Origin of the sequence: Pseudomonas sp. 24 E 13, from assembly GCF_900004715.1 — a bacterium.
Lineage (GTDB): Bacteria > Pseudomonadota > Gammaproteobacteria > Pseudomonadales > Pseudomonadaceae > Aquipseudomonas > Aquipseudomonas orientalis_A.
Genome location: NZ_CVTO01000064.1, coordinates 1 through 56,219, shown reverse-complemented (window position 1 = coordinate 56,219; position 56,219 = coordinate 1). Strand labels below are relative to the sequence as shown.

At 59.7% G+C, this 56,219-nt stretch carries 55 protein-coding genes, 1 tRNA gene, 3 pseudogenes and 1 riboswitch (1 of these 60 running past the window's edge); of the genes and pseudogenes, 14 read left to right on the top strand and 45 right to left on the bottom strand.

What is annotated here, in order from left to right; all coding sequences use genetic code 11:
• The 3 genes from aqpZ to BFP90_RS03560 all read right to left on the bottom strand — a co-directional run.
• Positions 1-176, bottom strand: the start of a protein-coding gene (gene aqpZ / locus BFP90_RS03570) for an aquaporin Z (RefSeq protein ID WP_065895962.1). It extends 529 nt beyond the left edge of the window; the window shows 176 of its 705 coding nt (coding positions 1-176); the start codon lies at positions 174-176; the stop codon falls past the left edge of the window.
• A gap of 294 nt (positions 177-470) precedes the next feature.
• Complete coding sequence (locus BFP90_RS03565) at positions 471-1,655, bottom strand: sugar transporter (RefSeq protein WP_065892836.1); 1,185 nt, start codon at positions 1,653-1,655, stop codon at positions 471-473.
• Positions 1,656-1,827: 172 nt separating this feature from the next.
• Positions 1,828-2,826 (bottom strand): bile acid:sodium symporter family protein, encoded by a 999-nt coding sequence (locus BFP90_RS03560; RefSeq protein ID WP_065885021.1) that lies wholly within the window; start codon positions 2,824-2,826, stop codon positions 1,828-1,830.
• An 84-nt stretch (positions 2,827-2,910) separates the two neighbouring features.
• On the opposite strand from BFP90_RS03560, the gene BFP90_RS03555 reads away from it, so the two are divergent.
• Together BFP90_RS03555 and BFP90_RS03550 are read left to right on the top strand one after the other, a co-directional pair.
• Positions 2,911-3,699 (top strand): AraC family transcriptional regulator, encoded by a 789-nt coding sequence (locus BFP90_RS03555; RefSeq protein WP_065892835.1) that lies wholly within the window; start codon positions 2,911-2,913, stop codon positions 3,697-3,699.
• A 97-nt stretch (positions 3,700-3,796) separates the two neighbouring features.
• The gene (locus BFP90_RS03550) at positions 3,797-4,228 is read left to right on the top strand and encodes a hypothetical protein (RefSeq protein WP_065892834.1); all 432 of its coding nucleotides are present in this window, start codon (positions 3,797-3,799) and stop codon (positions 4,226-4,228) included.
• A gap of 120 nt (positions 4,229-4,348) precedes the next feature.
• Here the strand turns inward: BFP90_RS03550 and BFP90_RS03545 are convergent, their stop codons facing one another.
• The 11 genes from BFP90_RS03545 to BFP90_RS03495 form a co-directional block, all read right to left on the bottom strand.
• Positions 4,349-5,593, bottom strand: coding sequence for a zinc-dependent alcohol dehydrogenase (locus tag BFP90_RS03545; RefSeq protein WP_065895961.1), 1,245 nt, complete (start codon positions 5,591-5,593; stop codon positions 4,349-4,351).
• Positions 5,594-5,686: 93 nt separating this feature from the next.
• Positions 5,687-6,631, bottom strand: a complete 945-nt coding sequence (locus BFP90_RS03540) for a methyltransferase (RefSeq protein ID WP_065895960.1) — start codon at positions 6,629-6,631, stop codon at positions 5,687-5,689.
• 12 nt (positions 6,632-6,643) lie between these two features.
• On the bottom strand, positions 6,644-8,023 hold the full coding sequence (locus tag BFP90_RS03535; protein WP_065895959.1) for an iron-containing redox enzyme family protein: 1,380 nt from the start codon (positions 8,021-8,023) through the stop codon (positions 6,644-6,646).
• 198 nt (positions 8,024-8,221) lie between these two features.
• Entirely contained in the window at positions 8,222-8,497 is a 276-nt protein-coding gene (locus BFP90_RS03530; RefSeq protein ID WP_065892830.1) for a type II toxin-antitoxin system RelE/ParE family toxin, read from the bottom strand.
• Positions 8,497-8,691, bottom strand: a complete 195-nt coding sequence (locus tag BFP90_RS03525) for a type II toxin-antitoxin system RelB family antitoxin (RefSeq protein WP_065892829.1) — start codon at positions 8,689-8,691, stop codon at positions 8,497-8,499. Before BFP90_RS03525 ends, BFP90_RS03530 begins: the two co-directional genes overlap by 1 nt.
• Positions 8,692-8,848: 157 nt before the next feature.
• A complete protein-coding gene (locus BFP90_RS03520) occupies positions 8,849-10,591 on the bottom strand; it encodes an ABC transporter substrate-binding protein (RefSeq protein ID WP_065885013.1) in 1,743 nt (580 codons plus the stop codon).
• Positions 10,592-10,752: 161 nt separating this feature from the next.
• The gene (locus BFP90_RS03515; RefSeq protein WP_003232363.1) at positions 10,753-11,025 is read right to left on the bottom strand and encodes a DUF2160 domain-containing protein; all 273 of its coding nucleotides are present in this window, start codon (positions 11,023-11,025) and stop codon (positions 10,753-10,755) included.
• Between the two features lie 11 nt (positions 11,026-11,036).
• On the bottom strand, positions 11,037-11,837 hold the full coding sequence (locus tag BFP90_RS03510; RefSeq protein ID WP_003192012.1) for a carbohydrate ABC transporter permease: 801 nt from the start codon (positions 11,835-11,837) through the stop codon (positions 11,037-11,039).
• 10 nt (positions 11,838-11,847) lie between these two features.
• The gene (locus BFP90_RS03505) at positions 11,848-12,714 is read right to left on the bottom strand and encodes a carbohydrate ABC transporter permease (RefSeq protein WP_003174635.1); all 867 of its coding nucleotides are present in this window, start codon (positions 12,712-12,714) and stop codon (positions 11,848-11,850) included.
• Positions 12,711-13,808, bottom strand: a complete 1,098-nt coding sequence (locus BFP90_RS03500) for an ABC transporter ATP-binding protein (protein ID WP_065892828.1) — start codon at positions 13,806-13,808, stop codon at positions 12,711-12,713. Before BFP90_RS03500 ends, BFP90_RS03505 begins: the two co-directional genes overlap by 4 nt.
• Positions 13,808-14,902, bottom strand: coding sequence for an ABC transporter ATP-binding protein (locus BFP90_RS03495; RefSeq protein ID WP_065885009.1), 1,095 nt, complete (start codon positions 14,900-14,902; stop codon positions 13,808-13,810). Before BFP90_RS03495 ends, BFP90_RS03500 begins: the two co-directional genes overlap by 1 nt.
• Positions 14,903-15,260: 358 nt before the next feature.
• On the opposite strand from BFP90_RS03495, the gene BFP90_RS03490 reads away from it, so the two are divergent.
• A complete protein-coding gene (locus BFP90_RS03490; RefSeq protein ID WP_065895958.1) occupies positions 15,261-17,078 on the top strand; it encodes a sigma-54-dependent Fis family transcriptional regulator in 1,818 nt (605 codons plus the stop codon).
• Between the two features lies 1 nt (position 17,079).
• On the opposite strand, the gene BFP90_RS03485 is transcribed toward BFP90_RS03490, so the two are convergent.
• The 3 genes from BFP90_RS03485 to BFP90_RS03475 form a co-directional block, all read right to left on the bottom strand.
• Positions 17,080-19,191, bottom strand: a complete 2,112-nt coding sequence (locus tag BFP90_RS03485; RefSeq protein ID WP_065895957.1) for a TonB-dependent receptor family protein — start codon at positions 19,189-19,191, stop codon at positions 17,080-17,082.
• 155 nt (positions 19,192-19,346) lie between these two features.
• Positions 19,347-19,628 carry a hypothetical protein gene (locus BFP90_RS03480; protein ID WP_065892826.1) on the bottom strand — a complete coding sequence of 94 codons (282 nt, stop codon included), beginning with the start codon at positions 19,626-19,628 and terminating at the stop codon, positions 19,347-19,349.
• Positions 19,629-19,768: 140 nt separating this feature from the next.
• Positions 19,769-20,509: a hypothetical protein gene (locus BFP90_RS03475; protein WP_065895956.1), complete on the bottom strand. Its 741-nt coding sequence runs from the start codon at positions 20,507-20,509 to the stop codon at positions 19,769-19,771.
• 233 nt (positions 20,510-20,742) lie between these two features.
• Here BFP90_RS03475 and BFP90_RS29030 point away from each other — a divergent pair, with 233 nt between their 5' ends.
• Positions 20,743-20,877 (top strand): hypothetical protein, encoded by a 135-nt coding sequence (locus BFP90_RS29030; protein WP_256095189.1) that lies wholly within the window; start codon positions 20,743-20,745, stop codon positions 20,875-20,877.
• A 176-nt stretch (positions 20,878-21,053) separates the two neighbouring features.
• On the opposite strand, the gene BFP90_RS03465 is transcribed toward BFP90_RS29030, so the two are convergent.
• The 8 genes from BFP90_RS03465 to BFP90_RS03430 form a co-directional block, all read right to left on the bottom strand.
• Positions 21,054-21,344 (bottom strand): hypothetical protein, encoded by a 291-nt coding sequence (locus tag BFP90_RS03465; RefSeq protein ID WP_065892823.1) that lies wholly within the window; start codon positions 21,342-21,344, stop codon positions 21,054-21,056.
• A 14-nt stretch (positions 21,345-21,358) separates the two neighbouring features.
• Positions 21,359-22,603 carry a hypothetical protein gene (locus BFP90_RS03460; protein ID WP_205928399.1) on the bottom strand — a complete coding sequence of 415 codons (1,245 nt, stop codon included), beginning with the start codon at positions 22,601-22,603 and terminating at the stop codon, positions 21,359-21,361.
• Between the two features lie 205 nt (positions 22,604-22,808).
• Positions 22,809-24,038 carry a GTP-binding protein gene (locus tag BFP90_RS03455; RefSeq protein ID WP_065895955.1) on the bottom strand — a complete coding sequence of 410 codons (1,230 nt, stop codon included), beginning with the start codon at positions 24,036-24,038 and terminating at the stop codon, positions 22,809-22,811.
• Positions 24,035-24,691 (bottom strand): nitrile hydratase subunit beta, encoded by a 657-nt coding sequence (gene nthB / locus BFP90_RS03450; RefSeq protein WP_065895954.1) that lies wholly within the window; start codon positions 24,689-24,691, stop codon positions 24,035-24,037. The genes BFP90_RS03455 and nthB overlap by 4 nt, the downstream gene beginning before the upstream one ends.
• A gap of 38 nt (positions 24,692-24,729) precedes the next feature.
• A complete protein-coding gene (gene nthA / locus BFP90_RS03445; RefSeq protein ID WP_065895953.1) occupies positions 24,730-25,323 on the bottom strand; it encodes a nitrile hydratase subunit alpha in 594 nt (197 codons plus the stop codon).
• A gap of 70 nt (positions 25,324-25,393) precedes the next feature.
• Positions 25,394-26,908: an amidase gene (locus tag BFP90_RS03440; RefSeq protein ID WP_065895952.1), complete on the bottom strand. Its 1,515-nt coding sequence runs from the start codon at positions 26,906-26,908 to the stop codon at positions 25,394-25,396.
• 152 nt (positions 26,909-27,060) lie between these two features.
• Positions 27,061-27,927, bottom strand: coding sequence for a transporter (locus BFP90_RS03435; RefSeq protein WP_065892817.1), 867 nt, complete (start codon positions 27,925-27,927; stop codon positions 27,061-27,063).
• Positions 27,928-28,008: 81 nt separating this feature from the next.
• Complete coding sequence (locus BFP90_RS03430) at positions 28,009-29,067, bottom strand: aliphatic aldoxime dehydratase (RefSeq protein WP_065892816.1); 1,059 nt, start codon at positions 29,065-29,067, stop codon at positions 28,009-28,011.
• A gap of 333 nt (positions 29,068-29,400) precedes the next feature.
• Between BFP90_RS03430 and BFP90_RS03425 the strand changes: the two genes are divergently transcribed.
• The 3 genes and pseudogenes from BFP90_RS03425 to BFP90_RS29475 all read left to right on the top strand — a co-directional run bounded on the left by BFP90_RS03425 (position 29,401) and on the right by BFP90_RS29475 (position 32,234).
• A complete protein-coding gene (locus BFP90_RS03425; protein WP_065884997.1) occupies positions 29,401-30,336 on the top strand; it encodes an AraC-like ligand-binding domain-containing protein in 936 nt (311 codons plus the stop codon).
• 272 nt (positions 30,337-30,608) lie between these two features.
• A pseudogene (locus BFP90_RS29480) lies at positions 30,609-31,376 on the top strand (MCP four helix bundle domain-containing protein); the annotation flags it as partial.
• Complete coding sequence (locus BFP90_RS29475; RefSeq protein WP_370671682.1) at positions 31,353-32,234, top strand: methyl-accepting chemotaxis protein; 882 nt, start codon at positions 31,353-31,355, stop codon at positions 32,232-32,234. The pseudogene BFP90_RS29480 and the gene BFP90_RS29475, both read left to right, overlap by 24 nt.
• Before the next feature lie 93 nt (positions 32,235-32,327).
• Here BFP90_RS29475 and BFP90_RS29025 read toward each other — a convergent pair whose 3' ends face one another.
• The 5 genes from BFP90_RS29025 to BFP90_RS27025 form a co-directional block, all read right to left on the bottom strand.
• A complete protein-coding gene (locus tag BFP90_RS29025) occupies positions 32,328-32,903 on the bottom strand; it encodes a hypothetical protein (protein ID WP_237140360.1) in 576 nt (191 codons plus the stop codon).
• A gap of 764 nt (positions 32,904-33,667) precedes the next feature.
• Complete coding sequence (locus BFP90_RS03410) at positions 33,668-34,342, bottom strand: anti-sigma factor (protein ID WP_012724508.1); 675 nt, start codon at positions 34,340-34,342, stop codon at positions 33,668-33,670.
• Positions 34,339-34,974 carry a sigma-70 family RNA polymerase sigma factor gene (locus BFP90_RS03405; protein ID WP_043205415.1) on the bottom strand — a complete coding sequence of 212 codons (636 nt, stop codon included), beginning with the start codon at positions 34,972-34,974 and terminating at the stop codon, positions 34,339-34,341. Before BFP90_RS03405 ends, BFP90_RS03410 begins: the two co-directional genes overlap by 4 nt.
• A gap of 55 nt (positions 34,975-35,029) precedes the next feature.
• A complete protein-coding gene (locus BFP90_RS03400) occupies positions 35,030-35,623 on the bottom strand; it encodes a fasciclin domain-containing protein (protein ID WP_012724510.1) in 594 nt (197 codons plus the stop codon).
• A 505-nt stretch (positions 35,624-36,128) separates the two neighbouring features.
• Positions 36,129-36,734, bottom strand: coding sequence for an RNA polymerase sigma factor (locus tag BFP90_RS27025; protein WP_083203145.1), 606 nt, complete (start codon positions 36,732-36,734; stop codon positions 36,129-36,131).
• Positions 36,735-37,198: 464 nt separating this feature from the next.
• On the opposite strand from BFP90_RS27025, the gene BFP90_RS03395 reads away from it, so the two are divergent.
• Positions 37,199-38,818, top strand: a complete 1,620-nt coding sequence (locus BFP90_RS03395) for a methyl-accepting chemotaxis protein (protein WP_065892570.1) — start codon at positions 37,199-37,201, stop codon at positions 38,816-38,818.
• Between the two features lie 623 nt (positions 38,819-39,441).
• Here BFP90_RS03395 and BFP90_RS03390 read toward each other — a convergent pair.
• Positions 39,442-40,242 (bottom strand): GNAT family N-acetyltransferase, encoded by an 801-nt coding sequence (locus tag BFP90_RS03390; RefSeq protein ID WP_065892575.1) that lies wholly within the window; start codon positions 40,240-40,242, stop codon positions 39,442-39,444.
• Between the two features lie 219 nt (positions 40,243-40,461).
• On the opposite strand from BFP90_RS03390, the pseudogene BFP90_RS29020 reads away from it, so the two are divergent.
• Positions 40,462-40,578, top strand: a pseudogene (locus BFP90_RS29020) (hypothetical protein); the annotation flags it as partial.
• Positions 40,579-40,932: 354 nt separating this feature from the next.
• On the opposite strand, the gene BFP90_RS03385 reads toward BFP90_RS29020, so the two are convergent.
• The 5 genes from BFP90_RS03385 to BFP90_RS03365 are packed head-to-tail and all read right to left on the bottom strand — an operon-like array spanning position 40,933 to position 45,692.
• Entirely contained in the window at positions 40,933-42,960 is a 2,028-nt protein-coding gene (locus tag BFP90_RS03385; RefSeq protein ID WP_065894976.1) for an LTA synthase family protein, read from the bottom strand.
• Positions 42,960-43,544 carry a hypothetical protein gene (locus tag BFP90_RS03380; protein WP_065894975.1) on the bottom strand — a complete coding sequence of 195 codons (585 nt, stop codon included), beginning with the start codon at positions 43,542-43,544 and terminating at the stop codon, positions 42,960-42,962. Before BFP90_RS03380 ends, BFP90_RS03385 begins: the two co-directional genes overlap by 1 nt.
• Positions 43,544-44,830 (bottom strand): sialidase family protein, encoded by a 1,287-nt coding sequence (locus BFP90_RS03375; RefSeq protein WP_065894974.1) that lies wholly within the window; start codon positions 44,828-44,830, stop codon positions 43,544-43,546. Before BFP90_RS03375 ends, BFP90_RS03380 begins: the two co-directional genes overlap by 1 nt.
• Before the next feature lie 50 nt (positions 44,831-44,880).
• Complete coding sequence (locus BFP90_RS03370; protein ID WP_065894973.1) at positions 44,881-45,426, bottom strand: cytochrome b/b6 domain-containing protein; 546 nt, start codon at positions 45,424-45,426, stop codon at positions 44,881-44,883.
• Positions 45,426-45,692, bottom strand: coding sequence for a PepSY domain-containing protein (locus BFP90_RS03365; RefSeq protein WP_065894972.1), 267 nt, complete (start codon positions 45,690-45,692; stop codon positions 45,426-45,428). The genes BFP90_RS03370 and BFP90_RS03365 overlap by 1 nt, the downstream gene beginning before the upstream one ends.
• Before the next feature lie 158 nt (positions 45,693-45,850).
• On the opposite strand from BFP90_RS03365, the gene BFP90_RS03360 reads away from it, so the two are divergent.
• The 4 genes and pseudogenes from BFP90_RS03360 to BFP90_RS29010 all read left to right on the top strand — a co-directional run.
• Positions 45,851-46,513: a response regulator gene (locus BFP90_RS03360; protein ID WP_065894971.1), complete on the top strand. Its 663-nt coding sequence runs from the start codon at positions 45,851-45,853 to the stop codon at positions 46,511-46,513.
• Positions 46,510-47,895 (top strand): sensor histidine kinase, encoded by a 1,386-nt coding sequence (locus tag BFP90_RS03355; protein ID WP_065894970.1) that lies wholly within the window; start codon positions 46,510-46,512, stop codon positions 47,893-47,895. Before BFP90_RS03360 ends, BFP90_RS03355 begins: the two co-directional genes overlap by 4 nt.
• A 52-nt stretch (positions 47,896-47,947) precedes the next feature.
• Positions 47,948-48,119, top strand: a riboswitch (yybP-ykoY riboswitch).
• Positions 48,120-48,124: 5 nt separating this feature from the next.
• Positions 48,125-48,688, top strand: coding sequence for a manganese efflux pump MntP (gene mntP / locus BFP90_RS03350; protein ID WP_065894969.1), 564 nt, complete (start codon positions 48,125-48,127; stop codon positions 48,686-48,688).
• 28 nt (positions 48,689-48,716) lie between these two features.
• Positions 48,717-48,824 (top strand): annotated as a pseudogene (locus BFP90_RS29010) (glycoside hydrolase family 19 protein); the annotation flags it as partial.
• Positions 48,825-49,220: 396 nt separating this feature from the next.
• Here BFP90_RS29010 and BFP90_RS03345 read toward each other — a convergent pair.
• Positions 49,221-49,311, bottom strand: a tRNA-Ser gene (locus BFP90_RS03345).
• A gap of 152 nt (positions 49,312-49,463) precedes the next feature.
• On the opposite strand from BFP90_RS03345, the gene BFP90_RS03340 reads away from it, so the two are divergent.
• On the top strand, positions 49,464-50,135 hold the full coding sequence (locus tag BFP90_RS03340; protein ID WP_053256786.1) for a Bax inhibitor-1/YccA family protein: 672 nt from the start codon (positions 49,464-49,466) through the stop codon (positions 50,133-50,135).
• Between the two features lie 70 nt (positions 50,136-50,205).
• Here BFP90_RS03340 and murB read toward each other — a convergent pair whose 3' ends face one another.
• The 8 genes from murB to BFP90_RS03300 form a co-directional block, all read right to left on the bottom strand.
• Complete coding sequence (gene murB, locus BFP90_RS03335) at positions 50,206-51,225, bottom strand: UDP-N-acetylmuramate dehydrogenase (RefSeq protein ID WP_065895950.1); 1,020 nt, start codon at positions 51,223-51,225, stop codon at positions 50,206-50,208.
• Positions 51,222-51,686 (bottom strand): low molecular weight protein-tyrosine-phosphatase, encoded by a 465-nt coding sequence (locus BFP90_RS03330; RefSeq protein WP_065894967.1) that lies wholly within the window; start codon positions 51,684-51,686, stop codon positions 51,222-51,224. Before BFP90_RS03330 ends, murB begins: the two co-directional genes overlap by 4 nt.
• Positions 51,686-52,450, bottom strand: coding sequence for a 3-deoxy-manno-octulosonate cytidylyltransferase (gene kdsB / locus BFP90_RS03325; protein ID WP_065895949.1), 765 nt, complete (start codon positions 52,448-52,450; stop codon positions 51,686-51,688). Before kdsB ends, BFP90_RS03330 begins: the two co-directional genes overlap by 1 nt.
• Positions 52,447-52,632 (bottom strand): Trm112 family protein, encoded by a 186-nt coding sequence (locus tag BFP90_RS03320; RefSeq protein WP_003174668.1) that lies wholly within the window; start codon positions 52,630-52,632, stop codon positions 52,447-52,449. The genes kdsB and BFP90_RS03320 overlap by 4 nt, the downstream gene beginning before the upstream one ends.
• Positions 52,633-52,656: 24 nt before the next feature.
• Positions 52,657-53,667: a tetraacyldisaccharide 4'-kinase gene (gene lpxK, locus BFP90_RS03315; RefSeq protein ID WP_065895948.1), complete on the bottom strand. Its 1,011-nt coding sequence runs from the start codon at positions 53,665-53,667 to the stop codon at positions 52,657-52,659.
• Positions 53,667-54,095: an ExbD/TolR family protein gene (locus BFP90_RS03310; RefSeq protein WP_065884989.1), complete on the bottom strand. Its 429-nt coding sequence runs from the start codon at positions 54,093-54,095 to the stop codon at positions 53,667-53,669. Before BFP90_RS03310 ends, lpxK begins: the two co-directional genes overlap by 1 nt.
• Complete coding sequence (locus BFP90_RS03305) at positions 54,092-54,727, bottom strand: MotA/TolQ/ExbB proton channel family protein (RefSeq protein ID WP_065894991.1); 636 nt, start codon at positions 54,725-54,727, stop codon at positions 54,092-54,094. The genes BFP90_RS03310 and BFP90_RS03305 overlap by 4 nt, the downstream gene beginning before the upstream one ends.
• Before the next feature lie 109 nt (positions 54,728-54,836).
• Positions 54,837-56,219, bottom strand: a 1,383-nt coding sequence (locus BFP90_RS03300) for a DNA internalization-related competence protein ComEC/Rec2 (protein WP_065895947.1), incomplete at its 5' end; no start/stop codon positions are given.

The following is a 56,219-nucleotide window of genomic DNA, read 5'->3' as shown; positions in this document are numbered from 1 at the left end:
CCCACCGCATAGGCCATGGTCAATACCGTCAGACCAAATGCCAGCGACACCCCGGCAAAACCAATGCCCAACTGTGGAAACGCCGCCGCCAGAATGGCACTGCCACACCCGCAGAAAGTCAGCCAGAAGGTCCCCATAAGCTCTGCGATCAAACGCTTTTGCACAATCGACTCCATTGCTGTTCATGCCGTCACCACGGGAGGTGGGCGGTCCCGCGAGACGGTAGCAATGGGCATTGATGGCTCCTGTAGGAATTGTCCGGTTTTAGTCAGGCGCCGGATCAGCGATGTCCGGTGTCTGGGCAAACTATCCAAATCTGTAGCACCGGTGGATACGCTGTTGGTTTTGTGTGGGAGGGGCTTGCCCGACTAGGGAGAGTCAGCAAGTGCATCAGTGACTGACACACCGCCATCGGGGGCAAGCCCCCTCCCACATTTGGACCCAGGTGTATCAGATGGATAACCGTCGATTCAGCCCTGCACCACCCCCGTCCCAAACCGCCGAATCGCCAGGCAATACCCCACCAGCGCCAGCCCCGCCAGCAACCCGCCCGCCGCGCCGATCCAGGCGAAGCCGAAGTGGCTGCCGACCCAACTGCCCATCAACGCACCGCCGCCGATGCCGATGTTGTAGATGCCGGAAAACATCGCCATGGCCACGTCGGTGGCGTCGGGTGCCAGCACCAGCACTTTGGACTGCATCGCCAGGCCGAAGCCCATGATCGCCATGCCCCAGAACACACTCAGGCCCACCAGATAGGACTCGGCGCCGCTCAACGGCAACATCAGTGCCAGGCAGGCCGCAAGCAGGAACACGCTGCTGACCACGAAGACGTGCGGGTTGAAGCGATGCACCAGGCTGAACAGCAGCGAGCCGATGATGCCGGCGCCGCCGAACACCAGCAGGATCAGGGTGACCGCACTGCCACCCAGGCCGGCAACGCCTTCGACGAAGGGTTCGATGTAGCTGTAGGCGGTGAACTGGGCGGTGACGGTCATCGCAGTGAGCACGTAGAGCGCCACCAGTGCCGGGCGCTTGAACAGCAGCGGCAGGCTGCGCAGGGAGCCGGAGTTCTGGCTCGGCAACGGCGGCAAGGTGCGCCACAGCCAGAACACCAGCGCGGCGGCGAACGCGGCAATCACCAGGAAGGTGGTGCGCCAGCCCATGGCCTCGCCCAGCAGGCGGCCCAGGGGAATACCGAGCACCATCGCCAGGGACGTACCGGTGGCGAGCAGGCCCAGGGCCTGCACTTGCTTGCCCTGGGGTGCCAGGCGCACCGCCAGGGAGGCGGTGATCGACCAGAACAGCGCATGGGCCAGGGCGATGCCGATCCGGCTGACCATCAAGAGGCCGAAACTGGTGGCCACGCTGGACAGGATATGACTGACGATAAACAGGCCGAACAGCACGATAAGCAATTTGCGCCGTTCGACGTTACGCGTGAGCAGCATCACCGGCAGCGACGTCAGCGACACGATCCACGCATAGATAGTAAGCATCAGGCCGACGCTGGCCACGGGCATGTCAAAGCTGGCGCCGATGGCGCTGAGCAGGCCGACCGGCACGAATTCGGTGGTATTGAACACGAAGGCGGCCAACGCCAGGGCGATGACCGGTTGCCAATTGGCTTGGGGGGTTGCGGCTGAAAGGCTCATTGCGGGGCGAGGTACTCTGGCAGTGATCAAACGGCCGCGCAGGACACGCGGGGCCGTTGAGCATTCTATAGGTTTCTCGCGGCGCTGTTGGCCCTGATCCTGCCCGGTTATCGCATGACGGGTCAGCGCGGCTGCCTGAACGCCGGGTTGAATCGGCCTGATCAGCCCCGGCTCACGGATCCACCTGCGTCATCAACTCGGGAATGCTTTCCGGGCGCCTGGCATAGCGCTGGGCCAAGGCCGCGCACACCATCAACTGGATCTGATGAAACAGCATCAGCGGCAGGATCAGCACACCCATGCTCGCCCCGGCGAACAACACCTGGGCCATCGGCACGCCGGTGGCCAGGCTTTTCTTCGAGCCGCAGAACAGGATGGTGATGCGGTCTTCCTGGCTGAAGCCGAACGCCTTGCCCAGCAGCGCGGAGGCCACCAGCACCAGCGCCAGCAACACGCAGCACGCCAGCACCAGGCCGCCCAGCTCCCACAGCGGAATCTGGTGCCAGATGCCTTCGTTGACCGCCTCACTGAAAGCGCCGTAGACCACCAGCAGGATCGAGCCCTGGTCGACGAACTTGAGCCAGGACTTGTTGCGGCCAACCCAGTCACCGATCCAGCGCCGGGCGATCTGGCCGGCGACGAACGGCAGCAGTAACTGCACGCTGATCTTCAGGATCGCGTCGACGGTGGAGCCGCCATCACCGTGCACATTGAGCAGCAGGGTCACCAGCAAGGGCGTGAGAAAGATGCCGAACAGGCTCGAGGCCGCCGCGCTGCAGATGGCCGCCGGAATATTGCCGCGCGCCAGGGAGGTGAAGGCAATCGCCGATTGCACGGTGGCCGGCAGCGCGCAGAGGTAGAGCATGCCCATATACAGGTCGTTGCCGATCAGCGGCGACAGCAGCGGCTTGAGCGCCAGGCCCAGCAGCGGGAACAGCACGAAAGTCAGGCTGAACACCAGCAGATGCAAACGCCAGTGCCCCGCCCCGGCGACGATGGCCTGGCGCGACAGTTTGGCGCCGTGCAGGAAAAACAGCAGCGCGATAGCAAGGTTGGTGACCCAGCCGAAGGCCACGGCGGTCTGGCCGCTGGCCGGCAGCAGGGAGGCGAGGATCACCGTGGCGATCAGGGCCAGGGTGAAGTTATCGGGCAGGAAACGCGGACGGGTCATAATCAAATCTTCCAGGGGTTGCCAAGCGCATGGGGCGACTCTAACGTAACGTCCTATTACCGACTAACGCCAATGAGCCAGTAAATGCCGCCTAAAGGACAGCACAAAACCGTCCGACGCACGATTCCCGGGCTGTCCAGCCTGCCGCGAGCGGTGTATGGGCGCACCGAATCGTTGCCTGATCGTGCGCTGACGCGGCGGCACAGCCATCCGTGGGTGCAGTTGTCCTACGCCATTTCCGGGGTGCTGGAGATCCAGACCAGTGCCGGCCGCTTCGTCGCACCGCCCCAGCGTGCGGTGTGGATTCCGGCGGGCATGCCGCACCGCGTCTACAGCGCGCCCCACACCGAGATGCGCAGCCTGTACCTGGATTGCAGCGTCACGGCGTGGGCGGCCGGGCACTGTCACGTGCTGGAGGTGAGCAGCCTGTTGCGCGAGTTGATCCGCAGCTTCAGCGAACGGCCGGCGGACTATGCCGAAGATGGCCCCGATGGCCGCCTGGCCCAGGTGATACTCGACCAACTCGCCGCCGCGCCCCAGGTGGACTTGATGCTACCCCTGCCCCATGACGCCCGCTTGCGGCAGATCTACCGCAGCCTGCACCTGCATCCGGAGCAGCAGACCACCCTGGGGGATTGGAGCCGCAAGCTGGGGATCAGCGAAAAAACCCTCAGCCGCTTGTTTCTGAGTGACACCGGGCTGACCTTCCGCGCGTGGCGCCAGCGCCTGCGCCTGCTGAGCGCCCTGCCCGCCCTGGAGCAAGGCGAGCGGGTAACGGACGTGGCGCTGGGCTGTGGTTATGAATCGACGTCGGCGTTCATCAACGCGTTTCGCCAGCAATTCGACGCCACGCCGGGGGAGTTTTTCCGTTGAGGATTGGCCCGCCCACTGCAAAAAATCCCCAAACGCGCGCTCGGCTGGTATTGTGCCGCGCTTTGGAACACCGCTACCGACTTGCGAGGAATGGACGTTGAACACTGACGAAAAAATGACCGGGGACCTGTTCGAGGTCGATAAGCGCCTGTCACTCAAACCCGTGGTGGACTTCAACGCCTACCTGCGCGACGCGTTTGGCGACGGCCCCTGCACCTGCATACGCTGCACCGCCAGCGGTGGCGATGAAACCGGCTACGGCTTCCAGCACACGTTCAACTTCGACGGCAAGCCGATGCACCGTCGCTTTGCTTCGACAGCGGGCAGTGATGTGCTGATGGTGCTGAAAAAGGCCTGGTTGTCGTACACCAAGGCCGAGCTGCCGCTCAGTGGTGTGTTGGCGCTGGAGACGGTAAAGGAGTTTGTCGAGCCGCAGTTGCACAAGCGCGTGGCGCCACTGCTGTTGGCCAGTGGGTTGGTCAAGGATGTGGACGGCCAATTGCACATTCAGCCACAAGCATCGAATTGAACGCACTTCAAATGTGGGAGGGGGCTTGCCCCCGATGGCGGTGGGCCAGCTAAGCATTGCTTGCCTGACACACTGCTATCGGGGGCAAGCCCCCTCCCACATTGGTTTTGTATTCGCCGATTAAAAACCGGGGACGCCTTGCATGCGGAGCTCGGGAGACAGTTCTTCCAGCGGCTCGGTCAGCGGCCGTTCGCTCATCCCCGGCAGCAGAATAACCTTGCGGCATTCCTCCTCGGCTTTATCAAACAGTTCATAGCCCCGCGCGGCCTGTTCCAGAGACAGTCGATGGGTAACGATTGCCTCGGGATTCAAATGCCCGAGTTCAATGTGCTCAAGTAATTCCGGCAAGTAGCGCTGCACGTGGGTCTGGCCCATCTTGAAGGTCAGGCCCTTGTCGAACGCATCGCCAAACATGAAGCCATGGATAAAGCCGGCATACACCCCGGCCACGCTGACCACCCCGCCACGGCGCACGGCCGCGATGCACTGGCGCAGGGCCTTGCCGCTGCTGCCTTCGATCTTCAAGGTGGTGAGGATGGTTTCGGTGGTGCTGCCCTTGGCTTCAAAACCCACCGCATCCACCACGCCGTCGACGCCGCGCATGCCGGCGGTCTGGCGGATGATGGTGTCGGCCGGGTCGTCGTCCTCTTCAAAGTTGATCGGGATCACGCCATACATCTTTTGTGCGTAGGCCAGGCGATAGGGATGATCGTCGACCATGAAAATTTGCTCTGCACCGAGCATCTGCGCGCACGCCGCGCTGAGCAGACCCACGGGGCCGGCGCCATAGATCGCCACGCTTGCGCCTTTGCCGATACCGGCATTGGTCACCGCCTGCCAGGCCGTGGGCAGGATGTCGGAGAGAAACAACACCTTTTCATCCGCCAGCAACCCAGGCACCTTGAACGGCCCGGCATTGGCCTTGGGCACCCGCACCAGCTCCGCTTGGCCACCGGGGATGCCGCCGTACAGGCGGCTGTAGCCGAACAACGCGGCACCCGATGGGATCGCCTTTTTATTCAGGATTGCGCCACGCCCGTCGTTGGTGGTTTCGCAGGCGGCGTACTGCTGCAACTGACAGAAAAAACAGTCGCCACAGGCGATCACGAAGGGGATCACCACGCGGTCACCGCGCTGCACCGCCGTGACCGCCGGGCCGGTTTCTTCGACGATGCCCATGAACTCATGCCCGAAGATATCGCCGTGCTCCACCGTGGGGATCTTGCCCCGGTACAGGTGCAGGTCCGAGCCGCAGATCGCGGTGGCGGTGACGCGCAAGATGATGTCGTCGGGTTGCTCAATGATCGGGTCAGGGACGGTATCGACCTGGACTTTATGGGCGCCTTGGTAGGTCATCGCGCGCATGGGCTGCACTCCTGTGATAGGGACTTACTAGTTAAGGGCACGCCCCGCGCCGGGTGTTCCATCACCGTGTGGCGGTAAGCGATAAATGGTCGTTCAGCGCAGGCGCGTGACCGTGAGCGCCACCACGGCGATCCGCTCGACGCGCTCATACCCTGGCTTGTCGAGTTCTTCGCCGAAGACGTCCGGGTCCAGCTCACGGTAGGTCCAACCATAGGCATCGCTGGCCAGCAACGGCTTGACCGCGTCCAGGAACGGATCGCCGCCGGCCACCATCGCCACGCCGGTATACAGCAGCAGGCTACCGCCAACGGCCAGGCGCCCGAGGGATTCGCCGGCGATGCGCACCGACAACTGCTCGCCCAACGCACCACCGCCATGGCGATAGGCGCGCTGGCGGTCGTCATTCATGTACGGCGGGTTGGCGACGATCAGGTCGAATTCGCCTTCGACGCTGGTCAGCACGTCACTCTGGTAGACACTCACATTCGCGAGGCCCGCCAACTCGGCATTCACCGCAGTCAGGCGCAGGGCGCGCGGGTTGATGTCCACCGCGAGCACCTCGGCGTCATGCCGCGCATGGGCAACCACCAGCGCACCGACCCCCGCCCCGCAGCCAATGTCCACCGCACGCTTGAGCGGCTCGAAGCGCTGCTGCAAATGGGCTTCGATTACCTGGGCGAATCGATAGCTGTCAGGGCCGAAAAACACTGCGTCCGATTCCACGGTGGGATAAGGCGAATGGGCAAACAACAGGTCACCCAGGCTCGACCAGCGCACGCTGCTGCGCCACAGCGCGTCGTGTTTTTCAATCACTCCGGCCTGCTGCAGCTCTTCACGAAAGGCCTCGGGCAGCAGGTCGTTGTCGAACGGCATGGACCAGCCGAACACATCGCGCAGGTTCATCGCCAGCGGGGTCGACAAGCGCCGGAACACGCGCTCGTGGGTCAGTGGTGTCGGGGTGATAAAACGGTAACCGCTCTCCTTCAAGCCTCGGCCAAGGTTGAGCAGGGCACGATCAGCCAGTTGTTGTGCAGACATGGACAGATTTCCTTAGCGCAGACGCGCGCGCAGTTGGATAAAACGGCGGGTGGCATACAACCCGGCAGGGCTGCAGTGGCGCCGCGCCGACATCCACGGGATCAGCGCGCCCAGTTGCTGCTCATCGGGCAGGCTCCAGAGTGATTCGACGAGGGCCTGGGTATCCGGATCAGCCGGGCGGTGCTGTTCGCGGCTGAAACGGCTGCCGCGCCCCGGTCGTACCGGGGCCACACGCTGGGTGCCGATCCAGTCACCGGCGATCCAGTCATGCAGCATCTGTTTTTCATAGCCGCTGAACACCCCGAACATCGCCGCGCCCGCGCCTTCGATCAACTGCCAGAAGCGGCTCTCGGCGGGGTCCTGGTTGCGTTTGATCCAACCCTTTTCCTCCATCGCCCTGAGGAATTCCCCCATCTGCCCGGGCTTGGCCAGCCACTGATTGACTGTCTTGCCTTCGAAGCGGCAGTAGTCCGAATGCATATGCTGGCCAAAGCTGCGCTTGCGTTCGAGCATGGCCATCACTTCATCCTGCAGATCAAAGCCCTCGATGACCGCAGTGGTGCCTGGGCCAAGGTCATTGAGGCGATAGCCGGCGGCGACACGACGGTAGAAGTCTTCCCTGCCCTCCCCCAGCGGCAGCAGGTTGAGTACCGACTGCGCGGCTTTGCTGGCGTGGCCGCTGCTGGCGTTGTCGATGGTCACGTGAAGGGTGAAGTAATAGGGGTCGATGCCCAGCTCGCTCAGTTCGTAGGCAGTGATCAGCAGGTGCAGCGGCAACTGCTCATAGCCCAGGTTGTAGCCGATGATTTCCGGCAGGAACTCCTCGGCACACAGGCCCAGGGCCAGTTGCAATGCGCCTTGCAGATAGTGGCCGTCCTCGAGCCCCGCCTCGCTGTCGGCATCATGCTCGCTGAGCAGCTTGCGATAGATCACCACATGGTTCTGTGCGGCTTCGCCGTCGCCCAACTCTTCAAGGTAAGTGGTCAGCAGGCCGTCGAAGCGCTGATCCTGCCAATAGCGCAGCAGGCCGTAGAGCCACGCACCGTCGACCTGTTTGGTCGGGGCCACGCGTTGCAGCACATACAGCGCGTGCGCCTTGCTGTGGAAGTAGCGGCGCGGCCGGCCTTGCTGGCGTTGCTCCAGGTACTCGGCGTAGGCCTGGGCCACGGCGGCGCAGCGCTGTTCCACCCAGGCCGGCAACTGCTCGGGCACCTCCGGCAGGTCGCTGACGGTCGCTTCCACCTGCGCCAATTGATCCTGCAGGTAGTCACGCGCCACTTGCGTGGCATCCGCAGATTCACCATACAGCTGTTGGTAGACCCGTTGATGGCGGCCCTGGGCCGAGTCTGTGACAGAGGCCGGTTGGCCCGACAGCGCTGTGAGGAGTGTCATGGTGGCAGTTTCCGCAAAGTCCGTTACAACGGGCCAGCCTGCAAGGCGGCCCCGCAAAAGCGCTTGAACCACGCGCCTATAAAATGCAGAGCCTTGGGAGGTGCGGAAAATTCAAATGAGGTTGTTGAAGGGGGGATAAGCGGTCGTGATGCCTGGGTTAGTGGCTTTTCCTACCGATAAGATTTGAGGCGCAGAAAATCAGGGATACTCTTCCCGGGCGTGCAATACGCTGACGATCTCAATGCGCTCTGCGGTGACTCGGTAAACCAGCACGTAATTAGGGTGAACGACGATCTCGCGAGTCCCTGGAACTCGACCGTTCGGATACAAGTACGGATGTTCCGTCAGCGGTAACGGCGCACCTTCAAGGCGGGTTTTGAGGCGTCGGGCGGCGCCAGGGTTGTGGGCTGCGATAAAGGTCACGATATCAATCAGGTCGCTGATGGCTTCATCAAGCCAAACAACGGACAGCATCAGGCATTCGCCCTCTGTTTACGCTCCGCTTCCTGAATGATCGCTTCAACCCTCGCCATGACCTCATCATGCGCGACACCAGGGCCGGGACTGCTCAGGCTTTTTTCGACCTTTTTACGAAACCAGCGATCATGGCTACTCGCCTGTTCTTCGGTTTCAAACTCCGAAACAATTGGGGAAAGTGGAACACCCATCAGATGACCTCCTGTATGAATGCTCAGCAGTCTAGTCGCAACCCGGCATGCTGTCTCGGACCACCAGATGAAATGCAGGCCAGCTTATCCGAGCGGTGAAAATGTGGGAGGGGGCAAGCCCCCTCCCACATTTTTTACATCCTGGGTTGCTGCGTTGTTATTTACGCGCCGCCTCCCACTGTTTGAGCAGGTCGTTGTAGTTCACGGTCTCGCCTTTGGGCTTCTCGTTGGCCAGTTTCGGTTTTGGCGCGCCCGGCTGGTCGAACCAGTATTGCGCGTCACGCTCGGGGTTCATTTTCGGGCCGCACACCGGTTGCACCTTGGAGCGTTCCAGGCGCGTCATGATCGCGTCCTGCTCCTTGGCCAGGTTGTCCAGCGCCTGTTGCGGGGTTTTCTCGCCGCTGGCGGCGGCGGCGATGTTGCTCCACCACAGTTGCGCCAGACGTGGATAGTCCGGCACGTTGGTGCCGGTCGGCGACCACTCGGTGCGCGCCGGGCTGCGGTAGAACTCCACCAGACCGCCGAGTTTGGGGGCCATGTCGGTCATGGCCTGGGAGTTGATATCGGACTCACGAATCGGCGTGAGACCGACGATGGTTTTCTTCAAGGACACGGTTTTGGAGGTGACGAACTGCGCGTAGAGCCAGGCCGCGAGTTTCTGTTTCTCCGGCGTGGACTTGAGGAAGGTCCAGGAACCCACGTCCTGATAGCCCTTCTTCATGCCCTTCTCCCAGTACGGCCCGACCGGCGACGGCGCCATGCGCCATTTCGGCGTGCCGTCGGCGTTCACCACCGGCAGGCCCGGCTTGACCATGTCGGCAGTAAACGCGGTGTACCAGAAGATCTGCTGGGCGATGTTGCCCTGGGACGGCACCGGGCCGGATTCGGAGAAGGTCATGCCCGCCGCTTCCGGTGGCGCATAGGCCTTCATCCAGTCCACATATTTCTGCGTGGCGAACACCGCCGCCGGGCCGTTGGTGTCGCCGCCGCGGGTCACGCTGGAACCCACCGGGTGGCAGTCCTCCACGCGAATGCCCCACTCGTCCACCGGCAGGCCGTTGGGCAGTCCCTTGTCGCCGCCACCGGCCATGGAGAACCAGGCATCGGTGAAACGCCAGCCCAGGGACGGGTCTTTCTTGCCGTAGTCCATGTGCCCATAGACGCGCTTGCCGTCGATCTCCTTGACGTCTTCGCTGAAGAATTTGGCGATGTCTTCATAGGCGGACCAATTCACCGGCACGCCGAGCTCGTAGCCGTATTTTTCCTTGAACTTGGCTTTCAGCTCCGGGCGCTCGAACCAGTCGGCGCGAAACCAGTAAAGGTTGGCGAACTGCTGGTCGGGCAGCTGGTAAATCTTGCCGTCCGGCGCAGTGGTGAAAGACAGGCCAATGAAGTCCTTGAGGTCCAGGGTTGGCGAGGTAAAGTCCTTGCCTTCGTTGGCCATCAGGTCGGTGATGGATTCGGTCTTGCCGTAGCGAAAGTGCGTGCCGATCAGGTCCGAGTCGTTGACCCAGCCGTCATAGATATTCTTGTCCGATTGCATCTGGGTTTGCAGCTTCTCCACCACGTCGCCTTCCTGCAGCAGGTCGTGGGTCAGCTTGATCCCGGTGATTTCGCTGAAGGCCTTGGCCAGCACCTTGGATTCATATTCGTGGGTGGTGAGGGTTTCCGACACCACGTTGATCTTCATCCCACGGAAGGGTTCGGCGGCCTTGATAAACCACTTCAATTCCTCAAGCTGCTGGGCTTCGGTGAGCGTGGACGGTTTGAACTCGCTGCCGATCCATTTTTTCGCCGCATCTTCATACGCATCCGCCCAGGCCGAAGCGCTCAAACCACTGAGGGCCAGTACGGCGGCCAATGAAATGCTATGTCGCAGCTTATTGTTTTTATTCAACATAGAGACCTCCAGGTTAATTTCACACGGGACTCGCAGACACCCCTCTCTTGCAGGAGCGAGCTTGCTCGCGAAAAACTCACAAACACCGCGGGCTACCAGGAGCACTGCGTTATCGTTGACGATTTTCGCGAGCAAGCTCGCTCCTACAGGGTGGTGCCTACCTAGCCCCAACGCATCACACTCAACAGCCATACCAGGGAGAGCGCGGACGCCACCCAGATGCTCCAGTCGGTAACGCCGATGACCAGCAAATGCAGGTAGGCGCTGCCGAGAAGACCGATAAACAAGCGATCACCACGGGTGGTGCTGATCGGCAGAAAACCGCGCCGAGGGATACTCGGCGAGCGCAACTCCCAGGTGGTCATGCCTGCCAGAATCAGCGCGATGCCGCCAAAGAACAGCGCCGTGGGGGTGGTCCAGGCCATCCATTCCATCATTGATTCCTCTAGACCCGGCCCAGGGCGAAGCCCTTGGCCACGTGGTTACGAACAAACCAAATCACCAGCATGCCCGGCAGGATGGTCAACACCCCCGCCGCCGCCAGCACGCCCCAATCGATACCCGAGGCCGACACCGTGCGGGTCATCACCGCCGCGATGGGCTTGGCATTGACCGAGGTCAGCGTGCGCGCCAGCAACAGTTCGACCCAGGAAAACATGAAGCAGAAAAACGCCGTCACACCGATGCCGGAGCCGATCAGCGGGATGAAAATCTTCACGAAGAACTTGGGAAACGAGTAGCCATCGATGTAGGCGGTTTCGTCGATTTCCTTGGGCACGCCGGACATGAAACCCTCAAGAATCCACACCGCCAGCGGCACGTTGAACAAACAATGCGCCAGCGCCACTGCGATATGGGTATCGAACAGGCCGATGGACGAATACAGCTGGAAAAACGGCAGCAAAAATACCGCCGGCGGCGCCATGCGGTTGGTCAACAGCCAGAAGAACAGGTGCTTGTCGCCGAGGAAACGGTAGCGCGAAAACGCGTAGGCTGCCGGCAACGCCACGCTCAGGGAGATCACCGTGTTCAGGCTCACGTAGTACAGCGAGTTGAGGTAGCCGGTGTACCAGCTGGGGTCGGTGAAGATCACCTTGTAGTTGGCCAGGGTGAAATCCTGCGGAAACAGGGTCAGCCCGCCGAGGATTTCGGTGTTGCTCTTGAAGGACATGTTCAGCAGCCAGTAGATCGGCACCAGCAGGAACAGGATGTAAACCAGTAGCGGAATAAGTTTGCGCTTGCTCATGTTGGCGGCCTCAGCGGTTGGCGTCGGAGTGGGTCATGGCGGTGTAGAACAGCCAGGACACCAACAGGATGATCAGGAAGTACACCAGGGAAAACGCCGCCGCCGGGCCGAGATCGAATTGGCCCACGGCCATCTGGGTCAAGGTCTGACTCAGGAACGTGGTGGCATTACCCGGCCCGCCACCGGTGAGTACGAACGGCTCGGTGTAGATCATGAAGCTGTCCATGAAGCGCAGCATCACCGCAATCAACAGCACGCTTTTCATCTTCGGCAGCTGGATATGTCGGAACACCGCCCAGGCCGATGCGCGATCGATGCGCGCCGCCTGGTAGTACACGTCCGGAATTGCGCGCAGCCCCGAGTAGCACAGCAGCGCCACCAGGGATGTCCAGTGCCACACATCCATCACCAGCACGGTGACCCAGGCGTCCGCCGTGTTGGCCGCGTAGTTGTAGCTGATGCCCAGGGCATTGAGGCTGTAACCGAGCAGGCCGATATCGGCGCGCCCGAAGATCTGCCAGATGGTGCCGACCACGTTCCACGGGATCAGCAAGGGGATCGCCAGCACGATCAGCACCAGCGACGACCAGCGCCCCTTGGTCGGCATGGTCAGGGCGATGGCGATGCCCAGGGGGATTTCGATCAGCAGCACACAGGCCGAGTAGATGAACTGGCGCAGCAGCGAGTCATGCAGGCGTGGGTCGAGCAGCACTTGTTTGTACCAGTCGGCGCCGACGAAGTAGCGGCTGGACTGGTCAAAAATATCCTGCACCGAGTAGTTGACCACGGTCATCATCGGGATCACGGCACTGAACGCCACCAGCAGGAACACCGGCAGCACCAGCCACCAGGCCTTGTTGTTCTGCACCTTGTTCATGGCAGCACCTCCAGCAGGTAATCATCGGCGTAGAGCATCAGCCATTGCGCCGGGAAGCTGATGCAGGCGCGGCCTTCGGGCACTGGTTTGTCTTCGGCCAGGCGCACTTTGAGCGTGGCGCCGTCGAGGTTGAGGGTCATGATCTTGTAGGTGCCCAGGTCTTCCACGTGGGTGACGTCGGCCTGCAGCGCGTCAGGGTTGGGCTCGTCCCACACGTGGATGAACTCCGGACGAATACCCACCTGCAGTTTTTTGTAATCGGTGGCCTCGAGACGTCGCTGCAAGGCTTCGGACAGTGGCAGGTGGGTGCCGGCAAAGCGCACTCCGCCCGCCTCGGCCTGCACTTGAATCAGATTCATCCCGGGGCTGCCGATGAAATAGCCGACAAAGGTGTGACTGGGGCGCTCGAACAATTCGCGCGGCGTGCCGAACTGCACGATCTGCCCGCCGTACATCACCGCGATCTTGTCGGCGAAGGTAGAGGCTTCCAACTGGTCGTGGGTGACGTAGACCATGGTGATATTGAACTGCTCGTGGATCTGCTTGAGCTTGCGCCGCAGTTTCCACTTCAGGTGCGGGTCGATCACCGTCAGCGGCTCATCGAACAGGATCGCCGAGACGTCGTCGCGCACCAGGCCACGGCCCATGGAGACTTTCTGTTTTTCGTCAGCGGTCAGGTTGCGGGCTTTTTTGCTCAGCAGGTTCTGCAGGTCGAGGACCTCGGCGATTTCCTGCACCTTGCTGTGAATTTTCGCCTCGGCCATGCCTTGGTTGCGCAGCGGAAACGCCAGGTTGTCGAACACCGTCATGGTGTCGTACACCACCGGGAACTGGAACACCTGGGCGATGTTGCGCTTCTCCGGGGTGAGGTCGTTGACCACCTGGGTGTCGAACAACACCTGGCCCTCGGACGGGCTGAGCAGGCCGGAGATGATATTTAGCAGGGTCGACTTGCCGCAGCCCGACGGCCCGAGCAAGGCGTAGGCACCGCCCTGCTCCCACACGTGATTCATTTCCCGAATGGCGTAGTCTTCCGGCCCATTCGGCGTCGGACTGTAGCTGTGCGCCAGGTTGCGCAAATGGATCTCGGCCATCAGGCAACCCTCGCAATACGGCGCCCGGGGGCCTGGACCAAACGACCCTGACCATCGAACACAAACAGTTTATGGGTGGGGATATACACGCGGATCGGCGCGTCGACGTCGTACTCATGCACCCCAGGCAAGTGCAGCACCAGCAGGAAATGTTCGCTGCGCACGTGCAGGAAGGTTTCCGAACCGCTGATTTCGGCGACCTCCACGGTCACCGCCAGTTCCAGGTCATCGTCGTTGCTGGGTACCAGGCTGATATGGCTGGGACGCACGCCGAAACGGAACTCGCCTTCGCCGATGGGACGCAGGTCGACATTCAGCGGAAAGTGCACGAAGTTGGCGAAGCTCACTTCATTGCCACTGATGCGCCCCGGCATCAGGTTGATCGGCGGCTCGGAGAACAGCTCGGCCGCCAGCACGGTCTGCGGCTGGTGATAGACCTCGGCGGCCTTGCCGCTCTGGATCACCCGGCCCTCGTGAAGAATGGTGGTGGTACCGCCCAGCGCCAGGGCTTCGTTGGGTTCGGTGGTGGCGTAAATGGCGATGGTGTGGCGCGCCTTGAACAGCTCGCGCATTTCCTGGCGCAGTTCTTCGCGCAACTTGTAGTCCAGGTTGACCAGAGGCTCATCGAACAGGATCAACTCGGCGTCCTTGACCAGGGCCCGGGCCATGGCCGTACGCTGCTGCTGGCCGCCGGACAGTTCCAGCGGGTGGCGTTGCAGGAATTTCTCGATACGCAGCATCCGCGCCGTTTCCAGCACCTTGCTCTGGATCAGCTCATTGGACACACCAGCCTGGCGCAAGGGCGAGGCGATGTTTTCGAACACGGTCATGGTCGGGTAGTTGATGAACTGCTGATAGACCATTGACACGTTGCGTAGGCGTACCGGCTTTTGCGTGACATCCACACCGTTCATCAGGATGCGGCCGCTGTCGGGCTTGTCCAGCCCGGCCATCAGGCGCATCAGACTGGTCTTGCCGGACAGGGTGCGACCGAGCAATACGTTGAAGGAACCGGGCTCGAAACGCAGGGTGGCGTCGTCGATCCAGGTTTGACCTTCGACAACGCGGGAGACATGTTCCAGGGTCAATGACATGACACGACCTTTTTATTATTGGAATGAATCTGGCCAGTTGTCAGAGCGAGTTTCGTGCCAAGGATGGCAGGTGATTGATTCACAAGGGAATGGGCTCAGAGGCATGTTCAAGCGTGAATAAAATGAACAGTTCAGGCTGAACAATTGAACAGATTTGCAGTTGACAATGAACAGTTGTGAACAACACTTTATGGGCGATGAAGATTAAATGTGGGAGGGGGCTTGCCCCCGATGGCGGTACATCAGTAACGGAAGTGCTGACTGACACACCGCTATCGGGGGCAAGCCCCCTCCCACATGGGTCTGGTTACATCCGTTGGATTGTGTAAGCCCTATAACAATAAAAAGAAGGTCACCCATGGCCGAACCACTGGCTCACGACACCATCATCCAGGACTCCTGGCGCCGTTGCCGCGCGTTCGGACTGGATCACCAAAGCGTCCCCAGCTTCGATCAGTTGCCCGCCGAGGGCATTCGGCAGTTGCTGGAGAGCCAGCATTCACTGGTGCAGACCACCCACCAGGAGGTGCTGCCCTACTACGAAAACATCCTGAGCAATTCCAACTGCCTGATCATGCTCGCCGACAACCAGGGCCAGGTCCTGACGTCGTGGGGCACCCAGCGGTTTATCGAACCCGGGCTGGCCCGTGGTTTCAGCGCAGGCGCCAGCTGGATGGAGCGCGCCAGCGGCACCAATGCCATCGGCACCGCCCTGGCCTGCGCCCAGGCGGTGCATATCGAACACGACGAACACTTCCTCAAGGCCAATCGCTTCATGACCGGTTCGGCGGCGCCGATTTTCGACGCCCAACGCGAGATCATTGCGGTGCTGGATGTGTCCAGCGACAGCTACCTGCCGCCCTCCCACACCCTGGGCATGGTCAAGATGATGAGCCAGACCGTGGAGAACCGGCTGATCCTCAACCTGTTTCGCGGCGAGCATTTCCAGCTGACGTTCAACACCGGGCTGAGCAACCTCGACAGCCAGTGGGCGGGCCTGCTGATCTTCGATGAAAGCGGCCAGGTGCTGTCGGCCAACCGCCGCGCAGACAACCTGCTGGGCATCAGTTTGTCGCGGGTGATGATCGACAGCTTGTTCAAGGTATCGCTGCTGGAGTTGTTGAATCAGCCGCAGGGGCTGCCGTTTTCCCTGCAGGCGCCGGGACGCAATCGTTTCCAGTGCCTGCTCAAGCGGCCCAGGCAGACGCCGGTACAGGCGCGGCTGTTCAATCAGCCTGCGCCGTCGAAGCCGACCGCCGTCAGCCTCAACACCCTGCACTTTGGCGATGCGCGCGTGGAGAAAGCCGTGCGCCAGGCCGAGCGCCTGCTGGAAAAAGACATTCCGTTGTTGATCCACGGCGAAACCGGCGTGGGCAAAGAGGTGTTCGTCAAAGCCCTGCACCAGGCCAGCTCCCGCAGCCGCCAGGCATTGATCGCGGTGAACTGTGCGGCGATTCCGGCTGAGCTGGTGGAATCGGAACTGTTTGGCTATGAAAAAGGCGCGTTCACCGGCGCCAATCAAAAAGGCAGCATCGGCCTGATCCGCAAGGCCGACAAGGGCACCCTGTTTCTCGATGAAATCGGCGACATGCCGTTACCCACCCAGGCCCGCCTGCTGCGTGTGCTGCAGGAGCGGTGCGTGCAACCGGTGGGCAGCAGCGAGGTGTTCGCGGTGGACTTGCGCATCATCTCGGCGACCAACCGCGCGCTACGGGAGCTGGTACAAACCGGGCGCTTTCGTGAGGATTTGTACTACCGCATCGGCGGCCTGACCCTGGAGCTGCCGCCGTTGCGCGAGCGCAGCGACAAGCAGGCGCTGTTCCAGCAACTGTGGCAGCAACACCGCGAGCCCACCCAGTGGGCCGGGCTGAGTGCCGAGGTGCTCAAGCTGTTCGACCAGCACCCGTGGCCGGGCAATTTGCGGCAGGTGAGCAGTGTGTTGCAGGTGGCGTTGGCGATGGCCGAAGAACAGCCGATCCGCCCGGAACACCTGCCCGATGACTTTTTTACCGACTTGAAACAGGCGGCGCCGCTGTCCAGCCGCGAACGCCTGGATGACAACCTTGACCTCAACCAACGCCTGGCCGCCGCGGGCGGAAACATTTCCCACCTGGCACGGGAGCTGGGCGTGAGCCGAAATACCCTCTATAAGCGCCTGCGCCAGCACGAAGGTTGATTCAGCGCCAACGCCACGACACGCCGGTGTAAACACCACGCCCGTCGGCGGGTGTGGAACGGGCTACGTCCATGCCTTTGTCGTCGTAACCCGGCGTCACGGTGTTGGCATAACGCCGGTTGGTCAGGTTGCGCAGATCGACCCAGGCTTGCCAGTCCTGCCTGGGCGCGTCATAGCCGAACGTGGCGCCAAGGGTGGTGTAGGCTGCCGCGTAATAGGAGTTGGCGTAGTCCACCGCCACCCGCGAGGCATGCTCGGTGTTGAGGCTGGTGTAGAAACCGCTCGGGTGGCTGTAGCGCAGTTGCGCCTGGTAATAGTGCCTGGGGATGCCGGGCAAGGTGTTGTCGCCGAAACGATCATCATCGCGGTAGTGGAAGTCATTGAAGGTATAGGCCTGGCGCAGCGCAAGCTGGCCATTGCGGCCGCCGTCCCACAGCGGGCTGAGCAGGCTCAGTTCCACGCCTTGATGCACGGTGGGACTGGCATTGGCTTCGGCGACAATGGCACTGGCGGTCGAGGTCTGGGCCTGGGTTTCCACGGTCAACAGTTCGTGGCGCACTTCGGAGCGGTAGAGCGCCAGGTCCCATTGGCCAAGCCAGGCCTCGCCGCGCCCGCCAATTTCCAGGGTGGTGGCGGTCTGGTTCTTCAGGCTGACGCCTTCGCGTGCCAGCCCATTCGCAGGGCCAGCGTTGAAGTATTTATTGGAACCCCAGATCATCGACCAGGCGTGCGGCGGCTCGACCGAACGGCTCAGGTTGCCGTACACCTGCAATTGCGGGGTAAAGTCATAGCGCAGGCCGATGCGTGGCGCGTAGTCCCAATCGTGCTGACGCGTCGGTGCCTGGCCGTCCGGATAGGTGACCTGGGTTTCGCGGCGGGTATAAATCGCGGCCACGCCAGTGGTCAGCCACAGGTCGGGGACCAGCTCCAGCTCGTTGCCGATATGCAACACCGTGTCGGAGCCCAGGTAGGTGTAGTCACGGGTCTTGGTGCCGGGCGCGTAGCCCGCCGTGTTGCCGGCCGGGACGCGCACGTACTCCGAGGCGCCATTGTTGGGCATCGCCTGGGTGGTGCGCAGGCCGAGAGTGGTGGTGCTGTCATGGCCGAACAGGCTGTCCTGGCGGATGTAATTGAGCGTGCCACTGATGTCGGTGTAGGCGACTTTCAGGCGATTGGTGCCTTCGCGCAGGTCCATCGGGTAGTCGTGATAGGCCAGCCCGACCTCGACGCGGGACGTATCATCCAACTGCAACGTGGTCTTGTTGGCAAGCCAGGTGGAACCCGGTTGCAAGCGTTTGGAATCGCGGGCGGCGTTGAGGCTGTTGGCGGCGCGCGGGTCATGGCTGATCTGCTCGCGGGTGAGCTTGCCCGGCGTGTCATGGGTGGTTTCGCGGTAGCGCAGATAGAAGCGCGTTTCCAGGTTGGGGTTGAAGCGATAGCCGAAGTTGGCCGCGATGCCCTTGCCCGTCCCGGCACTTTGCTGCTGGTAACCGTCGGACTGCGAATCGGTGAGGCTGATGTAGTAATCGGCATCACCGAGCACCTGGCCGGAACTGATTTCGCGCTGGGCGTAACCCCGGCTGCCCGCCTCATAGCGCACTTGCAGTTTGGGCGCCTCATAACCGGTGCGGGTCACATAGTTGACGGCGCCGCCCAGGGCCAACGCGCCCTGATCGAAACCGTTGGCGCCGCGCAGCACTTGCACCCGGCTCTGCCATAACGGGTCCTTGAGTTCATAGGGCGTGCCGCCGGGGCCGGTCAGCGGCAGGCCGTCGAACATTTCATACAGCCCGGAGGCATGGGAACCCGGGCTGCGGTTCAAGCCCGAACCGCGAATGGATAACTTGACCCCTTCGTTATTCGCCGCCTTGGCGTACACCCCGGCCTGATACTTGAAGACATCCTCGTTGGTGCTCACCCGCCCCTGCTGCACGCTGTCCATGTCGATGAAGTTGGTACCGCCGGGCACGCTGTTGAGCTGTGCCTGGGCGATCTCGCCGGCGCTGGCTTCGGACGCCGTGACTTCGACCGGCGCCAACTGCAGGTCTTCGGCCTGTACCAGTGAACTGAGGGTCAGGGCGGCGAACAGCAGCGGGGGTTGGCGCAACAGCATGGGCAGGTCCTTGAAATACGGGAGCGTGCACGGCAATGCCGGCACGCGAGCAGTCATGGGAAGGCTCCCACACCCGCCAAGTCACGCGCGATTCAAGTCACGGACTTTTCCCACAACCGTATCGGACCAGGATTATGTAAATGAAAACCCAGTGATCAATCGCTGCCCCGCTTGCCCGACCACTCCAGCGTCTGCATCAGATCGTCAGCGTCGGAGCCGACGGGAAACCTGAAACCGTACATCTCATCGGTGGCCAATATGTCGGCCAGCGTGTCGCATAGCTGCGCCTCCGTCGGCGCATCGCGCAGCAGTTTGTGCGCGGGTATCAGCACCTCCGAAGCGACCCCTTGAACACTCGCGGCGTCGATGACGGCAAACAGGATAAATCGCAGGCGGATTTCGCGATCAGTAGGCCAAACCGTTTTTCGCTTACCCAAGGTAGGCCCTCATGTTTAAGAAAAGTCCGAGGCTAGGGCCGACCGGGGGCAGGTTTCAAGCGGTCGAGGGCAGGATAGGCAACTTCCTACAGAGGAAAGGGACGCACCGTACCAATTAATCGTTCGTTGGCGCCGGCGTGTCACTGCACAGGCAAGAAATTCATCAGCAGCAGACTTTGCGCGTAGTTGAGGCCAATGCGTCGGTAGCGCTCATCGAGTATCTGGGTCAGCAGGTCGAGGCGCGCGACAATCTTGCCGAACTCGACGGCGAAACTGAGGTTGCTGCCCTCCTCCGAAATCTCATTGGAAAACAGCAGCAACACGCCATTGGCATCCTGGCGCTGGCCGAGCAGCCAGGTGGCTTTTTCGATATTACGTGCGGCATTGCTGACGAACTGCGGGTTGATGGAGTCGGTCACGTAAAACTGCGTGCGCCCACCGTGGGCGGTCACCAGCATGCTGCCGATCGCGTAGATAAACGCCCCCACCCGATCACCACGAAACTCCGGGCTCAAGGAATAACTCAGGGCCGCCAGGTCACGACGCTCCCCCAGCGCTGGCAATGGCTGACGGTTCTCGATCGCCTGACGAATAGTCCGCGCAGCGGTCACCGCATCCGGGTAACCGGACTGGCGCCACTGGCTGGGGTTGCGCAGGTACAGCTTGCTCATCAGCAGATAAAGGCTTTGCAGGTTGTCGCGCATGCCCAGGGTGGCCATGCGATCCACGCTGGTTTGAAAAAACTCATCGGGCTTGCCATCGCTGAACTGCCTGGCGATGTCACGCCCCTGTTGCTGGCTGCAGCCAGTGGTACACAACATTAACAGCGCAGCCAGCAACAGCGGCCAGCGGGTGATAAAAGCAATTGACGTTCGATCCATCGGCACCGGGTCTATGGCTGTTGGCCACCCGCAGGAATCGGGTGGCTGGGACAGAGGTAGATCAGGAGAATGGAAAAAAGTGCAGCCCCACGGGTTCAGATAAGCAATGGACTACAGGGCGTTGCGACGATGGCTTGCAGAGCGCATCAATCGCCGCTGTAGAAAATTTGAATTAGCGAGTTGCCCTCTCGGTCAAGAATTATGAACGCAGTCAATCTGACGAGGTAAGCGAAATGACTATCCAGGCAGAAACACTCGTACAACTGACCCAAGCCCTGAAAGAGCGTGGCCTGAATCTGGTGTCCGACGTGCACTTCACCCGCGCGCCCTATCGGCACAATCACCGCTGGATCTGCACGGTGGAGTGATGAGTCAAGACACCCGCTACGCTCCTCACGCAACAAGCGCCCATACGCGGGCATGCATCTGTTCAGTCGCACCATTAAAAGAGCCCCCACGCCTATTAAGGTGTGGAGGCTCATTGCCGATGTGTTCACCCTACGATGCGGGTAACGCGCTTTAAAAAAACACTCGATACCTTAACTTACAGATTGGTGCACTGCCCTGTAGTCTTGCTCCGCCAAGACTTACCGCCGGACAACTTACAGTTATGTGCATCTTTATTGTTCAGGATCTTTCCAGAGCAATTCTTGGCCGACCAACATTGATTGCGGTCAGCCTCAACATCTTTTTGCTCCTGTTCTTGTGCCGTCTGTATCAGCGGTGGCTTATCGTTGGAAAACAAGGTTTCAGTATTGGACTTCTGTGTATCAGCAAAGACCATGCCTTGACATACAAACGCAATACTCATCAGTAAGACGCTGGAAATTTTCATGTCGACATTCCTGTTCAGGACATTTTTAATTGGGTATGTACACGGTAACTTTTGAAGAACTGCATCTGCGCCCATTCAGACACCGCTACCAGACTGACCTTGCCCTTCTTGGTTCTCCGGTAAACAATAACCGCCGTGCTGAATACCCAAGGCACGATCAGTACATCACTGTCCTCCGGCGCCTTGAACTCCTGCTCGACAATCGATTCGGTAACCGACTCCCGGCTCACCTCCAGCACATCGGTCACACCGAACTCCATATCCAGTGTGGAGGCCACTTCAGAACCGGATACCGGTTCGACGGCCTTCTCTGAAAGGGAGGTCTTGAGCGACCAGCTGACGGTCAACACATTCTTTATTGCCGACGTGACGGTGATCTTCTCGCTGGTCTTGCGTGAAGAGCCTGCAGGGATATTGATGAAGCTTCTGGGATCAGTCCCGACGCTGTAGATCGCAACAGCAAAATATTCGTCGAGGAACAAATCCTGAGCATAAGGTGTTGGATAGTCCACATCGCCAATGCCATCCCAGAGTTCAGGCTCGATGACCAACGGCTCGGAACGGGCCAGCAGGCGCCGGCTCAGGGTCGGGCCATCCGGGATATATTGTAATGGATTGAAATCATCCACTTGCGTAAGGTCTTTCTCAACCTGATCCCAATCGCGTACATCGGGGTTCCTTGCCGCAAGCTCCAGCAGATATTCACGATATTCCTGCTCGACCGGATCAAGCGCTTCTTCTTCGAGTACCAGCTTCTTGTCTCGCCCTGCACGAATAGTGATTGAACGGTTGAAATCATGCCCACCCGAAGGCAGGTTTTGCCAACCATAAGAGGTCAGCGCACCGCCACTGGTCAGGCTCGAATCGTTAGAGCCCGAGAACGGAACATCAATCATCAAGGTGATCGCCCCGTAACCTTTCTCCCCCGGCGGCACCTTATCTTTCCACTGCGCGTGACACTCATAGCCCGTCCACGTGCCTCGCGCTGCGCGGATACCAAGTGCTTGAATCGTAGTGTTGGGCGCAATACTACAAGGGCCATTGTCATCTTGAGAGTCACGATACCAAGTGCCCCACTCGATTGACTGGCTAGTTACTTCCAGTGTTCGGTCCGTACCATTGGTAATTGTTAAATAGAAAGTCCATGACATTTTTTCATCTCCTTGTTGAACATCCTGCCAAGGAGAAACTAGTCGCGAACCGGACAGCGTGCTGGCAATCTGACAGACGGTAAGGTTAAAAAGTGGGTGCAATTCCACATCCCCCCTCCCCAGGCAGTTGCAGAACTTCACAAACACCAACACAAAACCGCTTATTTACTCATATAAATCATCGACCTGGTTTTAACGGCCCCGGCGATACCAGAGTTGTCTTCACCCATTGCCAACTCATCTTTAACCGTGCCCTTAAATTGTGGATAACGGCGACAAATTACGAACGCCTGGCATTGTCTGCGCCGGTCGCTTACGTCGATGTCGACAACGCCCGTGAATCAAAGACTGCAGCCCCCGGCAGGGCCTGCCAGGCGACAGGGCCGGCGGCAATTTCCTCGGCACTCAGCAGACAGGTGTCGAGCGCGCGTTGCAGTGCGGGGGTGTCCATGTCCTGGCCGATGAAGACCAGTTCCTGGCGGCAATCGCCGACAATGCTGTCCCATTTGGCCATGATGCCCTGCAACCGATAGTGGTCCTGCGGCCATTGCGCCGGGTCGACGAAATTCCACCAGCGGCCGACATAATCCCACTGAAACTGCCTGCCGCTTTGTGCCAGCAGAGCGGTTTCCTGGTGCCGACTGGCGAGCCAGAAATAACCTTTGCTGCGCAACAGGCGTCCGTTGCTCCAGGGGCGGCTGAGAAAGTCGAGCAGGCGCTGCGGGTGAAAAGGCGCGCGCTCGCGGTAGACCCAGGACGTCACGCCATAGGTGTGCGACTCGGAGGCCGCTGCGTCGCCCTCCTCCATCTGTTTCATCCAGCCCGGTGATGCCGCAAGGCTGGGTAAATCGAACAGGCGGGTTCCGAGAATGCCGGCTAACGCGGTGTTGCCGTGGGTCATCGGCACGATCCGCGCGCTGGGGTTCAGGCCCGCCAGGATCGCCTGCACGGCCTGGTAACCCGGCGCATCAAGCAGGTCCAGTTTGTTGACAAGAATGACGTTGGCGTACTCCACCTGCTCGATCAGAAGATCCGCCAGAGGCCGCCTGGTCGTGCCTTGTGCGTCATCGCGGGCGACGGTGTCGGATGACTCCAGCAACCCCTGGAAACGGCTGCCATCGACCACCGTCACCAGGGTATCGAGCCGTGCCAGTTCGCTGAGGCTGAAGCCGTCGGCGTCGAGAAAGGCGAACGTCTCCGCGACCGGCATCGGTTCAGAAATGCCGGTGGATTCGATGAGCAGGTAATCGAAACGCTGCTGGCGTGCCAGGGCGCTGATCTGCTCCAGCAGATCGGCGCGCAGCGTGCAGCAGATGCAACCGTTGCTCATCTCGATCAACTCGTCGCGCCCCCGGTGCAGCGACACATCGCGCTGCACCTCGGCGGCGTCGATGTTGACCTCGCTCATGTCATTGACGATGACCGCCACCCGCAGGCCTTCGCGGTTGCGCAGGATATGGTTGAGCAGCGTGGTCTTGCCGGCGCCGAGGAAACCGGACAGCACCGTCACCGGCAGTCGGCCTGTCAAGGCGTCGTCCGTCATGCGCTCACCGTGCCGTCGGCGTGGTCCAGATAGCTTTCGAACAGGTCGACCACCACCAACCCCTCATCGGCCGCATCGCCCCACAGGTCTTTCACGCGAAACTCGACGTGGTAGGTCGGCTGATGCGCCGCACGCGTATCGCCATGGCCAATCGCGTCAGGAAATGGCCATTTTTCAGCCGTGCGGTGCAGCACCACGCCCGTCTTGCCCCGTACGTAAGCCGGCATGCGCACATGCCCGGCCACGTATTCGTTTCGCACCACCACTCGGTCGCCCACTTCGAAGGGGGCGCGGCCGGTGATTGCCGCACGCCCACTCGACTGGGCAGGGTTCGCCAGCTTGAAATGAGACCCCAGGGCCTCATCAAGCTCCGCCTGGGTGATCACGCCTTTCTCGACCAGCAGGGTTGCGGTCGCAATCACATAACGCTCGTAGTACTGGGTACCGACGTGCTGGCGAACGTCCAGGCGTTCGACGGCATGGCGCACTTCGTCCACGCTGAACATCTTCAAGTGATCGGCACCGATGAACATCAGGCTGTAGGCCAGGTGTTCCCAGTCCTGCTTGAACACCGGTTGGTAGCTCAAGCTGTTGATGGTGTGGGGGACTTTTCCAAAGCCCTGGAAACCGCCGAGATCGTGAAAGCCATCCATACTGAAACCTCCGGGAATTGAACGATAAGGGGCTGGGCTCAGCCAACCCGAGGCAAGGCGACGCCAATCAGCACGTCCTTGGTGACCAGTGCCTGAAGCTGTTCTTCAGTCATATGCTCGGAGCCTTCAGGTCTCATCGGCACCACCAGGTAACGGGTTTCGGCGCTGGTGTCCCAGACCTTGACCACCACGTCGTCAGGCAGCTCCGTGCCCAGCTCGCGCAACACGGTGCGCCCTTCCCGGACCAGGCGTGCGCGGAACTCAAAGCCCTTGTACCACTCGGGCGGCAGGCCCAGCACAGGCCAGTTGGTGCAGGAGCACAGGCTGCACACAATGACGTTCTTGAGGCGCGGCGTGTCTTGCAGCGCGACGATGTACTCGCCCTGCGGGCCGGTATAGCCGAACTGCGCGCACGCGGCGGTGCCGTCCTTGAGCAACAGCGCGTGGAACTGCGGGTCGACCCAGGCCTTGGCGACCACCCTGGCGCCATTCTGCGGGCTCCATTCGTGCGCCATCAGTTGCGTCATGTGTTCGATGTAGCCCTCGGGGATCAGGTCCTTTTGCTTGAGCACCTGCAATAACGCCTGCGCGCGTTCGCCCGGGGTTGATGTGGTTTTTTCAAGGGTGGTCATCGGTGAGTTCCTCATCAGTGAAGGTCGAAGCAGCGCCTGGCGTTATGGTTGTTGCGCTGCACGGGAGCGGCTAGGCGGTTTTCCAGTCGACGGCCGCTTCGAACGCGGCGGCCGCCTGGTAGATCGTGCCTTCGGCGTAGTGTTTGCCCACGAGCATCAGCCCGACCGGCATACCGTCCACCAGGCCACAGGGAATCGACATGGCCGGATGGCCGGTAATGTCCTGGGCCGAGGCGTTGCCGATCATTTCCAGGGCGCGGGCCACGTAATCGGTGATCGAGCAACCCGGTTCCGGGTGGGGTTGGGCAATGATCGGCACTGTGGGCATCACCAGCAGGTCATAGCGGGCCAACGCCGCGTCATAGCCGGCGCGCGCCAGGCGCCTGAGGTTTTGTGCCTTGGCGTAGTAACGCCCGTTGTAGCGCTCGACCCCGTATTGGCCGACGAACATGCACAGCTTCAGGGAGGCCGACAGGTCATCCGCCTGCTCGCGCCATCCGGCCTGCTTGTCCAGCAAGGCGAGGTCATACAGCCCCTGCCAGTTAAACCCGGCGCCATTGCCGTGCATCATCTGCATGGTCAGGCCTTCGCAACCGATCGGGTGCCACAGCGAGCCTGCAATCCGGTGTTCGGCCACCGACACGTCTTCGACCTGTGCACCCAGTTGCTCGAACCGGGCAATGGCCGTGCGCACCGAGGCGGTGACACGCGGGTCCTGGTTGGCCAATTCGAAGCCTTCGCGCAACACACCGATCCTCAACCCTTGCACGCCACGGTCCAGGTAATCGCTGTAGATGTCGACCTGCGGCGCGGCCTGGCGCGGGTCGAGGCCGTCCGCGCCGGCCATGACTTCCAGCATCAAGGCGTTGTCGCGCACCGTTGCGGTAATGGGGCCGGCGTGGTCGAGGGTTGCTTCGATGGCCATGATGCCGGTGTACGGCACCAGGCCGTGGGTCGGCTTCATGCCGTAGGTGCCGCAGAATGCCGAAGGAATTCTGATGGAGCCGCCTTGATCGCCGCCCACTGCCATATCGACCTCGCCCGCGGCCACCAGCGCCGCGCTGCCGGAAGACGAGCCGCCCGAGGCATAGCCCTGGCGGTAGGGATTGTGCACCGGCGCCGGATCGGACGTGTGGCTGCCGCCGGACAAGCAGTAATGCTCGCAGGTGGCTTTGCCGAGGATGGTTGCGCCCGCCTCCAGCAAACGGGTGACGACGGTGGCATCGAACGACGGCACAAAACCCTCCAGGGGTTTGGCACCGTTCATCATGGGCACGCCGGCCAGTGAAATGTTGTCCTTGAGCGCAACCGTCTTGCCTGCCAGTTTGCCTTCACGGGCACCGCTGACTTCGGTGCGGTAATACCAGGCGTTAAGCCGGTTGTGCACCGCCGACGGGCGATAGCCCGCACTTCGCTCGTAGCGCGTCGGCGGAATGAAGTCGGGCAGTTCGTCGATCAGGTCATAGGCGTCGAAGCTCCCCTGCATCAGGGCCAGGTATTCACTGGCTTGCTCGGGGCTGAGCCGCATATGCAGGCGGCTCGTAATGTCCAATAGCTGCTCAAGGGTGGGGCGAACGATTGCCATGGAGGGCAGTCCTTATCGTTGGGTGGCCTGGCGCTCAAGATAATCTGCGCCAGTGGGCACAGGCTTGGTTGAAACGGACAGCGACTTGGCTGGGCCGGACACCCCGCGCAACCCTCGAGGGCAGCCGGCCACTGCCGTGCAAGACGGCGACCTTAAAACACGCGGGCGTAGCGCAGGTTCATGCGGAAATCTTCCCGGGGCCCGTTATCCACCGACAGGTCCTTACCCAGTTGCAGCTGGATCTGGTCCTGGGCGGTGACGAACTTGGTGGCCGTCAGCCGGAAGTTGGTGGTGCCCAGTTCGTTATCCTGGTTGACGTGCTCGACGTTGGTTTCACCGCCCCAGGTGCGTCCAAAACCGATCCCGAAGGTGGTGGTGGCGTCAGGCATATAGCGCCCCATCAACTGCGCAGCGTAGGAAACATCCTGCTTGAGCCGGTCGGCATTGGCACCGTAGTCGGTGTTGTCGCCATACCACGTCGCGCCGCCCACCACGTCCACCGCCCAGTGTGGCGTGAAGTGCTTGACGTAAGCGCTCTGCAGTTCGAATTTCCAGCGGTTCTCACCGATGTTCAGCCCGTCATCCTTGTCGTAGGTGCCCGTTGGGACGAAGACGTAGGGCGCAATGCTCAGGGTGTCGCGGGCGTCGTTGAAGCGCCACTTCACCGGTGCGGTCAGGATCAGGTCGCCAATCCCGCGGGTACTGCCCAGCGCCGAGGCGTCACCGGCGCTGGAGACATGCCCGAAGGGCAGCAGGAATTGCGGGTCGATGGTGACCGTGTCGCTCAGGGCGTACACATGCAGCAGACGCAGGATGCCGACATCCGAATTCAGCCTGAAATCCGAACTCGCCTTATGCCCCTTGGCGTAGGCCGAGTCCGTGGTGGAGTGCTGGTAATAGAGCGCACCGATAGTCGCGCCAACGGGGTATTGCTCATAGTCGCCGGGGGCAACCTCAACCGCGTGCGCCGGTAATACCGGCAATACCGTGGTGAGTGTGAGCAGGCGGAGCTTGTTCATGGTGTATTCCTCGCAAACGGGTGCCGTGCCACCTGATGAGATGGCAAGCCGGTGAAGTCAGGGCTTTGCGTGTGGCCAGGCTCAGGCGGCTGCGGTTTGCGCGTCGCGCAGCATTCCGGTGTGGGGATGACAGTTGATGTATTCGAACAGTTGGCTCTTGGCGTCCGACACCGACACTTCGTGGTACAGGCGTAACTTTTTCAAACCCGCAGCCACACGAAAGAACGTCACGAAAATGCGCAGGTGGGTCGGGTGCGACTCGGCCCAGCGTTCGAGTTTTTCCACCGAGCGCCAGTGGCCGATGTTGTAGCTCACGTCGAGGAAGTTGCCCTCCAGGTCGATATTGCGCACGAACCGGTTGCTGTAGCAGCCCAGGGCCTGGCCGTTGTCACGCAGGAAGTCCATGCCGTCCTGCAGGGTCGGCAGGATTTCGTCCAGATACAGCGAGCGCTCGTCCGCCTCGGCATCCGCCCAGTCCTGGCCTGAGCGAATCAGCGTGAGGTTGTCATGCCCCATGATCACCACCCGGCCACCCTTGGCCGGATCACCGGCGACCACTTGCAGTTCGCTGGTGGGCTTCATCCAGTCCGTCTGGGAGATCGGGAAACGGTCGCGCATCGAGCCCCAGTAACCGTGTTCCTCGATTTCGCCGCTGGTCGCGTCCATGACGGCGCCGACGCCGGGCAGGTTGTCCTGGAAGGCATACAACGTCTCGAACTGTTCGGCGCGCGGTGCGCTGATTTCCCGGAAATAGCCAAGGCCATCATTGAGCCGGTCCGGTGAAGCCCACCAGTCGTTGACCGGCGCCGAGCGCAACCAGCGGCAATAGGCGCCGGGGTCTTTCCAGTAGCCAACGACCATCAGGTTGTCAAAGCCGCTGTTGTCGGTGTGGTGGGTCAAGTCATGGGTCTGCGGGCCGTCGGCCAGGCTGAAACTGCCGACAATGTGACGCATGGCTTGCAGCGCGGCTTCGCGCTGGGCCTCGCCTCGATACTGCACACCGAGATACGCCATCACCACCTGTTCAAGCTGCTCGTCTGCGCGGGCGACCCACATCGGGAACGGTGGCTGATACTCCTCGGGCACCCGGCGCGACAGGCTGCGTGGGCATTTGAGATGGGTGTCGATTGCAGATTCCATAGTGAGCTCCTCGTTATTTTCGTTCAGGCCTGCGGATGGGCGGTATGAGCGGCTGCGAGGTGCAAATTAGACCGGGACGACCAAGGGTCGCTTGGCTCGTCGAGACAACCGTTTGGTTGGGCAAGACAGGCGGCGGCCGCCGGGCCGTCCGTGATCGGCGATGGTGCATCCGTACTTTCAGTGGGCATGACCAGGGCGAATTCGCCCCCCTGCGGTTACAGATAACCGAGGCGGCAGGCACGCCAAGCCGGCGTGCAAACGCCTGGCCTGCTAATTGCTTGCCAAAAAACGCCCGTTACCCCTTCTCGAGCCCGCTGTACCGAGGTCCGTGCCATGAATCCGAGCACTCACTATTCGACCCTTGCCGTTCCTGCGCCCCGTCGCTTTGATTACTGGAAAGAAGTGGTCTGCCGCCACTGTCTGGCGGCCGACAGCAAACCCTTGTCCCAGAGCAGTTTTGATGGCGCCCTGACGGTCAACACCGTCGGCGATCTGGACCTCTGCTCGCTGTCCTCGCCGTTGCATTATTGGGAGCGATCCGAGCGGCATCTGCGCAGCGGTCCGGCGGAAGACTTATGGTTGGGTTTCGCCCGAAATGGCCATGGTCAAATTGAACAAGGTGCACGCAAAGCCAACCTCGCAGCGGGGAATTTGTTTCTTTACGACGCAACCCAGGCGTTTCGCTTCAGCTTCGGTGGTACCGAAAATCACTTGGTGCGTATTCCGCGCGCCTTGCTCACCGAGCGTCTGCCGCGCATTGCGCAATACACCGCGATGGTCCTCGACGACCGTCGCCCAGGGGTCATCCCCTTGCGCGAAATGCTGCGCCAGGCCGCGAGCACGCCGACGTCGATGCAGGATGAGCACATCGCAAAGCGTTATGCCGCGACATTGCTTGACCTGCTGGTGATCAGCCTTGAGCTGCAGGACCTGACAACCACCCACCAGGAACTCGACCTGTACGGCCGCATCATGCAGTACATTCAACGGCATTTGACCGAGCCGGACCTGTCGATTGAAGTCATCGCACGGGCTCACCATGTATCGACCCGCACCGTGACGCGCGCCTTCGCGCGTTACCAGAAGACCCCCGTTGCAGAGATCTGGAAAGAACGCCTGAACGCCAGCCGTGAAGCGATCGAGCGCGGTCAGGTGCGCAGTGTGTCCCAGGCGGCACTGGACTTCGGTTTTTCCGACTTCTCCCATTTCAGCCACGCGTTTCGCAAGGCATTCGGTGTGGCGCCGAACACGCTGTTACACCGCGGCTGAAGCGCACGGCAGTCATCTTCGGCACGGCCACCCCTGCGCGCCTGCGCCTGGTTGAACTGCCTCTGTACCCCTTCCAGCAGAATCTGCGCGATTAGTAATCGCGCAATTATTTAGCGCGCCTATTATCTCGATTCATTCTTTTGTATTCCTGAATGTGCACCTTCCCCCCAAGCTGCGAGTGAGCGTCACTGCGCCGCGTGGATGTTTTGTCCGCGCTCCACAAATGGACGTGGAGAAGCCACGCCACTGAATCCCGGCCCCCGGAGGCCTTTATGAAATTAAGATCCTTGAATATCGCGCGCAGGGCTTTCGTCTGCTTTGGGCTGATCACACTGCTGCTGATCAGCCTGGCAGGTTTCTCCTATGTACAGATCGATCACCTGCGTAGCGCAGAGCAGGACATCGAGCAAAACTCACTGCCCAGCGTCCAGGTCATTGACGATATTCAAATCGCCCTGCTCCACGCGCGCCTTGAAAGCATCCGCATGCTTTCGAGTACGACCAGGGAGGTGCATGACAAATCGCAGTCATTGGTCGAAGACGCCATACAGGCACTTCAGTCGAAGACCGCGTTTTACCGTGAACACCTCATCTCCGGCCAGCAGGATGAAATCCAGTTTGCGAAGACCATCCAGGCGATGAATGTATACATCGACGGCCTCAAGCAAGTGCTTGCCCTCGATAATTCCGATCATGACCAGGCTGTTGTTTTTGCGAACACCGAGCAGGCGCAGCGAGCAATCGCCTATCAGGATCAGCTCACCGTCTTGCGTGAGCAGAATGGGCGTCAGGCGGTGGAGTCCGGCGAAGAGGCGACAGCGGTATACACCCATAGCGTGAGCGTGCTGATTTCGGTACTGGTCGTCGCATTCATCCTGACAATCGTCTTGGCGAGCTTGTTTACCAAAAGCATTGTCAGCCCCATCAACTCCTCGCTTGAGCTGGCGGAAAATATAGCGTCTGGCGACCTCACCCACGACCTTGAGGTGACAGGCTCGGACGAAGCCTCGCGCTTGATGCAGGCACTCAATCTGATGCAGAACAACCTCAGGAGCACTATTTCAGAAATCTCGGGAGCGTCTGCTCAACTGAGTACCGCAGCCGTTGAAATGACCTCGATCACCGAGAGTGCCGACCGCACCCTGCAACAGCAGAACAGCGAAATCGAGCAAGCGGCCACCGCCGTTACCGAAATGAGCGCGGCGGTTGAAGAGGTCGCCAGGAATGCCAACTCCACCTCCGAAGCGGCCATGCAGTCCAGCGTCTCGGCTGATCTGGGCAATCAGAAAGTGACTGAAACGCTGACGGCAATGCGTGGACTGACGGAACTGGTAGAAGTCTCGTCAGGCCAGGTAAAAGAACTGGCGGGCCAGGCTCAAGACATCTCCAAAGTATTGAGCGTGATCAGGGCGATTGCCGAGCAAACGAACCTGTTGGCGTTGAATGCCGCCATTGAAGCAGCACGTGCAGGCGAGCAAGGCCGTGGTTTTGCGGTGGTGGCCGATGAGGTTCGGGCCCTGGCGCACCGCACCCAGACGTCGACCCAGGAAATCGAACAGATGATCTCCACGATTCAGGCCGGTTCTTCAGCCGCCGTCGAGTTGATGCAAAAGAGCACCTCAGAGGTCTACACCACCCGAGATACCGCAGAGCAAGCTGGCCACTCACTGCGCCAAATCATTGATTCGGTACTGGAAATCAACGACCGCAATATCCAGATTGCAACCGCTTCCGAGGAGCAGGCTCACGTAGCGCGCGACGTGGATCGCAGCCTTATCAGCATTCGCGACCTGGCCATCCAGAGCACCGAAGGCACCCGCCAGACGTTGATGGCAAGCAATGAGTTGTCACGCCTGGCCGTCAACTTGAACGACTTGGTGCTGCGGTTCAAGACTTGAAGCTGGATCAACACCGATCACAGGCAAAAAAAATCCCGCAGAGCAGCTGGCTCGCGGGATTTCTCTTGGATGTTTTGGCGTGCAACCCGGGATTTATTTGGCTTGGCGAAGCACAAGCTCCGACAGACGGGTCTTAACGCGGAAGCAGAACTCACGAATTTGAAATTGATAGGCAGGCATGACCATATAGTTCAAATCGGCGCCCAGTGAATCCTTAACTTCCATGTATTTAGCGGTCTTGCTGGCAATGGCCTGGTATTCGACCTCGTATTTGTCGTAAGACGCCTTGTTGTAAACCTTCAGAACATCCAACTCTTTACGGCACTGCTCAGCGCGATTCTGGTTGAGTTTCGTCTCTGATTCCGGCTCTTGCTCTGGCTCTGCCGCCTGCGGTGCGTAAGGCACTGCGGCGTAAGCACTGGCGTTCGCAGGTGCAGCCTCATATCGCGCAGGCGATTGTGCGGGTGCCGGAGTTGCGGCTTCAGGCGCTTCTTGCTGGACGACGGCAGGAGGTGGTGTCACTTCAGGTTTTTCTGGAGTTTTAATAGCGCATCCCGAGAGGGCAATCCCTAGCACTGCAACGATGCCACACATTTTATTCATCGGTTCCACCAACAGGTCATTTCGGTTAGCTGAGTCGTTAGGTTCTGGGTAAAAGCCATGACTCATTCAATGATCGAGCATGAATTTCTACCAGCCTCAAGGCGCTCAGCCGCTCTTCCTTGAGTACGCAGATTAACGATGGTAGTAAAAAAACAGCGAGGTGACGAGTAAAAGCTCGTCAGAAAGACCACGGATTTTATGGGGCAATGGCACTGGCCGTCGTGGTATTACGCAATCGCAGGCAAAAAAATCCCGCTGGGCGTTTGGCTCGCGGGACTTTTTTATGTGTTTGGCGGGAAACCAGGGATTCGAACCCTGGGAACGCTATTAACGTTCGCCGGTTTTCAAGACCGCTATGCAAATTCACGCGGGCCGATGCCCTGAAAGCCGTCGGCGTTCCATTACTTATGGCAATCGATCAGGCTACAGACCGCATTCTGCAGGGGGGGCGTTTTGAGTTTGGGAACCGTTTTTGCCCTCCCAAGCATCGCGTCGAATGAAGGCAAGCCGCAGAATTGCCCAAAGTTTTACGAAATACATCGTGACTGCTTTCGGCCCAGAGTGTGTAAAAACGCTTCGTCAAAATTGAAGTGTGCGCGTCTACGTTAAATCTGAAATTTATCGGCACGTCTGCAGATGTGGATTTCACGTAGAAACGCGATTTCCAGTCCGGTTTTGAGCACCTGACGTGCTCAAAACCGTTTTTACACAGTCTCGGCCAGAAGCTGCCGTTCACTACTCATGAGTCGGTTGAGCTGGCTTCGAACTCTGGACGACCGATCATTGAGTCGTTTACTCACGAAAAGATTTAAAGACTTACCGCCACGGAGTTACAGTACCGTAAGCGCGCCCTGGTAAAGCACCGGACCTGTCGGCTGTCCTGTCGGCGATCCGCCATCGGGTTCAAGACTGACGGCCAAAGTGCTTGACTCACCCATGAGAGCTTTCTGCGCGCTGGCCAACTTAATCTCCCCATCTCCACCTGGCGGTATCACCCCAAGGGACACGGGTTTGCCACTTAGCGGAATAAGCCACATTTGCAGGCTACGACCCTTTTCAACTTTCGCTAACGCCTGCGGTTTGATTCTCAGGTAGTCCTCTCGCGTTTCAATGCTCATCCAAGACTGTGCGTCAGCGCTATACAACGTGGCACCGTAGCGTACATCGTCACGGCTGTAGATAACGCTTAGCGATACTGCTGCTACGAGTGAACATGCTGCGATCGTCATTCGGAGCCAGTTCCAGAGAGGCCGTTTCATAGGCAGCTGCATTGTTTGCGGATCTATGCGAGCCGTAACTTTGCGCCAAACACGATCCGGTACAGGTTGTTCAGGCAGAGCCTCAGTGAGGCTCATGAGGCATTCCTGCCATTGCGCAAGTTCCGCGCGAAGTTCCGAGTCTTTTAGTAAAAGTTGCTCAAAGCGCCGGCGTGCGGTGTGCGGCATCAACCCGATGGCATAGTCGGCGGCAAGTGCGCGACGCATACTTGGAGTTTGGTAGTTCATGACTCAAGGCACCTGCGCAGATGCTCCATGCCCCGGCGTATCCAAGACTTCACCGACCCTAGCGGTGCTGAAAGGTGTTCGGCCAACTCTGAACAGGAGAGTCCCCCAAAGTAGGCAATGGTGATCGACTGGCGTTGCATCCCTTCTAGCTTATCCAGGCACCGATGTAATGTGCTGGCCTCACGGGAACTGTTCAGTTGCTCATGTGCCGAGGGGCTGTCATCGACCAACATCTGCGCGTCGAGATCATTCAGCGGACGGTCGCGATATTTTCGCAATTGGTCGATGGCCTGGTTTCGCGTTATGCTGATCATCCAGGTCATCGGCGCGGACAGGTGGGATTGGTAGCGTGAAGCATTGTTCCAAATGCGCACAAAACTTTCCTGCAGCACCTCTTCAGCGAGATCCGAACGTCCCATGAGCCGCAAAGCCACGCCGTGCAAGCGCGGACTCACGCTACGATACAGCGTTTCAAATGCGCGTCGATCACCCAGGGAGCACTGGGCTAAAAGGTGTTTGAGTTGGTCGATGTCGGCGATTGGAATAGCCTTTCTCCAAACGATTAAGTCGTGAGGTGCTAAATGTCGATTGCAGCCAGAGGTTAGCCCACAGCGCGCTGTTGTTCCATTCACGGGTGGGCTCCTCGGAAAACTCGCCAATCCTGCGGATGGCGACCGGCGATGTCAGTCAACTTTTCGGCATCAGCACCTTATCGATGACCTGTATCACACCGTTCGACTGGTACACGTCATAGGTGGTGATGTCGGCGACGTTACCCTTCTCGTCTTTGATGGTGATGTTGTGCGGGCCATTCATCATTGCCCACAGCTTGCCTCCTGAGACAGTGGTAAGTTCGGCCTTACCGCCACCGGCCTTGATCTTTTCGGCAAGGGTGGCCATGTCCAGTTTGCCGCTCACAACGTGGTAAGTGAGGATCTTGCTGAGGGTTGCCTTGTTTTCCGGCTTCAGCAACGTATCGACGGTTCCGGCGGGCAAAGCAGTAAAGGCTGAATTGACCGGTGCGAACACGGTAAAGGGACCTTTGCCCTTGAGAGTGTCGACTAGACCGGCAGCTTTGACAGCGGCGACCAGGGTCGTGTGATCTGCGGAATTTACTGCGTTATCAACGATGTCCTTGCTCGGCAACATGCTTTGCCCGCCTACCATTACGCTGTCGTGGCTCATCGTCGCTGCCTGTGCCGCGTTGAACACTAAGCCGCTACCTGCCGCCAAGGTCAGGAGGCCGACTATCAATGGCGTTTTGATCGAAATGCTTTTCATCGCGATGATCCTTTATGAGGAGATTCGGCCAGGAAGGTCTGTCCGTGTTTGATATACGTGGCGGCGTTCGGAATGGATGCAGTACCTCAGTTTTTTTGTGATCTGGAAATTACGCGATCCAGTGACCACTGCTTCTTAAGCAAGGTGGCCATATTCCAGCTAGAAGGTGTTTTTTGTGCACGGCTGCTTTTGGCCGAAAGCTGCAGCTCAAGGACGACCGCTTTCGGCCCAGAGTGTGTAAAAACGCTTCGTCAAAATTGAAGTGTGCGCGTCTACGTTAAATCTGAAATTTATCGGCACGTCTGCAGATGTGGATTTCACGTAGAAACGCGATTTCCAGTCCGGTTTTGAGCACCTGACGTGCTCAAAACCGTTTTTACACAGTCTCGGCCAAAAGCGGACAGTTACGCAGGGTTAGCAGCCCTTCCTGGAAACTTGAAGGCGTCTATGAAAATAGGGGCGATTCAATCAGCCATCCAGACCGTTGGAAAAATCCTCCTAATGCTCACATATCAAGAGCGGACTGGTACTTTGCTATTGCAGAAAAAACCTTTAAACGAGCTCGGTGCAATAGCACTCTTACGTTAGTCAGCGATATCCCAAGAAGCGTAGAAATTTCGTTTAGATCCAACCCAGAGCGCTCCCTCAATATCAATACGCTCCTCTGCAATTGCGGTAGAGTCTCGAGAGCAATGTTGATGCGAGCATATAGCTCGGATTCGCTCAGAAGCGCTTCAGGGCTATCTTCATGCGATATCACGGAAGGAGTGTAGGAATAATCACCTACGACTAAAACGCCTCCTCCCTCAATCCACGAGGTACATGGAATACAATTCGACTCACTTCGCCGAGCTTTATATCGGCACTTCGCCGTATTGGACGTGACGGCCATCATCCAGGTTCTTAAGCTAGATCGTCTCTGAAATTTGCCTATGCCTTTCACAATCGCTAGCCATGCCTCTTGCACTACGTCATCTGCATGGTGCCGCCCCACGATTCCATAAGCTATGGCCTTCATGGCTCCCTGATGCGTGCACACCAAATCACGATATGCGTCTTGTTCTCCGCGCAATAGGCGGTCCAAAAAATGAGCGTCATCCTTGGCGTTCATGGCAGTACCTAACTGTGGTCGTATCATGATCGTAGCTGTCCTTGGCAGAGATGACGGTTCGGATCATGAAATACCTAACCGCTCATCGCACTGCACCGCTTGCTAATCTCGAATACTCATCGCACTCGAGCCCTCAAGAGCACATACGGATCAACCCATTCACTAGATGCACAGCGAAGATAATTAAATGTGGAAGGAGTGAAGCGCCGCTACTTTTCAAGACGCATGCGGCTGGCAGCTGCTGGCCGATCTCTGCCTAAGCCCACCGTCAGCTTTGGGTCGTGTAGCGACGGTATCCCTCCCGCCGCCAGCATAGGCAGAAACCGGCCAAAAGCAGCTGCTCATAGGTGTCTAGGAAACTAGGGACCATTCACTTCACCTTTCGACGACTTGCTTCAAGTTTTCTGCTTTGAGTCGATAGCCTGTGGAGTATCTCAATAATCATTGGAAAGCAGGAACGTTGTATGCGCCTCAGAAACCTCAATTTAGCTCCACGAGCTGCCCTGTTTTTCGCTTCAATCATCGTTCTTGTTTTTGTACTCGGCGTATTCGCAGTCCTGCAAATGGGCAAGCTTAGGGATGCCGAAAAAGACGTTGAGCTCAATTGGATGGCCAGTATCCGACAAACGGCTTTGATGGACAAAGCGACACTTCGCCTGAGGCTTGAGACCCAGCGAGCCATTGCCGATCCTCAATCCATTCAAAAGAACATTGAGAGCTTCGCCGGCTATCGCAAGGCGTTCACCGATGCGGTGGCAAACTATGATCCTCTGATAGCGAGTGATAAAGAGCGCTCGTTTTACACACCGGTAAAAAACAGCGCCGATGCATATTCCAAACAACTGGATATTCTCGAACCATTTATGAGGCAAGGTGACATCGCCACAGCGGTCAATCTGGTGAGTACAGGCATTCGCCCGCTCACGAATACAATGGAGCAGCAAATTAAAGACTTGACCGACTTTAACAACGAAGGCGCAGCGCAGGCTGGGCAAACCGCGAGCGATCTCTATAGCAATGGTTTTTGGCTTGTTATCGGGCTTATAACGGGCGTGGTCATTTTGACGGCTGGGTTGGCTTTAGTGCTCACGAAAAGTATTACCTCTCCGATTAACGATGCCCTGTCTGTGGCAGAGCGTATCGCGGCTAGTGATCTCTCCAAGGAGGTATTGGTCAGCGGTACTGATGAGGCTGGGAGACTGTTGAAAGCTCTGGCGCAGATGCAGGCAAACCTGCGTGCCACAATTATGCAGATATCCGATTCTTCCACCCAGTTGGCCTCAGCTTCGGAGGAAATGACGGTGGTTACTGAAGAGTCAAGCCGGGGCCTTGTTTCCCAGAACGATGAAGTCAATCAGGCTGCAACAGCGGTCACAGAAATGAGTGCGGCAGTTGATGAGGTCGCTCGCAACGCGGAGTCAGCTTCCGAAGAGTCAAAGCGTACCCAGGGTTACACTGAGGTAGGTTTGGCGCGGGTGGCTCAGACGTTAAAGTCAATTCAAAAGCTGAACGGTAACGTCGAAAACACAAGCCAACAGATTCAAGGGTTGTCAGATCGTGCCCAAAGCATCACTAAAGTTGTCGAGGTGATTCGGGCAATTGCAGAGCAAACCAACCTGTTGGCGTTAAACGCCGCTATCGAGGCCGCGCGAGCTGGCGAGCAAGGTCGTGGGTTTGCAGTGGTCGCTGATGAAGTAAGGGCATTAGCCCACCGCACCCAAGTGTCGACTCAGGAAATTGAGCAGATGATTGCTGCTATTCAGAGTGATTCCGACCTAGCCGTGAAGGCGATGAATACAAGCAGAGACCTGGCCACCGAATCTCTTGGTGTCGCCCAAGAGGCCAGTACCTCACTGGATCAAATATCAACGGGCATTATTCAAATTAACGAACGCAACCTAATGATCGCGACAGCCTCTGAAGAGCAATCTCACGTCGCTAGGGAAGTTGATCGAAACCTGATCAGCATACGTGAACTTACAATACAGAGTGCTGCTGGAGCCGCGCAAACAGCGAGTGCGTGTGGTGAGATGTCAAAGCTAGCGGTTAACCTGAATCAGTTAGTTAACCGATTTGTTGTGTGACAAAGGCTTTTTGGGGGCGCTGATGGCTAGCTTCAGACTAGCCACTCAATGACAGGTTGAGTAGCCTAATTGATGCAATCGTCGCAACACCAGGCAGTTCCTATAAACCAAACTTCCGCCTTTGGCCGACTGCTGCCCTTCGCGGAAGGCAGCTTAGGATCGCATACGACCGCAGGGAAGCCAGCTAAACGATCCGTCCGATGATGGATTGGACGTAGTCCTCCCCAAAACCGCCACTAGCCCTGCTTTCGAGGCATTGAGCGGCTGTTCTCGTAGCAATTTCTAAGCAAGCACCAATTTACCAGGCCGCTGCTATGCTTAGACCATTAAAGGAAAGATTGTGAACTATGGACATAGCCACAGAGCAGTCATGGTCTGCTGTTGACTCTGATCTCTGATGTCCATACTTCACCTCCATTTTCCCGCGAAAAATCTAGGGGGTGCCCATACGTCATTGCATTGATCCAACCCTCTATTAGCTGCATCGCGTTTGACCTTTTTTCAGCTGACGTCCCTAAGCACTTGCGCATATGCGTAATTGCATGGACTTGACCGGTTGTTTGCATTGACTTGACCAGCACACTGGTTAGCCTTGACCGGCAGAAATCGGCCAAGAGCAGACTTCAGCTATCTACCAGGCGATATAGCGCTTGAGCGTGGGATGTCGCTAGCCCTGTACGCTGCAAATTTCGGCGACTTTGCGAGCTGGGAAGCGCGGTTGCGGCGATCACAATACTGCCGTGTTTTTTTGCTTGCTCTATCCGATGAGATATCAGGGCTCCATGGTAGCCCTGGCCTCGTGCATTTTTTCGGGTGGCAGCCGTCCCAAGGTAGGCAACTCCATTGCAGGCCAGGTACATCAACGCTCCTGCCACGACCTTTCCATCAGCCTTAAGAACGTAGATTTTCAGACGTTCATTTGTCATCAGTCCTGCTAACGAAGCCTGGCTCAACTGAAGATGCTCTGGCTTGGTATGAAATCCACTCGCATGCACGGCTGCGAACTCAGGAAGCGTTTGTGAGGTGGCTTCTTCGATTTCGAATGAGTGGTGATTCAAGACCACATTTTCGATGGTGCACGCGAGTTGCAGATGCGTCCACCCCCTCAGACGCTCCAGCCGCTTCTCACCCACCAAAGCGTACTGTTCCAAAGTCGAGGCCTTTCCGATAAGAGGCGTTACTGTCGAATACTCTGCTGATTCCTTGAGCAAGCTCAATAGTGACTTGGGTCTGTCGGTACTATCGCCGTAGATGCGATTGAGCATCGGGCTAGGTGATGCCTTCACCTGAAAGCATGGAAAAGCTTCGTTGAAAAACACACGAGCACCAAAAGGGTTTCCACTTATCCGAGACAAACTCTCGACGCGGGCACACAAATACTCGCTTTCTGCGGCCTCAATCGCATGAGCCATTCCGGCATTCATGTGCATAGTCCTTATTGCGTGATGTCCCAGAAGGGTAACGGCAAATTCAACAATACACACCTCCAAACACACAGCTGGTAGATAACCTGCTCCGGTGTCCCTTTGGGATCGATAACTGCCTGTCGCGATGGGCTGCAATCGGCCAGTAGCGGTCGTTCTTGACTGCATTTCCGGTTAATTACAGACCAGGAATGTGTCTGGAAAACTGGGGGCGATTCAGTTTTCGTCGATGAACTCGACCTTGACCAGCTGGGTTCCGAGGGTGTCGCCCCGGCTGAAACAGGTCGGCCCGCCTACCATCCTGCCGACCTCCTGAAGATCTACATCTACGGTTACTGAGATCTGGTGTGTAATGTCCTGGCTGGCAGATATCCATTAGCAGAATTTCTGCTTTGCTGAACGCAAATCCAGGCTGGTAGATCAACTCCAAAACGCCCTGGGTGAACACTTGTTCCACCGAGTCTACGAGAAAGTCCCCGTCCAGTCCGTCCTTAAAGCCCTGCGCATTCAGCCGCGCCTTGGCGGCCTGTTCCTCTGCAGACTGTTGGAATGGATATGTCACTCAGCTTCACCCCAAGCCCTGGCCCAAGAACTGGGGCCAAGGACGTAGAAAGATGCCCCTTTGGCGTCCACCACATTCAAGAACTGACGACATGATGGCTGCTTTGAAGCTCGGGTTGGGGCCACGCCTCATCGCACATTGCGGTACAACATCAACCGCGCGCTTTCATGCAGGCCTCTGGTCAATTCGACCAGACGCTGGAACTCATCGGGGTTTTGCCCGGCCACGTTGTCCAGGGGGGTCAGGGAGCGCAGGTCGTGCAAGGTCGGCGCACTGCCGTCATGCTGCATCTGTAACAGATAATCCTGGGTGACCCCGCCGATCAGCGGGAAAGTGCCCTCGCGCAAGACCAGCGGTACCACACGCTCGCCCTCCGGGGCCGGTTGCTGTATATCGCGCCCCATCGCCCCATTGTTGAACGCAACGCCCACCATCCCCGCGACCGTCGGCAACAGGTCCGCCAGCCCCACCGCCTCCTCGATCACCCTGGGCTTGAGCAAGCCCGGGGCGTGAATCAGCATTGGCACGTGGTTGCTTTCCAGGCCCAGTTGCTCGAAAGCCGGCGGCATATGGGGTATCTGGCTGATACGGGTGTTGTGGTCACCAAAGAACACGAAAATCGTGTTGTCGTAGTAACCACCCGCCTTGGCCATTTCCATCAACTTGCCGATATTGAAGTCCAGTAGGCGCACCGCGTTGTACTGTTCGACACTGCGTGAGCCGGCGGCTTGCACTTGCTCCAGGGACAGGTTGCTGCGCTTGAAACCGTCATTGTCCCGAGGAATGGTGAACGGGCGATGATTGCCCGCCGTCTGGACATAGGCAAAAAAGGGCTGGTCCCGCGGCAGTTCCCGCAGGATCCGGTCGCTTTCCTTGAACAGATCCAGATCGGAAATGCCCCATACATCGACTCGAGGTGACTGCCAGTGGCGCTCTTCATACAAGCGCACGCCGTCGATGCTCTGCTGGATCAAGGCATTGATATTGGCCCATCCGGCATTGCCGCCAATCATGTACAGCTTCTGGTAATCGGTGAAGGCATTGATAAGCGTGTGCTGGCTTGTGATCAGGGGATGGCGGGTCGCCGTTTCCTGGCGCGTGACATCCGGGACGCCGGTGATACTCGCCCACACGGTCTTTGCGGTGCCAGTGACCGGCACGTAGAAGTGTTTAAAGAACCAGCTCTGGGTCGCCAGCCGGTCGAGGTTGGGCGTCGGGTCTAGAGGGTTGCCATATGCGCCGACCGCACTGGTGCCCAGGGATTCGAGCATCACAAACATCACGTTCGGCGTTGCGTCCAGGCGATACGGCTGCACTGTTTGCCCACGCTCGAACGTCAGGCTCTGCGGATCGGGGCGGTCCACCCCCAGGTAGTGGGCAACCACTGGGTAATGCTCACGCACCTGTGGCTCATCGAACTGCGCCTGGCCGGCCTTGAGTGTGTCGTAGAAAAACAGCACCGGGTTCAGGCCCAGTGCCGCGATCTTGCCGTTGCCAGAGAAAAACGCATCGCTCCAGCGCAGTGGTACCGGGTTTTGCAGGTTGAGACTTTCCACTCGCCCAAGCAGCGCCAACAGCACAGCGATCAACCCCAGACCGCTGCCGAACGCCAGTGAAGCGCGTCGAATGGCCCGGGGTGGACGCCCCAGTGTCAGGCGTTCCAACCTCACAAAAGCGCAGAACCACACACCCAGCACCAACAACCAGGCAAGGGCGATCCACAGCACCGGATAGGTCTGCCAAACCATCTGCTGCGAAATTTGTGCGTCTTCCAGGTAGCGCAACACGCTGGCGTTAAGCCGCACCCCAAGATAGGCGTAATGGCCGAAGTCGATGATGTACACCCAGCCGACGAAGCCCAGCGTCAGCAGCCAATAGCCCCGTGCCACAACGCGCAAGCCCGCAACGCGCACCAGGTTCCAGCGCGGCATCCACGCTAGCACCGCCAACGGCAACACCAGCAACACCGCCAGGCGCAGGTCGAAACGCAAGCCGATGCCCAGGGTGTCGAGCAACTGCCGGTTATCAGCGAACTGCGCCGGATCGATGCCGGAAAACCCCAGCACAAACACCAGCCGCAGCCCTGCAAACAGCAAAAACGCCAGACCTATCGCCCCTACGCCATAGCGCAGGCGCCGCGATTGCAACCAACCCATTATTGACCTCTATGTAGTTTGACGCTCTTCACGCAGAGCACGCTGCCCGCCACCAGGCAATAGCCCCCCAGCAGTGGATCGATCAGGTAGTCCCAGTAGTTTTCCGACGCTTTCAGGCGTAACGCAAAGGCCAGTGTGCCGAGCGCGAGCATCCACACGGCCAACTTATTGCGCAGCCACAACAGCCCCAAGGCGAGCAGCGCAACCAGCACAATCATCGGCCTTGGATTGAAGCCCCAGCGATAGGGATCAAAGTAAGTCAGGCCCATGGTGGCCGGGTACAACAGCGCCGCTAGCAGTCCGAACAGCAGCAGCACCTGAGCGCGCGCCCGAGGTGCTTGTGGCTCGAGCAGCCCCAGGCGCACCAGACTTACCCAGCCCAGCAGTACCAAGGTGCTGATTGCCAAATCATCGGTAAAACTGCGCACGTAGGCCGCCAGCGGCAGGTCATTGAGGGGGATAAAACTGAACAACGCCAACCCTGGCAACAGCCACGGGCGCCAGGACTGCAGGTAACGCAGCGACCCGAGCAGGACAAAACCGAGGAGGATGAAGGTCAAATGAGCCTGCCATAGCAACAACATCACAGGCGCTCCGCCAGCCAGGCTTCGTTGAAGCTGACATGTTTGATAAAGGTGTTATTCCATGAGTAGACCAGGTGATACACGCCGTCCTGTCCACGGCTGAAATATGGGTACTCGTACTCGAAATCACAGCCCCTAGGCTTGCACACCCGGTAATCCAGGTTACTGAGGAAACGCTGCTCCAACGGCAAGCGCCGTGCGCCGCTGGAGGCCCGGAAGCCGGCGCCGATGATCGCCTTGTAGGCCTCGGGGGCGAAGGGTTGGCCAAGCGGATCCGGTGATTGATCCAACTCGATTACATTGCGCCAGTCATTGAGGTTCGCGTCGGTGCCATACAGGCTGAGTTTGAAGCGCCCGTCACGCAGGTCATTGAGCGCCACCAGCAAGCCGTTATCGGCAGTGCCGACCGCGGCCAGGGATGAGTTGGGATTGGCCGGTTCAAGAGGGTAAGGCTCACTCCAGGTCTGCCCGGCATCATCGGTGCGGCTGGCAAGCACGCGATGATGGGTATCGCCGGCATAACGCAGCATCGCCACCGCGCGACGTTCGTCCAGGGGCACGATGGTCGGCTGCAGCGAATGCTTGCCCCGGCTGATGCGGAATTTATCAATCACCGCACCATCGGCGCTCAGGTACAGGTATTCGGAAAACTTACCCATGAGTTCGTGATAGACCGGCAAGCCAATCGAGCCGTCGGCATGAAAAACCGGCGCCGCACGCACCAGGGTGCTGACGTTGAAAAACGGTGAGGTGATCAGTTGCCGTGGCGCCGACCAACTGCGCCCCAGGTCTTCGGACACCATCACATTGATCGCGCTGGTCGCCCAGCCCCCCACCGACACCGATACATAGAACATCCACAGGCGCTGATCGGGCGCGAGGGCAATCACCGGGTTGCCTAGCTTGCGGATGTAGCGCCCGGTGCCATCTCGGGTCGACTCGCGGGTCGCCAACACATGCTCGGCGCCCCACTCCGTGGTCTTGGCGTCGAACCGCGCAGTACGGATCTGCACGTCGGCGGCGCCTTCACGCGAGCCGGCAAACCACACGGCCATCAAGTCGCCGCCCGGCAGTGCGGTAACCGACGACGAATGCACAAAGTCATCCAGTTGCGAGGACACGAACCGGCTGTTGTAGACCGGCTCGGCGCTAGCGGCCAAGGGCGCGGCCGGCCGGGCGAAAGGCGCCAGGACATGGGCCGGATGACTGCGCCAGGCCGCCCAGAAGACCAGGCATAGCGCCAGGCTGGCGAGAATGAATTTCAAGCGAAAAGACAGCACGCGCATAGTGAGCTCATGGCAAATGCAGGGTGGGGAGTAGAGATAAGACAGCGGTGTCAGTGCGCAGAATCATCCGGCAACCGACGCCGGCGACCGGTCAGCATCGATAACGGCAGGTTGTCGCGTACCTGGAAGCTTTCAAACACGGCCGCTGCGATATGCAAGCACACCAGCACCAGCAGGCCATTGACCGCAGTTTCATGCACTTGCAGCGGCCAATCGGCGCCCCATAAGGCATCGACCTCGTCCATGACCCAACCGCTCAAGCCCGCCGTCAACATCGCCAGGAGCATCAAAATCATCACCAATGCACCCAACGGCGAGTGACCGAGGCGATGCTCCGGGCGCCTGGTGTGCAGGGAACGCACATGGGCGGCGAGCCTTGCCGGGGTCGGCCAGAAGTCCGCCCAGCGCGCACTGCGTGGCCCGACAAATCCCCACAGCAGCCGTACCAGCAACCAGCCCATGGCGTAATAGCCGAGCCAGACATGCCAATCGTCGCCGCCCTCAGTGAAGAAGTAGTTGGCGACAAAGACCCCGGCGATGGACACGTGAAACAGCCTCACCAGCGGGTCCCACAGTGCTATGGAGTTGCCTGGCATCAGCCCTTGATCTCGGTCTTGACCGCTTTGCCGCTGACCGGGTCGTGGTAGATCTCAACCTTGCGCTTGTCCTTGTCGAACCCGTAGATCTCATAGCAGTTGCCATCGGTGATCTTGAACTTGCTGATCTCGTAGCCCTGGGCTTTCAACTGGTCCTGGAACGCCTGCGGGTCTTGCCATTGCGCGCGCTGCTCCGTGGTGCATTGCGGTCCGGCAAGGGCCAGGGGGCTGGCAACAATCAGCGACAACAACAGAATTTTGCGCATGGTGACACTCTCGCTCGTTGAGGAAGGTCTCACTGTGCAAAACCAAGCTTAATGAAGTCTTAGCTGGTAATGAGTGGTTACATGTTTCTCGTCGCCCGGCCTGCCACGCCCGTCTCGGCAGCGGCATGATGCCGCCGATATCACATCGGGAATACACCATGCGCCTATTGTTGGTCGAAGATGATCGGGCCCTCGGCCAAGGCATCCGCGTCGCCCTGAGCAGCGAGGGCTACACCCTGGACTGGTTGCACGACGGCGCCAGTGCGCTGCATGCGTTACGCAGCGAAAGCTTCGATCTGCTGCTGCTCGACCTTGGCCTGCCGCGCCTCGACGGCCTGGCCCTGTTGCGTCAATTGCGCGATCGGCAACAGGACCTGCCGGTATTGATCCTGACCGCCCGCGACGGCACCGCCGAACGGATTGCCGGGCTGGATGCCGGCGCTGACGACTACCTGATCAAACCCTTCGATGTCGACGAACTCAAGGCCCGCATCCGCGCCTTGCTGCGGCGCAGCCAAGGCCGCGCGCAGCCACTGCTGGAGCATGCGGGCGTGTGCCTGGATCCGGTCGGCCAGCAGATCACCTGGCACGGCAACCCGGTGGTGGTGACGCCGATGGAGTACCAGTTGCTCCATCAACTGTTGTCGCGCCCCGGCAACGTGGTGACCCGCGAACGCCTGTCCCGGGCGTTGTATGGTTGGCAGGAAAAGGTCGAGAGCAACACCCTGGAAGTGTTGATCCATAACCTGCGCAAAAAACTTTCGACCGAGCTGATCCGCACGGTGCGCGGCGTCGGGTATGTGATGGAGCTCAAGCCATGACCTCGATACGTACACGCATTCTGGTGCCGGTGCTGATCCTCGTTCTGCTGGGCGATGTGCTGATCAGTTGGCTGGTGCTGCGCGACAGCCACCACGAGATCGAAGAAGTGTATGACGCCCAGCTCGCGCAAAGTGCGCGCCTGCTGCAAGGTGTGCTGGCACAACGTGCGCCGGGGGACAACGATTGGAACCGGCTCTACCAGGCCTTCGACGCAGCCATGAGCCGCGTGGGCGACACTGGAGCAGCGCACCCTTACGAAACCCGCCTGACATTCCAGGTGTGGCGCACTGACGGCCAATTGCTGGTGCGCTCGGCCGAAGCCCCGGAACTGAAGGCACCACCGGCGACCCTCGGCGCCCACGACCTGATGGACAACGGCCACGACTGGTGCGCCTTCCTGCTCAAGGACCCACAGCAAGGACTGCTGATCTGGGTGGGCGAGCGTGATGACATTCGCCAGGACCTGATCCAGCGCATCGTCGGCCATACGCTGTGGCCCAGTGTGATTGGCGTGCCGCTGCTGGCCACCTTGATCTGGCTGACCATCGGCTGGGGGTTGCAGCCGTTGCGCGCAATGGCCCGTACCATCCGTGGACGCACTACCGAAACCCTCAAACCGCTCAACCTGCGCCCCCTACCCCACGACCTCGAACCCATGCAGACCGCGCTCAATCGCCTGTTGCAACAGATCGACAAGCTGCTGGCGCGAGAACGACGTTTTATCGCCGATGCCGCCCACGAGCTGCGCACGCCTCTGGCGATCCTGCGGATCCATGCGCAAAACGCCCAGATGGCCGGCACCCCACAGCAACGGGAGGAAGCCCTGGAGTTTCTGGTCAGCGCCGTCGACCGCGCCACGCGCATCGCCAGTCAGTTGCTGACCATGGCGCGTATCGAGCCGCGCCTGGCCAACCCCGAGCGATGCGAAGTGGAACTGACCGAGCTGGTGCGGGAGGAACTGGCCGAACTGGCACCCCTGGCGCTGGCAAAGGATATCGAGCTGACCCTCGACAGCGACCACCACTGCCTGGTCAAGACCGACCCCATTGCCCTGGCCATCGCCCTTCAGAACCTGGTGACCAACGCCCTGAACTTCGCCCCGCCTGGCAGCGAGGTCAGGGTCCAAGTACAACCGCAGGGCTGCGGGGCGGTGTATATCAGCGTCGAGGATGCCGGCCCCGGTATCGATGAGGGTGAATATGCGCGCCTGTTCGAGCGCTTCTACACCCAGGGGCACGGCAACGGCGCCGGGTTGGGACTGGCGATCGTGCAGATGATCGTCAGCAAGATCGACAGCAGCTTGCAGTTGTACAACCTGCCCCAGGGCGGGCTATGCGCTGAACTGCGGATCAACCAAGGCGCGCCGCTTCATTCAAGTTGAGCGGCTTGCTGGCGGGTTTTGACGTTTTTTTCATGTTTGCCCGCATAAGATCCCGGACCTCGTTGGGGAGTAGCCTGCTTGCGAGTCTTTCGCAAGCGTTCGTATCAACATTCTCGGCAACCTGCCGTGGTACGAACACCTTTTGGTTGGTGAGACCAGCGACACATCCATGCCTAAAGTCGGGCGTGTGGTTGTGTCGTTGACTCATAGCCCGACTGGAAGATCACCCGTGAATCCTGTTTCCCTCATTTTCTTGGCCCTGGCCATGTCCACGGATGCATTTGCCGCTGCTATCGGCAAAGGTTCCAGTCTGCACAAACCACGCTTGACCGAAGCACTGCGTACCGGCCTGATCTTCGGCGTCATCGAAGCCATCACTCCGATTATCGGCTGGCTGATCGGCCAAGCCGCAACACGCTGGGTGGCAAACTGGGATCACTGGATCGCCTTCACCTTGCTGGTGCTACTGGGCCTGCACATGATTCACAATGGTCTCAAACACGAAGACGAGACCGAGGAGAAAAGCGGCCAGCACTCCTTTCTGGTCCTTGCCGTCACCGCGTTCGCTACTAGCATTGATGCCCTCGCGGTCGGAGTCGGCCTGGCGTTTGTCGATGTGAATATCTGGGTGGCAGCAGCGGCCATCGGCTTAGCAACCATGACTATGGTCACCATCGGCGTGATGCTCGGACGAGTCCTAGGAACAGTGTTCGGTAAACGAGCAGAGATCGTAGGCGGCGTTGTATTGATGATCGTTGGTGCAACTATCCTGTATGAGCACTTGGCCGTCTGATCAACCCACGCGTGTCACTGAGCAGTAACTGCTGCAAATCCTCCCCAATGCCCGCCCAGTTGCGGGTATTTTTTGGCCTGCGCTGAACCGCGCCATGGCCCGCCACAAGATAGATAGCCCGGTGCGCGTGGCCGCGTGTCAGTCCAACTCGCCGCCCCGGGTGGTGGCAGTAGGGTGCACACTCCGTCCTTAAAGCCTGCGCTTTGCGCTCGCGCTGCGACAAGGCAAGGTTGCAGTCACCGCAGAACGCACTGGATCAGGGAACCCTACGCTCGCAGCAAAAATAGGAGGGTTTCAGTTTCGTGACATTTGGCCCAAGGCCGCATCGGAAATCGCCGATATCAGCGACGCAAGTCTACTGTTGGGCCATACAGGTTTACAGGCGACTGGCGCCACCGCTAAACCCTCAAAATAGGCAAAGTTTCGGAACGCCTACCCGAAAGTTTCGGAACCCCTCTCAGAAACCGACTGTGCCTATCCAAACCCCCGGAAACGCAAAAGCCCCGCAATAGCGGGGCTTTCGTGTAAAACTTGGCGGGAAACCAGGGATTCGAACCCTGGGAACGCTATTAACGTTCGCCGGTTTTCAAGACCGGTGCATTCAACCACTCTGCCAATTTCCCTTGTGCATCACGGGATTATAGTCGCTCATCCCGTCTCAGCGGGCGCCATAATACCCGAATGAAACACACTGTCAAACTCTCTGCATAGCTTGTTACAGAGCGTCTGTTATGATCTTTGCGACTGAACGTTTCAAAACTGAAGGAGTGTCGCCATGCGCGAACAGAATTACGCAGTGAATGGCAACGCGCAGGCTGAGCAGCTTGAAGTCAGCCGCGTGTTGCGCAATACGTACGGCCTGCTCGCCCTTACCCTCGCATTCAGCGGCGTGATGGCTTACGTGGCCCAGCAGATGCGCGTCGGTTATCCGAATATCTTTGTCGTGTTGATCGGCTTCTATGGTCTGTTCTTCCTGACCAACAAGCTGCGCGACTCGGCCTGGGGCCTGGTGTCGGCGTTTGCCTTGACCGGTTTCATGGGCTTTATCCTTGGCCCGATCCTTAACCGTTACCTCGGCATGGCCGGCGGTGCGGAAGTGGTCAGTTCGGCATTTGCCATGACTGCCTTGGTGTTTGGTGGCCTGTCGGCGTACGTGCTGATCAGCCGCAAGGACATGAGCTTCCTGGGTGGTTTCATCACTGCAGGCTTCTTCGTGTTGCTGGCGGCGGTGGTAGCCGGCATGTTCTTCCAGATCAGCGGTTTGCAACTGGCGATCAGCGCAGGTTTCGTGCTGTTTTCCTCGGTGTGCATCCTGTTCCAGACCAGCGCCATCATCCATGGTGGTGAGCGTAACTACATCATGGCGACCATCAGCCTGTATGTGTCGATCTACAACCTGTTTATCAGCCTGTTGCAGATCTTCGGCATCATGAGCCGTGACGACTGATTGTCAGCGCTATAAAAAATGCCCCGTATCGTGAGATACGGGGCATTTTCATTGGTGGGGCGGTGGACGCTCAGTACCTGTTAGGTTCCATCTCAAGCTCGACCCCGAAGCGCTCGGCAATGTCCTGCTGGATACGCAGCGCCAGGTTGGCAATATCCCGCCCGGTGGCTGAGCCGTAGTTCACCAGCACCAGCGCTTGCATTTTATGCACGCCGGCATCGCCATCACGAAAGCCCTTCCAACCCGCCTTGTCGATCAGCCAACCGGCGGCGAGCTTGCATTGCCCGTCTGCCTGAGGGTAAGCCACCAGGTCCGGATACTGGCTTTTCAGCTCGGCAGCCACGGCCTGGGGCACCAAGGGGTTTTTGAAAAAACTGCCGGCATTGCCCAGCTCTGCCGGGTCCGGCAATTTTTCGCGGCGAATACTGCAGATCGCCTGGCTCACATCCTTCGGTGTGGCCTCGGTGATGCCCTGCGCGGCCAGGCGCTGTTGCACCGGGCCGTAATCGAGTTTCAGGTGACTGGCGCGGCTCAGGGCAAAGCGTACCCGCAGGATCAACCAACGCCCGACTTCATGCTTGAACAGGCTGTCGCGGTAAGCAAACTTGCATTCGTCCAGGCTGAAATCCCGCAGCTCGCCCGCCTGGCGATCCAGCGCCGTGAGGCCGGCAAACACGTCCTTGATCTCGACGCCGTAAGCGCCGATGTTTTGCATCGGCGCGGCACCGACCGTGCCGGGGATCAAGCTGAGGTTTTCCAGGCCGCAAAAACCCTGTTCCAGGGTCCACGACACAAAGGGGTGCCAGGCTTCGCCCGCCTCCGCTTCAACCACCACGTACACGCCATCATCGTGCAGCACGCGAATGCCCTGGGTCGCCATGCGCAACACCAGGGCGGGCACGTCCCGGGTCAGCAGCAGGTTGCTGCCGCCGCCGATCACCAACAGCGGCACACTGTGCGCGTCGGCGTAGGCCAGGGCCTCATGCACATCGGCATCACTGCGGGCCTCGGCAAACAGCTGGGCGCGTACGTCGATGCCAAAACTGTTGAATGGCTTGAGCGATACCTGCGCTTGTACGTGCAAGGTCATAGCCGGCCCTTCAATTCGATCACCAATGAATCACAGGCGCGCTCGATCAGGTCCAGCACCCGGTCAAAGCCTTGTTCGCCTTCGTAGTAAGGGTCTGGCACCTCGTCCACTTCGCCGTCGAAGCGGCGCAGGAACAAATCCAGCTGCGCCTTGCCCTGCGCAGGCTGCATGGCTTTGAGGTTGCGCAGGTTGCTGTGGTCCATGGCCAGGATCAGGTCATAGCGCGCAAAATCAGCGCGGCTGACCTGTTGGGCACGCTGGGCTGACAAGTCATAGCCCCGCGCCAGCGCTGCGCGTTGGCTGCGCAGGTCCGGTGGGTTGCCGATATGCCACTCCCCGGTCCCCGCCGACGCCACCTCAACCTGATCGGCCAGGCCGGCTTCGCGCAACTTGTGGCGCAAGACGCCTTCGGCGGTGGGCGAACGGCAGATATTGCCCAGGCAGACAAACAGGACTTCCATCAAGCCCCCAGCAGGCGACGGACGCGCTCAAGGTCTTCCTGGGTATCGACGCCTGCAGGCGGTGCTTCCAGCGCATCGCCCACGTGGATACGCACGCCGTGCCACAAGGCCCGCAGTTGCTCCAGGGATTCGGTGTTTTCCAACCAGCACGGGCCCCAGCTGACGAAGTCATGCAGGAAACCGGCGCGATAGGCGTAGATGCCAATGTGGCGGCGGTACGGCACGCATGGCGGCAGTACGCCGGGGTTGCTGGCAAAGGCGTCCCGCGCCCAGGGCAGGGTCGAACGGCTGAACGTCAGGGCCAGGCCGTTGATATCGCTGACCACTTTCACCACGTTCGGGTTGAACAAGGTTTCACTGTCTTCGATCGGTTCGGCCAGGGTCGCCATGCGCGCCTCGCCATGGGCCGCCAGATTGGCGGCGACCTGGTCGATGACGCTGGGCGGGATCAACGGCTCGTCACCTTGCACGTTCACCACGATGGCGTCGGGCGCCAGGCCCAGTTGCGTCGCCACTTCGGCCAGGCGATCAGTGCCGGAATTATGGTCTTCGCGGGTCAGCACCGCCTCGGCGCCGAAACGGTTGCAGGCTTCGATGATGCGCGGATCGTCAGTCGCCACCACCACCCGCTCAGCGCTGCTTTTGCAGGCCTGTTCCCACACCAGTTGGATCATCGGCTTGGCGCCGATCATTTGCAGCGGCTTGCCCGGCAGGCGGGTCGACGCATAGCGCGAAGGAATCACCACGGTAAAGGCGGTAGTCATTTATCCAGGCGCTCATCGGTGGTCAGGGTGCGCGCTTCGCTCTCGAGCATCACCGGAATGCCGTCACGGATCGGATAAGCCAGGCCGGCACCTTTGCTGATCAGCTCGGTTTTATCGGCGCTGAGCTTGAGCGGGCCTTTGCAGATCGGGCAAGCAAGGATGTCGAGCAATTTGGTGTCCATGGGTATGTCCTGGAAATAAACGGTTTAAGGCAAAACACGGTTGGGCAGCAGGCGCATCAGTTGTGTGTCGAACCAGGCGACAAACGCCGGCGACGGCAGCGCATCCACCGCAAGGTACCACCAGTCGGGCCGGGCGAAGGCGCGGCACTTCACCGCGTCCTTTTCAGTCATGACCAGCGGCCAATGCGGTGTGAAATCCAACACCTGGGCACTGTAGGGCGCGTGGTCGGCAAACGCATGGGGGATCGGCTGCCAGTGTAGCGTTTCAAGGGTATTGAAGAAACGTTGCGGATTGCCGATACCAGCAACTGCGTGTACCTGCTGGCCTGGCGGAAAGTAGGTAACCGGCTGCCGCTCGCCACTGTGCAGGTTGATCAGCGCCGCAGGCGCAAGGCCAAAGGCAAAGCCGTCTTCGCGGTCCTCGGCAGCACCGTTATAGAGCAGCGCATCCACGCTGTGCAGGCGCTCGACCGGCTCGCGCAACGGCCCGGCCGGCAGGCAACGGCGATTGCCCAGGCCACGGGCGGCATCGATCAGTACCAGTTCGAGATCGCGGGCCAGGCGGTAGTGTTGAAGACCGTCGTCGGAAAGGATCAGGTCCAGGGTTTCGCTGGCCAACAGCGCTTTCACCGCGCGGCTGCGGTCCGGATCGATCATCAACGGGACACCGCAGCGCTGCACGATCAGTAAAGGTTCGTCGCCGGCCACGTCGGCACTCTGATTGGCCTCGACTCGCCAGGGCAACTGTGGCGGCTTGGCGCCATACCCCCGACTGACCACGCCCACGCGCAGGCCACTGCGGCGGCAGTGCTCGATCATCCACAGGATCAGTGGCGTCTTGCCCGTGCCACCGACGGTGATATTCCCCACCACCACAACGGGCACCGGGGACCGATAGATAGCGCCCTCGCCCGCCAGGAAGCGCGCGCGCTTGCGCTGCACGACCCGGCGATACAACGACTCCAGCGGCCGTAACAGCACGAGCGCCGGATGGCCCTCATACCAGGCCTTGAGCAAACGATCGGACATGGCCATCAGGGTGGGCTCGCCGCCTCGACGGTGGTCATGCGCAGATGACTGAAACCGAGCTTGCCGGCGGCGTCCATCGCGGTAATCACAGCCTGGTGCTGGGTCTTGCCGTCGGCACTGATCGACAGTGGCAGGCTGGTATCGCCGCCGGATTCCTTCTGCAGGGCTTGCATCAGGCTGGCCAGGTCGTTTTTCTCCAGCAACTGGTTGTTCACCGAAAACACCCCATCGGCGCTGATGGCAATGTCCAGTTGCTTGACCTGCTGGTCTTCGGCCGGCGAGCCGCTGACGGCTTCGGGCAAGTCGACGCGCAGCTGGGTTTCCCGGGTGAACGTGGTGGTGACGACAAAGAACAGCAGCAGGATAAACACCACGTCGATCAGCGACGCGAGGTTGATATCGACATTTTCCCGTTGCTTGCGGCGAAATTTCACACTTTGCCCTCGACCAGGTCCACATCACGGTCGCCCTGCACCACTTCCACCAGCTTGATGGCTTCCTGTTCCATGCCGACCACCAGTTCATCGATGCGCCGTTGCAGGAAGCGGTGGAAGAACACCGAAGGGATACCCACCATCAGGCCCGCGGCCGTGGTGATCAGTGCTTTGGAAATACCACCGGCCAGCACGGCGGCGTTGGTGGTCATGCCCGAGCCCATGAACGAGCTGAAAATATCGATCATACCCAGCACCGTGCCCAGCAAACCGAGCAGCGGCGCCATGGCGGCGATGGTGCCGAGGGCGTTGATGTAGCGCTCCAGTTCATGGATCACCCGTGCGGCGGCTTCCTCGATGCACTCTTTCATGATCTCGCGGCCATGCTTGGAGTTGGCAAGGCCGGCGGCAAGGATTTCACCCAGCGGCGAATTGGCGCGCAGCTCTTTGAGCTTCTCTTTGTCGAGCTGCTTGTTCTTGATCCAGCCCCAGACTTGCCCCAGCAGATGCTCGGGGGTGACGCGACTGGCGCGCAGGGTCCACAGGCGTTCGGCGACGATGCCGAGTGCGGCGATGGAACTCATGATGATCGGCAACATCATCCAGCCGCCGGATTTGACCAATTCCCACACAGTGAATGCCCCCTCGAAAAAGTGCGCCACTTTATCATATAGGTTCGGCGGCAGGGTTCGTTGGCCGCAGACCAGGCTGTCGCAGCCTGCGGTGTTTGGTAACGCCGGATTACGGCAACGGTTCGCGCCAGAACCGGGGTTGACTGCGCGCAACAATGGCGGGCTGGAAGGCGCCCAACTGAAAGCGCACGGCCCCGTGTTCGGCGCTATCGTATAGTCGGCTGCCCTGGGCCTGATAGCGCGCGACCACTTGCGCATGAGGATGACCGAAGGCGTTGCCCCGCCCTCGGGAAATCAGCACCGACGTGGGGGCGAGCCGCTGCACAAAGGATCGGGATGACGAGCTGCGACTACCATGATGGGGCGCTTGCAGCCAATCGGTTGGCACCGCCAGCGGCGTATCAAGCAAGGCGCGCTCCGCTGCGCTGTCGATATCGCCGGTGAGCAACAGCCGTTCACCCTTGGCCTGCACCTGCAACACACAGGACTTTGGATTGCCACTTATGGCGCCGGACCACTGCCACAACGCGAAAGACACACCATCCCACTCCCACCGCTCGCCACTGATACAGGGCCCGGTCCCGAGAAATGCCGGCAACCCCTCGGTTTCGCCGCCTACCACGCGTGCGATGGGCAGACCACGGGCTATCGCTGCCGCGCCACCGGCGTGATCGGCATCGGCATGGCTCAGCAGCAGCATGTCCAGCCGCTGTACCCCGAGCTTTTTCAATGACGGCAAAACCACGCGTGCGCCCAGATCGACCGCCCCGGAACGCGGACCGGCATCGTAAAGCAGCGCATGATTGCGGGTGCGCAGGATCAGCGCCTGCCCCTGGCCAACATCCAACTGCACCACCCTCACCTCCCCGTGGGGTACCGACTCCCTGGGAGGAAACACCGCCAGCAACAGCATGGGCCAGCCCAGCAACCGAAACGGCACCCCCTTGGGCAGTAGCAGCATCAGCGCGCCTACCAGGCTGACCAGCCAGTACACCAGCGGCACCTGGGCTGGCGTCCAGGCCGGCAACTGCCCGGCCAGCAGGGTCAGCACGCTGAACCACCCCTCCAACGCCCCGCCGGCCAACCAAAGCAGGCCGTCACCGATCACCGGCACCCACAATAGCACCGTGCCCAGCAGCGCCAGAGGCAACACCACCAGACTGATCCAGGGTACGGCGAACACATTGGCCACCGGCGCAGTGAGGCTGATGGGTAAACCCAGCACCAGCAGGATTGGAAACAGGCCGATAGCAATCAGCCACTGGGGACGCGTCCACGCCTGCCAGAGACCCCAGGGGCCCAGCCGTCCACCGAACGTCAGGATCAGGACCGCAACCGCCGCAAATGACAACCAGAAGCCCGGCTGCAGACTGGCCAGGGGTTCAAGCAGCAGTACGCCATTGAACGCCAGCAATAACGGCCACCACGCGCCCAGATGTCGAAAGCGCAGCCGCCACAGCAACACCAGCCCGACCATCACGCAGGCCCGCTG

Bases quoted from the DNA above. Each gene is read 5' to 3' on its own strand.
- BFP90_RS03565 (WP_065892836.1), bottom strand. From the start codon at position 1,655: ATGAGCCTTTCAGCCGCAACCCCCCAAGCCAATTGGCAACCGGTCATC.
- BFP90_RS03560 (WP_065885021.1), bottom strand. From the start codon at position 2,826: ATGACCCGTCCGCGTTTCCTGCCCGATAACTTCACCCTGGCCCTGATC.
- BFP90_RS03555 (WP_065892835.1), top strand. From the start codon at position 2,911: ATGCCGCCTAAAGGACAGCACAAAACCGTCCGACGCACGATTCCCGGG.
- BFP90_RS03545 (WP_065895961.1), bottom strand. From the start codon at position 5,593: ATGCGCGCGATGACCTACCAAGGCGCCCATAAAGTCCAGGTCGATACC.
- BFP90_RS03540 (WP_065895960.1), bottom strand. From the start codon at position 6,631: ATGTCTGCACAACAACTGGCTGATCGTGCCCTGCTCAACCTTGGCCGA.
- BFP90_RS03535 (WP_065895959.1), bottom strand. From the start codon at position 8,023: ATGACACTCCTCACAGCGCTGTCGGGCCAACCGGCCTCTGTCACAGAC.
- BFP90_RS03530 (WP_065892830.1), bottom strand. From the start codon at position 8,497: ATGCTGTCCGTTGTTTGGCTTGATGAAGCCATCAGCGACCTGATTGAT.
- BFP90_RS03525 (WP_065892829.1), bottom strand. From the start codon at position 8,691: ATGGGTGTTCCACTTTCCCCAATTGTTTCGGAGTTTGAAACCGAAGAA.
- BFP90_RS03520 (WP_065885013.1), bottom strand. From the start codon at position 10,591: ATGTTGAATAAAAACAATAAGCTGCGACATAGCATTTCATTGGCCGCC.
- BFP90_RS03515 (WP_003232363.1), bottom strand. From the start codon at position 11,025: ATGGAATGGATGGCCTGGACCACCCCCACGGCGCTGTTCTTTGGCGGC.
- BFP90_RS03510 (WP_003192012.1), bottom strand. From the start codon at position 11,837: ATGAGCAAGCGCAAACTTATTCCGCTACTGGTTTACATCCTGTTCCTG.
- BFP90_RS03505 (WP_003174635.1), bottom strand. From the start codon at position 12,714: ATGAACAAGGTGCAGAACAACAAGGCCTGGTGGCTGGTGCTGCCGGTG.
- BFP90_RS03500 (WP_065892828.1), bottom strand. From the start codon at position 13,808: ATGGCCGAGATCCATTTGCGCAACCTGGCGCACAGCTACAGTCCGACG.
- BFP90_RS03495 (WP_065885009.1), bottom strand. From the start codon at position 14,902: ATGTCATTGACCCTGGAACATGTCTCCCGCGTTGTCGAAGGTCAAACC.
- BFP90_RS03490 (WP_065895958.1), top strand. From the start codon at position 15,261: ATGGCCGAACCACTGGCTCACGACACCATCATCCAGGACTCCTGGCGC.
- BFP90_RS03485 (WP_065895957.1), bottom strand. From the start codon at position 19,191: ATGCTGTTGCGCCAACCCCCGCTGCTGTTCGCCGCCCTGACCCTCAGT.
- BFP90_RS03475 (WP_065895956.1), bottom strand. From the start codon at position 20,509: ATGGATCGAACGTCAATTGCTTTTATCACCCGCTGGCCGCTGTTGCTG.
- BFP90_RS29030 (WP_256095189.1), top strand. From the start codon at position 20,743: ATGACTATCCAGGCAGAAACACTCGTACAACTGACCCAAGCCCTGAAA.
- BFP90_RS03465 (WP_065892823.1), bottom strand. From the start codon at position 21,344: ATGAAAATTTCCAGCGTCTTACTGATGAGTATTGCGTTTGTATGTCAA.
- BFP90_RS03455 (WP_065895955.1), bottom strand. From the start codon at position 24,038: ATGACGGACGACGCCTTGACAGGCCGACTGCCGGTGACGGTGCTGTCC.
- nthB (WP_065895954.1), bottom strand. From the start codon at position 24,691: ATGGATGGCTTTCACGATCTCGGCGGTTTCCAGGGCTTTGGAAAAGTC.
- nthA (WP_065895953.1), bottom strand. From the start codon at position 25,323: ATGACCACCCTTGAAAAAACCACATCAACCCCGGGCGAACGCGCGCAG.
- BFP90_RS03440 (WP_065895952.1), bottom strand. From the start codon at position 26,908: ATGGCAATCGTTCGCCCCACCCTTGAGCAGCTATTGGACATTACGAGC.
- BFP90_RS03435 (WP_065892817.1), bottom strand. From the start codon at position 27,927: ATGAACAAGCTCCGCCTGCTCACACTCACCACGGTATTGCCGGTATTA.
- BFP90_RS03430 (WP_065892816.1), bottom strand. From the start codon at position 29,067: ATGGAATCTGCAATCGACACCCATCTCAAATGCCCACGCAGCCTGTCG.
- BFP90_RS03425 (WP_065884997.1), top strand. From the start codon at position 29,401: ATGAATCCGAGCACTCACTATTCGACCCTTGCCGTTCCTGCGCCCCGT.
- BFP90_RS29475 (WP_370671682.1), top strand. From the start codon at position 31,353: ATGCAGGCACTCAATCTGATGCAGAACAACCTCAGGAGCACTATTTCA.
- BFP90_RS29025 (WP_237140360.1), bottom strand. From the start codon at position 32,903: ATGAGTCATGGCTTTTACCCAGAACCTAACGACTCAGCTAACCGAAAT.
- BFP90_RS03410 (WP_012724508.1), bottom strand. From the start codon at position 34,342: ATGAACTACCAAACTCCAAGTATGCGTCGCGCACTTGCCGCCGACTAT.
- BFP90_RS03400 (WP_012724510.1), bottom strand. From the start codon at position 35,623: ATGAAAAGCATTTCGATCAAAACGCCATTGATAGTCGGCCTCCTGACC.
- BFP90_RS27025 (WP_083203145.1), bottom strand. From the start codon at position 36,734: ATGAACGCCAAGGATGACGCTCATTTTTTGGACCGCCTATTGCGCGGA.
- BFP90_RS03395 (WP_065892570.1), top strand. From the start codon at position 37,199: ATGCGCCTCAGAAACCTCAATTTAGCTCCACGAGCTGCCCTGTTTTTC.
- BFP90_RS03390 (WP_065892575.1), bottom strand. From the start codon at position 40,242: ATGAATGCCGGAATGGCTCATGCGATTGAGGCCGCAGAAAGCGAGTAT.
- BFP90_RS03385 (WP_065894976.1), bottom strand. From the start codon at position 42,960: ATGGGTTGGTTGCAATCGCGGCGCCTGCGCTATGGCGTAGGGGCGATA.
- BFP90_RS03380 (WP_065894975.1), bottom strand. From the start codon at position 43,544: ATGTTGTTGCTATGGCAGGCTCATTTGACCTTCATCCTCCTCGGTTTT.
- BFP90_RS03375 (WP_065894974.1), bottom strand. From the start codon at position 44,830: ATGCGCGTGCTGTCTTTTCGCTTGAAATTCATTCTCGCCAGCCTGGCG.
- BFP90_RS03370 (WP_065894973.1), bottom strand. From the start codon at position 45,426: ATGCCAGGCAACTCCATAGCACTGTGGGACCCGCTGGTGAGGCTGTTT.
- BFP90_RS03365 (WP_065894972.1), bottom strand. From the start codon at position 45,692: ATGCGCAAAATTCTGTTGTTGTCGCTGATTGTTGCCAGCCCCCTGGCC.
- BFP90_RS03360 (WP_065894971.1), top strand. From the start codon at position 45,851: ATGCGCCTATTGTTGGTCGAAGATGATCGGGCCCTCGGCCAAGGCATC.
- BFP90_RS03355 (WP_065894970.1), top strand. From the start codon at position 46,510: ATGACCTCGATACGTACACGCATTCTGGTGCCGGTGCTGATCCTCGTT.
- BFP90_RS03340 (WP_053256786.1), top strand. From the start codon at position 49,464: ATGCGCGAACAGAATTACGCAGTGAATGGCAACGCGCAGGCTGAGCAG.
- murB (WP_065895950.1), bottom strand. From the start codon at position 51,225: ATGACCTTGCACGTACAAGCGCAGGTATCGCTCAAGCCATTCAACAGT.
- BFP90_RS03330 (WP_065894967.1), bottom strand. From the start codon at position 51,686: ATGGAAGTCCTGTTTGTCTGCCTGGGCAATATCTGCCGTTCGCCCACC.
- kdsB (WP_065895949.1), bottom strand. From the start codon at position 52,450: ATGACTACCGCCTTTACCGTGGTGATTCCTTCGCGCTATGCGTCGACC.
- BFP90_RS03320 (WP_003174668.1), bottom strand. From the start codon at position 52,632: ATGGACACCAAATTGCTCGACATCCTTGCTTGCCCGATCTGCAAAGGC.
- lpxK (WP_065895948.1), bottom strand. From the start codon at position 53,667: ATGGCCATGTCCGATCGTTTGCTCAAGGCCTGGTATGAGGGCCATCCG.